The following is a 56571-nucleotide window of genomic DNA, read 5'->3' as shown; positions in this document are numbered from 1 at the left end:
TCTCGCGTACACGACGCATGCTCAGTCTCTCCGTCGGCATCGGACCTCCCCAAAAGGAGCGATCCTCGACGACCGAAACTGACCTTCCAAACACCGCACCGGGTGGGCGGCATCATTCCGGAATGATGGGCGGCATCATCTCGGAACGGTGGGCGGCATCAAATCGGAATGCCGGGCGACATCATCTCGGAATGATGGGCGCGATCACCCCGGAATCCGCACGTCATAACGGGACCACGCTGCTCGTCGCGTTTGGGGCTTCGCAAGCGGCCATTGCGAGGCTGCAATCGCCGGATCGTTGCAGGGGCGATTTCTGCCCCGTATGCAGATCTGCAAGCGCCGGCCAAAATCTGGCCAACACACTTTCCGATGAGCAAGCGAATTCATGGATTGGAACGACTTCAGGCTTATCCTCGCCATCAACCGCGCCGGCTCGTTGAAAGGTGCCGCAAAGGAGCTCGGAAACGATCATTCGACGATCTTCCGCTGGCTCAACGCGCTTGAGGCCAAGCTCGAAGCGCAGTTGTTCGACAGGAACGGCGGAGCCTACACGCCCACGGAGGCGGGGGATCGGATGCTGCTTGCCGCTGAACGGATGGAACTTGAGGCGCTCGCGGTCGATCGAGAGATTTCCGGGCGCGACGCGCGTCTTTCGGGTAACCTGCGGATCACCTGCTCGGAGTCCTTGGCCTATCGCATCCTCAACGATCTGCTCGCCGAGTTCAGGTCCAGGCATGAGGGGATTACGGTCGAACTGCTCGTCGACAATCGGCAGCTCGACCTGCTCCGCCGTGAAGCCGACATCGCGATCCGGGCCACGCGGCCCGTGGAGGGCGATTTGTTCGGGCGGCAGATCGCCGAGACCGCCTGGGCGCTTTATGCCAGTCCTCGCTATCTGGCCGATCACGACCGGCCCGTTACAGTGCCCTTCGAGGGGCATCGCTTCATCGGTTGGGACAGTTCGGCTGTCGCTGCGGCGGCCAAATGGCTGACCGACACGGTGTCGGGGAATCAGATCGTCTATCGTTCGAGCAGCCTGATCAACCAGATGATGGCGGTGAAGGCGGGGATCGGGATGGCGCTTCTGCCCTGCTACCTGGGCGATCAGGAAACGGATATCGAGAGCGTCTCTCTTCCCGAAGCGGCGCTCACGCGCGAGCTCTGGCTGATTACGCATCGGGATCTTCGCAACACCGCTCGCGTGCGGGCATTCTTCGATATAGTCGGGCAGGGGCTGGTTGACCGCCGCCATCTGCTCGAGGGAAGCGCTCGCCGCGCCGCAGGGTGAAATTGACTGGTCGGTCGGAGGAAAAGCAATCTACCGACGGAAGCCGAGGCTTCCGGTGACGACGTGACCGTTGCCATGGAAGCATTCCTGATACCGGTGCTGTCAATGCGAGCGACAATCCCGTCGGGTCGTTCGGTGGGCCGAGGTAGCGTATCTGTGACGATGATCGTCGAAAGGACCATAGGGTCATCGCCTGGGACGCGATCGACGCTTCCAGATGCACCGCCGGTCGGATTGAGCCCACCGCGATGACAGATGCGAGATGCGTCTTTGGCTGAGAAACGCACCGCCAAACAAGGCGCGGTACTCTCATAGCGTGGGCTCCTGAAAGTTCTTTTCAGCCCTATTGCGACTCGGTCGCAATGTCAATAAACATGGGATGTTAGGATCACCCTCTCTATCGCCGTGAGGAACTCACCCGTGCCCAGTCCGACGCTCTCTCTCCATGACATTGCAGATTTCCCGGTGGTGCGCTTCCGCAGCGTGGCTGCCGATTCCGGCTATGGTCCGGCCTGGTGCGCTGAAATGGACGCGCTCATTGAGGGCGGTGCGCGCTTCGTGCTGATCTACCCAAAGGCCGAGCGCGACGAGACCCATGAAGACCGCAAGGTCCGCGGTGCCTGGCTGAAGCAGAACAAGGATCGACTTGCAAAGGTGTGCCTGGGCTTGATCGTCGTTGAGTCCGATGCCGCGCGGCGTGCCGAACTGGAGGCTATGCTCCCCAATCTGGTGCGTGCCTTTGGCACGCCACAGGTCGCGACTGGCTCAATGGACGAAGCGCAGGTCCTCGCGCGCCGCCTGCTCGCGGGCGAAGCGCTCGACGTCGTTTGAGCCCGCGCAGGCACTACAGAGTGCGCGATAGTCAAAAACAGACGATTGATCCCCGGCGGAGCGGGCCAGGGAATGGCATCGGATGGTGGTTTTTGCCCAAACCCGTTGGCGCTCAGCTCTGATTTTCTCCAACCCAGCGGGAGATCGCGATTCGTGCCTCGTTGGGGGCCGGCACCATTTCCGTAGCCCAGGCGACAATGCCATCGGGACGCACGAACATTGCTGAAATGCCAAAGTGCTCTTCGGCTTCTGCGGCGAGGTAGCGGAGCCTGCTGCCGAAAACGTCCTGAATGCTGGCCAGCGGTGCATCGTTGCTGAAATCGAGCAGGATGGCGCGACCGTCACGCAGCAGTTCACCGAGCCTGGCTCCTCCGGTGAACAGGATGTCCGGCGCACTTCGTCCCACCAGGGGATGGTCACTGCCCAGATCATAGCGGAGCGACATGCCGGACTTACGTTCGGCGAAGTAGCTTGCACCGTCACGCGTTGCGATCAGGTCGCGAAGGATGGCAGCAAGTGCTCGGGACGCCGGCTCGGGCCGCATCAGCGCGACCTGGGCGCGCGACCAGTCGAGCACCTGTGCAGCAACAGGGTGTCGCTCGGTCTCGTAGCTGTCGAGAAGTCCTGCAGGGGCCTCGCCGCGAATGACAGCGGCGAGTTTCCATCCAAGATTCAGCGCGTCGCCCAGCCCAAGGTTGAGCCCCTGACCGCCAAGCGGTGAATGAATGTGCGCGGCGTCGCCCGCCAGCAACACGCGTTCCCGGCGGTACGCATCGGCCTGAAAGGCGCGATCGGTCCAGGTTGTCGCCAGCCGCAGCGATTGAACGCCCATGTCGATGCCCGACACGCGGCGCAGCAGCGCCTGGATGTGCTCTCGCGTGATCGGTTCCGTCCGATGGTGTGCCCCACCGTCGAACTCGGCAATCGTCATCACGCCGGGCTTGGCGTAGACATAGACGCCTGTGGCGGTGACGTGCTGGCCGGGTTGAAGGGCGTCCGGGTTGGAGAGCTCGACCTCGACCGAATAGGCAGTGAACTCCGGATCGGTTCCGTTAAAGCCGAAACCACCGGCTTTGCGCACAATGCTGCGACCGCCATCGCATCCGACCAGCCAATTGGCCCGATAGGTTTCGTCGCCAGCACCGACGACAACTTCACCCGCCGATTGGACGACGCGAGCGACCTCGACCCCGCGGCGAAGCTCGACACCCAGTTCTTCTGCGCGCCTCGTCAGTACCGCCTCGAGGTGTTCCAAGGTTGTCGACATGCCGAGCCCACCCGGCCCTGGGCAATAATATGGCCAGCCGGTGCTCTCGATATCCTCCTCGAAGAACTGGATGCCGGCGAAGTGGCCGACTGGTCGGCGTGCCTGCTGCATCCAGTGCGCCACCTTCCGTATGTCATGCGGCTGCCCGGCCGAGATCTGGTCAAGCAACCCGCGCCGATAAAGGGCGTCCAAGCTCGTCGCCGAGAGGCCGCGCATTCCGAACGGCAACCGTTTCAGCGGGGAGGCTGGATCGGTGGCCTTCTCCAGCACGAGCACTGAACAGCTACCGAGGGCGAGCTCGCATGCCAGGAACAGGCCGACCGGGCCGGCGCCGGCGATCAACACGTCATACATCTTGACCATGGCGCTCAAGCCTCCCAATCTGGCAGCCGCGTGGATGCCGAACGAGCATCCCGGTGCGCCACAGCGTTGTTGAAGAAGTCGAGCATGCCGAGCGGCGCTTGCTCATCGATCATGAGCTCCAGCATACGGTGCGCGTCCGACGCGGAGGTTGCGGCCCGAGCGAACATCGCTCGCTCGTAAGCGGCAAGCGCGGCCTCGGGATCGTTGCGATGAGCGACGACCGCCGCCGCAAGCTCGGCGCCGTCGAGCAGGGCCAGGTTCGCACCCTCCCCAGCCGGGGGAGCAAGGTGCGCAGCGTCACCTATCAGCGTTACGCCCGGAACGCGTGGCCAGCTCAAGCCTGTTGGAAGAGAATAGAGCGGCCTGAACACGGCCGGTGTGTCCGCTTCGGTGATCAACGCCGTGAGCGCGGGCGACCAGCCTTCAAACTCGGCGGCCAATCGGGTCCTAACCACGGTCGGATTGCCGAAGTCCATTGACGCGAACCAGTCTACGGGTCGGGCAAGAGCGATGTAGGCATGAAGAACGGCCCCGGATTCGCGGTGCGCGAAGATGCCTTTCCCCGAGGCGGGAACCATCAGTCCCCCGGTGCCTGCCGCCCTGGCTGTTGCAGGATGACATGTGTCCACATCGTGGAGCCACGTCTCGATGAAGGATACGCCCGTATATGCCGGCACGGCGTTGCTCAGCAGCGGTCGTATCTTCGACCACGCGCCATCCGCGCCGACGAGCAGATCGCTGGTGCTGACCGATCCGTCCTCGAACGTCAGTTGGTGCCGCCCCGCGCCAAGGGGAGCGACAGCCGCGAGCCTGCGTCCCCACTCCACCGACCCAACGGGCAAGGAGTCGAGCAGGATGCGGCGAAGCTCGCCGCGTGGCACTTCGGGCCGACCACCCGTGCCGTCATCCGCGTCCTCGAACAGGACCGTTCCCGCAGCATCAAGCAGCCGTGTCGCTTCCCCGCCCTGATGGACGATCGCGCGGAAAGCCTCGGTCAGCCCTGCCGCGGCGAGCGCGACCTGACCGTCGTTGGCATGAATGTCGAGCAGGCCGCCCTGCAATCGCGCGTCCGGCGACAGCTCGGCCTCATAAACTGTGACGGGAACGCCATGGAGATGGAGAATGCGGGCAAGGACCAGCCCACCAAGGCCGGCTCCGATGATTGTGACAGGGACCACAGCAACGCTCCATTCAAGTCTGGAACACTGTTCCATGATTCGCTATTGGATCAGCGTTCCAGAACTGTCAATAAGGGCGGCATGCCTGATCACACCAGACGAACCGATCGCCGTGCAGAGGCCCTCACGAAGGACGTGATCGTGGAAACCGCGATCGCGATCCTCGACACGCAAGGCGTACCTGGTCTGACGTTCCGCGCCCTTGCGAAGCAGCTCGCGACGGGGAGCGGCGCGATTTACTGGCATGTAGCGGACAAGGACGCCCTGCTCGCCGCTGCGACTGACCGGATCATTGCCGAGGCGCTACCTCGGTCTGTTGAGGGTACTTCGCCCCGGGAGGTCATCCGCGCGCTGGCTATGGCAGTGTTCGACACCCTGGAGACACACCCTTGGGTAGGTGCGCAGCTTTCAGGCGATCCTTGGCAATATGCGGTCCTGAGAATCCTGGAGGGTGTCGGCGCTCAGTTGGACGCGCTGGGCGTGTCGGAGGCCAATCGCTTCAATGCCGCCACGGCATTGCTGAGCTTTATTCTCGGGCTTGCTGGTCAATATGCGCTTCGCGCGCGTCGATTGGCGGCCGGTGCTAACCGCGCTGAAATTTTGGGCGCCATTGCCGCCCAATGGTCTCAACTCGATCCGAAGCGTCACCCCTTCGTGCGGCAGGTCGCGGCGCAGTTGGCGGATCACGACGACCGTGAGCAGTTCCTGGCCGGCATCGACCTTATTCTGGCCGGCATCGCAGGCTCGGACTGATCAGATCACGGGCGCGGGGAAACTGAAGCGGCAGCCAGGAAGGGGTCGGTTCTGCTCGGTGACCGACGGGTATCATGCGCCAGTTTTGGACGACTAACTGCCGATGACCGACTTCAAGGCATCGATGATCGGCGCAACGACGGCGTGCGCTGCTTCGGCAGCGTGCTCCGGCTTCTGATCGCGTATTGCGGTCAGGATACGGAGGTGCGCGGCGAGGTCCGGCTCCGGAACGTCGACCTGTGCGAGGGCGGCCGAGGTATTGGCGCGGACCGACGCTGCGAAATAGCGATAGAGATCGGCTAATGCCTCATTATGCGAGGCCTGCGCCACGGCGAGGTGGAACTCAGCGTCATTTTCGACGAACGCTTTCGTGTCCGATTCCTTGGTGAGGTCGCCACGTGCACCGAGGAGCTTCGTCAGCCGCTTGAGATCCTCCTTCGTGCGTCTCTCCGCCGCCAGGCGTGCCGCCGCTGTCTCCAGCACCGCCCGCATCTCGAAATGGTCAAGGAGGCTTGCCCGCGCGACGCGGCGCATCACCTCGGCGGAATCGATACTGGAGCGGACATACGTGCCGTCACCCTGCCGCACCTCGAGAAGCTTGGCGTGGGAAAGGACGCGAAAGGCCTCCCGCACGGTATTGCGCCCGACCTGAAGCATGTGTGCCAGTTCCGCTTCTTTGGGAATGCGCTCGCCGACCTTCCATGCGCCGGTTTCCACCTGCGTACGGATGAGATCGATGGCCGTCTCGACAAGGGAGCGACGCGGAGCTTGGGGAAGTACATTCGAGGCGGACATAGTCCGGTTTCTAGCAGGAAAAACCGGATCATCCCACCTATGGATATCGCAGGTGGCGAGTTTAGATCATCCGTACCCAGCCGCCGGCGGCTACGATCCCGGGCAGGACGATGCTGTTCTTCTCTCTGCCTCGCAGGGCCAACGCTTCCTTCACGCGCACACGCCCCATCGTTCGAAGCGCAGCGGCGCGGCCGATACCGATGAGGCGCTACCCTCATTGCACGCCGAGACGCGGAACTGAGCAAAAATTGCGGGATTTGCCGACAAATGAGACCGTGGTGATCGGCTGCCGACTCCCAGCAGAGTGCGAGACTTTATAGCCTAGCGCTCGTTCGCCGCCTTGTATCCACTCTGCTGGAAGGGGTGGGCATCGGTAAAGGCGGGCAAAGCGAAACAGCGACTGGCCAAAGCATCGACCGCCGGGAATACGGCGCGATCCATCCCGTATACATCGGCGAGGGCGACTTGGCCCGCGATGCAGATATCGGCGATCGTCACGTCCTGACCGAGCGCGAAGGGTGCTGCCGGACGTTGGTCCAGAAGCCGCTCATAAGCGGCGAGCCCTTCCGCGACCCAGTGCCGGCACCATCTCTCGATGGCCGCCCCATCGGCGCTGAATGCTTCTCCCAGATACTTGCGCACACGCGGAACGGTAAGGGGATGAGCGTCGGCTGATGAGACCAGGGCGAGCGACCGGGCATAGGCGCGCTCGCGCGGTGCGGAGGGCAGGAGTGCCGGTTCCGGCTGGAATTCATCAAGATATTCGATGATCGCCAGCGACTGGGAGAGGCGGTGGCCACCGTGGACGAGCGTTGGAACGGCATGTTCGGCATTCACCTGCGCGTAAGCGGCATCGAATTGCCGCCCGGATAGGATGTCGACATCGATTTCCTCAAAGGCGAGCTCTTTGAGCGAAAGAGCAACGCGTACGCGAAATGCGGCGTTCGACCGCCAAAAGCCGTAAAGCTGAAGAGTCACTGCATGATCCTATGAAAATCTGCCCGCTTGTTAGCGGAAGCGATGCTGGACGTCGCATTTGATATGCTTGTCGGGCGGCAAGCGGGCTCTGCAATCGGGCAAGCGGGTAGGGAATCGTCAACGCTGCCTGCGGATCAAATATCGAGATCGCTTCCTGTTATCCGAACACGCGGTAAGGTCTCAAGGTTGAGCCCGTCGATGCACCTTACGTTGACCGCCCATCCGTCGAATGAAGACTTGCCCGCGTCGATTTCCGCTTTCGTGAGCGCGCTGGGCCGGCGGAAGGGCATAATGCCACATTGGGGACAGATATAATCTGCTGCGGTCCCTGTCCCCCACCGGTAAACGATGAGCCGATCCAGCGGCGTCAGGAAGCGTATCGCATTCGGCGCGACCCGGAAGATGAGCGCTCCGCGACGACGACATATGGAACAGTCGCATTCCCGAACATGGTCGATGTCCGCCTCAATCTCGAAACGAGCAATGCCACAATGACATTCGCCTCGGTATGTTGGCATCGGTCTTCACTCCCATTCGAACAGCTCTCCAGCGTGGCACCGCCAGGGAACCCGGTTGCACCAGCTCGCAGTTCTCTGCCCGCCTATCTCCTGGCCGTCCGCTCCGCACCGAGCTCCTATCGACCGTTCAGCCTGTCCGCGGAGCGGACGATGAAATCGGCCGTGTTGGGGGGCTCCAACGGCGATAGTCCATGGTCTGGGCCTCAAGGCAGGCCTCGTTGATGCTCCGACGCCGGCGGCCCTCCGTCGCACGAAGCCTTGCCCGCGTCGATCACTGCTTCAGTTAGAGCGCTGCGCCGAGGGAAGGGCGTTATGCCGCGTCGCGTTCTGCGGTCGAGGCGCGGTCGATCCGTTGCACCGCGACCGCTTTCAACCGTGGCGGCGCAAGGCGTCCGCTATACTTGGCCTGGCCTCCAACCGCTCGAGGTAGCCCGATAATGCCGGCCACCGCGAGAGATCGAGCCCCTTGCCGGGCGCCCACCGCGCGATAGCGAAACAATAAGCATCGGCTACGCTGAACTGCGCGCCGAGCAGAAACGCGTCAGCTTGCAGATGCCGCTCGAGAAAATTGAACCTCTCGGCGATCCGCGATCTTGCAACGTCCGCTGCCTGTTCTCCATATTCAGGATGAAAGAGCCACGGGCTGAAGCCCTTGTGAAGCTCGGTTGCGATAAAAGTCAGCCACTCTTGGGTTCGGTACCACGCTCGCCCGCTTTGATCGGCTGGCGCGTCTACGCGTTGGTCGTTCAGATATTGCAGGATGGCAACGCCTTCGGTGAGGAAATCGCCGTCGTCCAATCCCAGAAACGGTACGTAACCCTTCGGATTGACTAGCTGTAGATCGGTACCGTCCTCCAGAATATGGGGTATTGTCCTGATATCGACGCGGATCAGCTCGAGTGCCACGCCGACTTCATTGGCCGCGATCAATGCGGCAAGTGAACAGGCGCCATGCGCGTAGTAAAGCTTCATGCCGTAAAACCCTCAAGTTTGAACCCCTTCAGCTTAACGCGCTCGGCGGTTGTTCAAACTTTCGTTTGGGCAACCGAAGCTTGCCGGCAGGCAAACATGATGAAGGCCTCCCTTTTCCGACAGCAGCCTTGAGGCCGCTCAGGAACGTGTCGATGCGCGATCGAGTGGCCGCTATTTTCTGCCCGTCTATTCCTGCTTCCACGAGTGCCACGCGTAGATCCGCCAGAACGCCGTGCTCAGCGGACGAGATATCCAGCATCGCTGCCAAATCCAGAAGATGGAGGGATTCGTGTGCGCGCAAGAGATCGCCAAATGCCTGAGACAAGGGTTTGACGATCGCTCGATCGCTCCTCCAGTCCTTCGCTCCTGGCACAAGCTGTGTGGCTCGTTGCCCCGCTCCGAGGCAATCATAGCTTACACAGCCCGCAAATCCCCGTTCCAAGCGTTCGCGGTGAATGGCGCAGGCGCCATCTGCGTCAAGATGAGGGCATGCCTGACCAGCGGCCTTGTCTATGGCGAACAAGGCTGAGCGATCAAAGGCGAGGGCGAGGCAGCATAGCGCGGCGCAGTTCGCGCAGTCAGCGCGAAGCGTAATCTCTTTCATAATGGGTTCCTACGCCACAGGGCAAAATTCGCATGTCACGGCGACTGCGTTCGTTGATCTGCGGCGGAGAAAATGTTTCGGCGCGCTCAGGCGCGGAGAAGAGCGGCTTGGTTAGCCGATCGTCGCGAAAATGTCCACATGGGTCTGGACCGTGCGAACTTTGCCTGTGCGGTCGCCCAGGAGATTGTGAGCCGTCTCGTACTCTCCGCCGGCGAGATGCGGGTCACTCGGTTCGGGGCGCTGCAAGATGCCGACAATCTTCGGCTTTCCATCGATGCTCGGCTTATGATCCAGGGCCGCCGTCGAGATCGCCAACGCATTGCAGGTCTGGCTCCGTCGCCGCCCTCCGCTTGAGATCCTGAGCTTGCCGTACGACGCCGGGAAAAAGAGCATCCGGGGCAACTTTGTAGCTTTGGATCAGATGCACTGCCCACGCATAGTGCTGCGCGCCGGCGGCGCAGGTATCACTGCCCCCGTCGCTTTCGCCCCATACCTTGCGCCACGGCGCCGGCGGTTGCTGCGTCAGGATGGCATGGAATTCACCAGTCTCGCCTTCTCCATCGACGTACGCGATTGAGCGGCTCCCACCCCGGACCACGCGGAACTTGTGGATGGTGAAGCGCGCTTCGGGCCTTGTGTCGCCGTTATGCAGTACTTTGAGAATTGCGGTGCGCTCTGCACTGCCGGGCTTCGGCGTGTAAACCTGTGGCATGGCAGCGTGGGCCGAGGTGAGGGCGAGGAGCGACGATAATGCAAGTGAAGGGAACTTCATCATAGCGGGCAACAACCTGAAACAGAAAGTAGCAACGATGATTGCGGGAATGATCGGTGAGATTCAGCTTGTCGACAAGCTCTGTTCACGACCGCGGCCGTTTCGAGCCAAGCTTGATAATAGTGGCGGCCAGTTGAGAGGTCGCGCACCATTCGCAGCGACGCCGCTGCGAAGGCTCGTGCTAAGAGTGGTCAGTCTCTCGCCCCAAAGCGCTAACACTACTCCGTCGGCGTGAGGCCAACAATGCCTCTGCGAGTTCGTGTCGTGCACTCCACACATAACACGTAGCCGTCCGGCGAGACGCGCCTTGCCGGGTTTCTAACTGAGCGGTCTTAAGCGTGCTCTTGAGGGTGCGCTTAGGAGCGGTTGATGGGGCAGATGACAGTGATTTCGGGGCCGGAGCGTCGCCGACGGTGGAGCGAGGAGGATCGGCTCCGGATCCTCAGTGAGGCGTTTGCCCCGGGCGCATGCGTCGCCCAGGTTTGCCGACGGCATGATATTTCGTCGGCACTGATCTACACGTGGCGGAACAAGTTGCGCGAGGCGCACTCAGGCCCGACTACAGCCGCCTCGGAAGAACCGCATTTTGCCGGGGTGACGATGGTTGAGGACGCCGCGCCGAGCCGGTCCGACGCAGTCGCAGCCATTGTCATCGACCTGACCCGCGGCAAGCGGGTGAGCATTTTCCCTTCGGCATCGCCAGCGCAGGTGGCTGCGGCATTGAAGGCGCTGCGATGATCCCGACGAGCGCGCGGGTGTGGGTGGCGATGGGCCATACCGATATGCGGCGCGGGATGCAGAGCCTGGCAGCTCAGGTCCAGCAGCACTTTACGCAGGATCCGTTCGGCGGCGACCTGTGGGTCTTCCGCGGCCGCTCAGGGTCCCTGGTCAAGATCATCTGGCACGACGGGATCGGCATGTCGCTTTATGCAAAGCGGCTCGAGAAGGGGCGCTTCATCTGGCCCTCGGCGGAGGACGGGATGGTGTCTTTGACGCGCTCGCAACTGGCGTGCCTGCTGGACGGGGTCGACTGGCGCAACCCGCAGTATTCCTGGCGTCCGCAAAGCGCGGGGTAGCCGGTCATCGACGTATTTCCGGCTTGATCTGCGGGACCGGCAATGATTCACTCCGCTCATGGAAGCTGCCGTTTCGCCACTTCCGGACGATGTCGAAGCGCTCAAGGCGCTGTTGACGCTGGCGCTTCAGAAGGCCGACGAAGCTGAACAACACGCAGCCCAGGTCGAGGCCGAGTTGGCCAACGCTCGGGCCCTGGCCAGCGCCACAGAAGCCATGATTGCTCACCTCAAGCTGCAGAACGCGAGGCTGCGGCGCGAGCAGTACGGAGCGAGCGCCGAACGCACCGAGCGGCTGCTGGCGCAGTTCGAGTTGCGGTACGAGGATCTCGAGGCGGACGCAGCCGAGGACGAGCTCGCCGCCGAAGCTGCCGCAGCGAAGACAACGACCATTGCCGCGTTCGAGCGCAAGAAGCCGGGCAGGAAGCCGTTCCCCGAGCACCTGCCACGCGAGCGCGTGGTTGTTTCTGCACCGTGCTCGTGCCCGTTCTGCGGCAGCAATCGCCTGTCCAGGCTCGGCGAGGATGTGACCGAGACGCTCGAGGTGATTCCGCGCTCGTGGAAGGTCATCCAGACAGTTCGCGAGAAGTTCACCTGCCGGGATTGCGAGAAGATCACGCAGCCGCCGGCACCGTTCCATGTCACTCCACGTGGATGGGCCGGACCGAGCTTCCTGGCGATGCTGATGTTCGACAAGTACGGCCAACATCAACCGCTTCATCGCCAGGCCGAACGCTTCGCCTGCGAAGGCATCCCGCTCAGCGTGTCGACGCTGGCCGACCAGATCGGCGCCACCTGCAACGCGCTCATGCCGCTCTACCGGCTGATCGAGGCCCATGTGCTTGCCGCCGAGCGTCTTCATGGCGACGACACGACCGTGCCGGTCATGGCCAAGGGCAAGACCGATACCGGCCGACTATGGGATTACGTGCGCGACGATCGCCCATTCGGCGGTTCCGATCCGCCGGCGGTGATCTTCCATTACTCGCGCAATCGACGCGGCGAACATCCTCGAACGCATCTCGCGGCCTGGTCCGGGATCCTGCAAGCGGACGGCTATGCCGGATTCGCAGAGCTATACGCTGCCGATCGCCAGTCTGGGCCGATCCTGGAGGCGGGATGCTTCGCCCACGCGAGACGGAAGTTCTTCGAGCTCGCAGATGTCGAGGGCGCGGCGCGCAAGAAGAGCCGCGGCGAGAAGGCGCCGGTCATCTACCCGATTGCGCTGAAGGCCGTGCAGAAGCTTGATGCGCTGTTCGCGATCGAACGCGACATCAACGGCATGACCCCGGCAGATCGGCTCGCCACCCGCCAAGAACTGAGCGCGCCGTTGATGGCCGAGCTGCACGCGTGGCTGAACGCGCAACTCGCCAAAATCTCGCGCAACCACGACGTTGCCAAGGCCATCAACTACATGCTGCGCCGATGGCCCGCGTTCACCCGATTCCTCGACGATGGCAGGGTCTGCCTTTCGAACAACGCCGCCGAACGATCGCTTCGCTGCGTACCACTTGGGCGCAAGTCGTGGCTGTTCTGCGGTTCTGACCGAGGTGGCCAGCGAGCCGCAATCGCCTACTCGCTTATCCAGACCTGTCGCCTCAACGAGGTCGATCCACAGGCTTGGCTCGCCGATGTGCTTGCCCGCATCGCCGATCATCCAGTCCACCAAATCGGCGCGCTGCTACCGTGGAACTGGTGCGCCACTCAGACCGCAATCGCCGCCTGATCAAACCGCGCCGCGGCCTTCCCCGTATGCTTACGATACGCTCTATCTTGATAAAATTGAAGGTCGGGTAACAAGCGAGTTTCATGATCGCGTTGCGGCGACGTGGAGAGAGGAGCGAGATCGGTGCGTCCGCGATCTCGAGAGCCTATCGCTCGCGGAAGATGATGTGATCGACGATGGGGTCGCGCTGGTGGATTTCGCTCGTACGGCGCATCATCGATTTGAAACGCTGCCTATTTCCAGCAAGCGCAGAGCTCTCAATCTCGTGCTATCGAACTGCTCATTCGCAAATGGTGAGCTAACAACAACCTTCCGCAAGCCATTCGACTTACTGGAGAAAATTGGTTCTCCAGATGGAGGAGATGTGCCCCCTGGAGGGGCGTCTACACCCGAAAACGCGAAAATGGCTCCCCTAGTGGGAGACATTTCGAACTTCTTCCGGCTTCCAACGGTAGAGTCAAGGCAGTTGGTCGCGCGATATCGCGCCGCATTTTTGGATGTAGCGTCCTGACAGCATAAAACCGGGGCATCGAATCGGCGCGTCGCATCCTTTGCGATGCGCCACTTCGGCTGAAATCGCGGGTGAAATGACATCTGGAGCCTCGGCCCGTCCGGCGCGGCCACATTAAACACGCAACATCTTTCCGCACAATTCCGGCAGCTCGGGGTCCGCGAAGGCCCTGTAGCACGATCCGGGTTGAGCAGCTGCCTGACAGTGGGAACGGCAGTTCAGGACGCCCGAGAGAGCCTGTGGCACATCCGTTCGCGATCCGCAGGCGCATGCCTTGGTCGTTCACCCTCCTCACTCGTTCAAAGAGCAGACCCTAAGCCGGACGCGCTCAAGATCTGAACCATCTGTCTAAACCGGCAGTTCAAAACCACGAGGGCTCTGTAGCACAATCCGGTCTCTACATCTGATCCGATATCTTCATGCAGTGACGCGATTCGTTGCGCAAGGGGTAGGGCACTGAAGTGCCGATTCGGCGCAAATGAGCACAAATGGGCCAATTTCAGCCCATTGGCTCTTGTCCCACCTTCCGAACGCGGCGTCGCACATCCGAGCGACGAGGTGTGGTTCGCACTAAGGGGCTTACCGGCATTGGCGCGCCTCGCTGCTATCTTAGGAGACCTGTGCGCGGGTGGGCGTAGGGCATTGTGCTAGCGTGTTTTTGTCGGATCGCTCGTTGGCCGGCGTCTCGATCGACGCGATCGGTCCTCTCCGCTTTTCAGGCGGTCGCGGCGAGGAGATTGAAGGTTCGCTTGAGGTTGTAGGCGATGGCGGTGAGGTGGATCTGGGCGGCGGCTTTGGCTAGGCCTCGCCATCGCATCCGTCGCAGTCCGTACGAGCGTTTCCAGGTGCCGAAGACTTTCTCGATCCGGCCCCGGACGCGATGGATCGGCTGGTTCCAATCCCGCAGTCGGCCGAGCGTCTCTTCCTCGTCGCGGCCCCACATGGCGTTGAGCACGACACGCGGCGTGCCGCCCTTGGCGCGGACGGCGCCCCCGAAGTGCGATCCGCGATAGGCGCTGTCGGCGAAGACCTCGCCGGGACAGTCGGGCAGCGCGTCCGGGCCGGCACGGCCATCGTTGACGTTGGCCGGCGTGACCGCGATCCGCTCGACCAGGGCGGTGTCCGCATCGCAAGCCACATGCGCTTTGAAGCCGTGCGTCGCGCGCTTGCCGCGGTGCTTCACCCACCGGCCATCGCCGTCGTTCTCGCTCGCAGATGCGATGATCGTTGCATCGACAATGGTGCCGGCCTTCACCGTGATCGCCTTGGCGGTGAGCTGGCTTGTAACCGCATCGAACAGCGCGCGGTCGAGGTCATGGGCGACCAGCAGCCGGCGGAAGCGGACAAACGCCGTGCGCTCGGGCGTCGCCTCGGTGCCGGAGAAACCGCAGAAGCGGCGGAACGAAGCGCGATCGTCAAGCGCATCGGCGAGCTTCACATCCGACAGGTCGTACCAGACCGCCAGCAGCATCCCCCTGAACATCGCCAGCGGCGGCCAAGCCGGCTCTCCCTTCGTCGCCGGATACAGCCGCCCCAGCAACGTCGCAATCGGCTCCCACTCGATCAGCGCGGCGATCTCGTCCAGCGTCGATCGCGGCCGCTCCCGCTGCGAAAACCCGAAACCCTGCTGCCCAATCGCCCGATGCGCCACACCCGCCTCCGCCACCAGAGGCACCATAGAATCACGACTTGCGACCGCCGTCTACGCCCACCCGCGCACAGGTCTCATTAGCCCGGTGTGCGATGAAGGGCTTGTTCGTACGGACAAGGCATGGGGGCTACAGCGCAGGATCCGATCCATAAGCGCTCAACCAACCTCGGTTCGCCAACTGCGCTCGCGAAGCGACGAGGCTTCAAGATCGAGAAGCGCCAGCGAATGAGGAGAACGCCGTAACCACGTCTCGGCTTCACTCAAGGAGATTGGCGAGGTTCTTCAGCGTCGACTCCATGCCGGTCTTGTGATCGGCCGAGCTGATCCCTGGAGGTACATTCTCGGCGACGAAGGTTACTTTCGTCCCGTCGCGCACGGGCGTGAGCCGGGTCGTGATCGTCATCGTACCGCCGAACGCGGGATCGTCGCTCTCGAAGGTGATCGCCTCGACAATCTTCTCTTCCGGAACCAGCTCGACGAACCGCCCTTCAAAGGTGTCAGCGTCAGCGCTCGACTTGCCTTGGCGCGCCTCGGCATCATCGTAGATAAATGCGATGCGATAGCCGCCACCCGGCCGCAAATCGAAGTGGAAGATCTTCGCCGTCATGCCCTTCGGCGGTCGCCAGGACGTAACTGTCTCGGGATCAAGGAAGGCGCGATATATGGCCCGTGGCGACGCCAGGATGGTGCGGGCTGCTGAATGGGTGGCGGAGTCGGTCATCCCGGTCTGGATAAGAGGAGCGCCGCACCGCGGCCAACCCAAAAACGAAGGGCCGCCCCCCCGCGAGACGGCCCTTCCATTGTCTTTCATCCTCGTGGGTTGGCCAGCGCGCCGCTGCAACGGAGTTGGCGTACGATGCCGTTATAGGCAGCGTGCAAGCCCTGACTTCGGCCAATCTCATGATCTGACCCGGCCGCCTCCCAGAACGCGACCAGCCATTCGTCCGGGCAGCGGCCGCGCAGAACCCAGACGGCGAGCGCTACGCCGCGCGTCTGCACCTTGCCCTTGATCGCCGTAGCCTCGCGCAGAACGTTGACCGCGCGTTCGATGGTCCCGGTCGCACGGGCGCTCGCCTCAATGGAAGTCATGGCTGCGGATGCGGAGGATTTCCTCTTGCTCCTGAACCGTGCCGAACGGAGGCGAGGCCAGTGTACGCCCGCGCGGGAAGCTCGGATCGCGCGGATCGGGTCCGCCGCCATTATGGGCGCCGTCGCCGCGGCCGGGCGCCACCGCGAAGTTCGTCCGGCCGATGCGTGAAGGCCCTGCACGTCGATCGGCTTGTCGCCGCGCCCGGGAAACAGCCAGCCCTCCGGGCGGGCCAGTCGCCAATAGGTCCGCAAGATCCCGAGCAACTGCGGCGACAGCATGATCGTGCGATCCTTGGCGCCCTTGCCATGGCGGACCTGGATCAGCATCCGGTCGCTGTCGATATCCTCCACCTTGAGGCTCACCGCCTCCGAGGCGCGCAATCCAGCGGCATAGGCCGTGGTCAGGGCGGTGCGCGCCTTCAGCGACGGCACCGCTTCCAGGAAGCGCACCACCTCGTCGGCACTTAGGATGGCGGGCAACTTGCGCGGCGTGCGCGCATAGACGACGCGCTCCGGGATCTCGGCCCGGTCGAGCGTCACGCCGTAGAAGAAACGCAGCGCACAGACAGTCTGGTTCAGCGCCGGCCAGGAAATGCCCTGCGACACCAGATAGACCTGGAAGGCGCGGACATCCTCCAGCCCCAGCCGATCCGGCGATCGGCCGAAATGGCGGCTGAACTTCGTCACCGCATGCAGATAGGATCGTTGCGTCGCGGGCGAGAGGTTGCGCAAGCTCATGTCGTCGATCATGCGACGGCGCAGCGGGCTTACCGCTGCCGTGGCCTCAGCCATGGGATGGTCTCCTGGTCAGGGGTTGGTATCAGCAACCAAACCTTCCCATCAGGAGGCCATTCCGGCCAACACTCACGCCAATCCCGCGTCAGCGGGTTCGTTCAATCCTCGCCAGCCTCTCCCTTCATAATGGCCGAGCCCCAGCTCCTGCTTGAGTTCGCGATAATCGCGCTCGATCCGCCATCTCATCTTCGTTATCGCAATGATTTCCGACAGCGTCATCGATTCCGGCAGAGTGGATAGCCAATATTTCAGTGGCTCCTTATCTCCTTCGGGCCATTCTACGATGAACCATTCTTCGGGACGCGGCTGGGGCAGATTATAGTCTCTCGATGCGACGCGCAGCCTAACGGCTGCAAATCGCGATGCGAGCTCAGTGTTCGTACCTTCGCGCCAGGTGACAGTCTTCCAGGCCTCGGCCGGCAAGCTCTCAGCCAGCGCCTTTGCGGAGAGCGGTTTGTGATCTTTGTTCCGTTGCACCAGCTTGGGCGGCCGCCCTTTTCCCGTCCACGCCTTCGGTGGTAGCGGGCCTTCGCCAGGGCGCCAGACACTGACCGTCGGCTGCACCCCGACAGAGTAAACCAGCCCGCCAGTGGCTCGACGCTCTTGCGCGCCACCGGCATCATCAGCCCCGTGCAATAGTCCCGGAGTGGCTCGGCTCGGTCAGCATGACCGATCACCTCCGTCAGCGCCTTCACATAAACTTCGAACGCCTTCGCTGGGCTTCCGCCTGTGCTGTCCATGCCGCGCTTCCATCGCTGTGAATCAGCAGCGTAGCACACCTGGGCGACGGGCGAATCCCCACGACGAAGTTTCGTGACTCAGTAAGATTAAAACCTATCATGACGAATTATTGAAGGTCCGGGATATCAAAGATTGCATGGGGATATACTTCAAAGTTAAGGGCGTGGTTTCCGAAAAGATTGTGTCGCTGTCATTTGGCAGAAGCTTTGGGGCAGAAAATTTTTCGTATGAGGACAGGCAGGCGCTTGGCCGGGTCGGGACTTTGCTGCGGCTGGCCCTTTCGAATATAGCGTTGCGGTACGAAGTTGAATGGCTTTGGAAGCGGCATCTCCGTCAGGAAAATTCCGTCGTGAATCTCCCGCGTCGTTCCAATGATGGTGCGAATTGGGAGCATTGTCTTGGCGACGTCGCCATTGCGGGGAACGACGATGAATCGCCCGTGGCCCCCGACCAGGGCCTGACGCAGGACGAATGCATCGCGGCAGCATGCAGGCAATTCGGGATTACCGACCGGGAGCGGGATATTGTTGCTCTGCTTCGAAATGGGCACAGCAATCTATCGATGGCCCATTCCCTCAATATAAGTGTCAGGACGGTCGAGAATCATCTTAGATCGCTTTACGCCAAGACATTCGTGAACAGCCGTACTCAGCTACTGGCGAAGATCAATAATAGCGCCGCTCAGCTTCTTCAAACACTGGCGCCGCAGACTGCTCATTGAGATCTGAACGTCTCTCTCGTTGGCAGGCCGCGCCAGATCGGGAGGAAATGGCGCCGTGGATGGCGTCCGAAACTCCAAACGGCAGCAGCCGTTCAGCGCATGGTGAGAACGATCTTGCCGCCGCCCCCCGCGGCCAGTCGCGCATGGGCTTCGCCTGCGTCGTGGAGGGGCATGCGCGCGCTGATGGGGAGCGAGAAGCGGCCGTCGCGAAAGTCCTCGGCAAAGCGATAGAGCGTGTCCGCGTTGGGCGTGCCGAAGACGCGCGACACCGACACATCCGGGAAGCGCTCCGCTGTTCCGTCAGGGATTCGGGATGCATAGCCGTAATGACCGCCCGGCCGGACCAAGGCCAGCAGGCTTGGCGCCAGATCACGGCCGATCATGTCCGCGACCGCGTCGATCTTGCCCAGCGTAGCGATTTCGTCCGCGTCATCGATCGCGACCGAGCCTGCAACCTGGAGAGCCGCCGCTTCACCCAATTGGCGGCCACGCACTCCCGCGATGACCCGCGCGCCCGCCGTATTGGCGGCGTGTATAGCCGCCCGCCCGACGCTGCCGAGCGCTCCGGTCACGAGAACCGTCTGACCCGCGGTGACCTTGAGCTCCGAGTTGATCAGTTGGTCGCCTGTCAGCACCACGGTCGGCAGGGCAGCGGCGTCCGCGGGATCAAGCCCCTCGGGCAGGCGCGCCACCGTCGCCGCAGCCGTCACGACCAACTCGGCGTAAGTCGCTTTTGCCATGGCGAGCACCCGATCGCCGATCCGAAAGCTCTGCACGTCCTTTCCGACCGCGCGGACGATGCCGCTCACGTCGAAACCGGGAATATGGGGAAACTCAATCGGGAAATGCGCCCGCAGCGCGCCCGAGCGCGCTTTCCAATCGTGCGGGTTTACGCTGGTCGCTTCTGCTTCGATCAGCAGCGCGTCTCGCGCAAGCGCAGGCTCAGATACGTCCTGATCGTAGCGCAGCACCTCGGGACCGCCATATTCATAATAACGGATCGCTTTCATAGCAGAATCCTCTTTCCGCGCCGGATCGGTAGCGCGCGGATATTCGCCCATCAGGACGGTCAGATGTCCTCATCTGCAGTTCCTTAGACGGAATTGCAGATGAGGATTCACCATGACCCTACTCACACCCCGAGATTCGAGATGGCGTGGGACATCCCTTCACGACATTTCCCGAAATGGCAGGATGTCGCATACATTCTCTTATCGATTGAGGAAGCCGTTCACTATGCGGTTGAAATCTTCCGCCTTTTCCCACTGTACCCAGTGGCCGCAGTTCGGGAGGATGTAGAGTTCGGCGTTGGGGAAGCTTTGCAGGAGGCCGGGCGCGACATCGAGCGGGACGACGCGATCCTCGCGACCCCAGATCAGCAGGATCTCGTGCTTCACGCCGCGCAGATTCTCGCGCCACATCTCGCCGAACGGGCGCGCGAAGGGCTGGAACCGGCCGGGACGCGACGCCGCCGCGACCCTCTCGTCCAGCAGTTCGTCGGTAATGAAAGAGGTATCGTTGACGAGGCATTCGATAACGCCCCGCATCTTCTCCCGCGTCGGTCCTTCGCCCGTCATGCACGCGTGCATACGGCGCATGCCCTCGGTCGGCAGGGGCGTGAAGGCCGGCTGGAAACCGCCCGGACCCATCAGCACGATCTTGTTGAAGCGGTCCGGCTGCTGAAGAACCGCGCCGACGGTGGTCATCCCGCCCATCGAGTTGCCGACCGCGTCGACCTTGTCGAGGCCCAGTGCGTCCATGAAGTGAAGGAGGAAGCCGCCGAGCGCCTTGTAAATGTCCGCGAAACCGAGCTTGTCCTCGCTGTCGCCGTAGCCGGGCAGGTCGGGGATGATCAGCCGCCGTCCGGCAACGAGGCCGTCGATATTGCGGCGATAGTTGCTGATGCCGCTGGCGCCGGGGCCGCCGCCCTGCAACAGCACCAGCGGCTTACCCTCGCCGACGTCAACATAGGCAATGCGGGCGCCATCAACGTCGATGAACTTGGTTTCAATGGTCATTATACTCACTCCAGGCCAAGATTTTGCATTATTGAAGAAATTTCATCGATCGCGTCGAAGAAGCCTTTGGGGCAGGAGAGGGGGCGCCTCATCATGCCGACTGCCCGACATGTGCGAAGGATAAGGAGCGACCGCTTCTCGCCTGACGTTCGAAGCCGATCTCGCTTTCCAGCTTCAGACCTTCCGCCGCCGGCACCAGACTCACGCGGTCGATGAGGGATTTGGTTTCCGCCGCGATCCCCGGCGCACCCCCGCCGATGCTACGGGCTATGTCGCACGCCACGTCCAGCAACTCGGCGGCGGGAACGACCCGGTTCACCAAACCCCATTCGGCAGCTTCCGCCGCCGGCAGGCGGCGCGCGGTCAATTCCAGTTCCTTGGCGCGATAGATGCCGATGGCGCGATGCAGGCGCACCGACAGTCCCCAGCCGGGGAGCAGCCCCACCCGCGAATGGGTGTCGACGAACACGGCGTCGTCGGACGCCAGCACGATGTCGCAAGCGACCGTGATCTCGAACCCGCCGGTTACGGCGAAGCCGTTGATAGCGGCGATGACAGGGCCTTTCCACTCGCTGATCGTGCGCGCCGGATTGAACGGCAGGAAGGGTTCGGGACCAGTTTCCTGTAGCACCGCGACGTCCAGGCCAACGCAGAAGGCCGTGCCTGCGCCAGTCAGAATCACGCTCACAACGTCCGCATCCTCGTCCAGATCTCGCATCACGCGATCGAATGCGGCGAGCATTTCGGGGATGAGGGCGTTCAGGCGATCCGGCCGGTTCAAGCGGACGATCGCGAAGTTTTCGCGTCGCTCCACCTGGACCAATAGGGCGTCGTTCGCGACCATCCTTCAAACCTCGGACACGGCTGCCGGATGTCCGCGCCACGCGGTTCGATAGTGCCGGGCGCGCGACATCACAGCGAGATCAGGCCCAGGCCGCCGGTGACCCTGATGCACTCGCCGGTGATGTAGGCGGACATGTCGCTGCCGAGGAATTCGACCGCGCCGACCATGTCATCGACCTTTCCAAAGCGTCGCAGGGGGATGCCGCTCGTCTGATCGTTCGTCCCCATGCCACGCGCGGCCGCCGCTGCGGCCACGCGCGGGGTGTGGATAAGCCCGGGTGCGATGCAATTGGCCCGGATTCCGACCGGCCCCAGTTCGACCGCCAGATGACGTGTATAGGTCAGCAATGCGGCCTTCGCCGCCGAATAGACCGCATATTTCCCGTGACTGTCCCCGGCGAAGGCGCCGAAGGTGATGATGTTGACGATCGCCCCGCCAGGCGTGGTCATCAACGGGACGGCGGCCTGACAGCAATAGACCGCGCTGAGAAAGTTCACCTTGATGAGAAGCTCGATGTCGTCGTCGGGCGAATTGGTGGCGTAACTGCGATCAGCGGGTGTGATCGCGCCCCCGGCATTGTTGACGATGGTGTCGATCGGGCCGAGTTCGCGGGCGACCTTCTCAACGGCGCTTTGCGCTTCGGCGCGGTTCGATAGATCGGCCTGCACGGCAACGACTCGCCGCCCCAGCGCCTTGATCGCGTCGGCGACACTGTCGGCGTCATATTCACTGTTCCGCTTGCCGGCATCGAGATCCTTGTCGAAGATGCCCACGTCAGCGCCCAGCTTCGCTAGGTGCAGCGCATACCCGAGCCCCATTCCGCCCGCCGCCCCCGTGACGATTACGACCTTCCCGTCGAACCTGGGCTGCGTCATCATGACATCTCCTACTTTATCGCTTTGCTTTAGCATTGGTTCACACGGCAGCACGCCTGGCGCAACAGGCGGGCGATGCCCACCTATCGCCGGCAGGCAAGGGTCGTCCGCTTCCGCGTGGCGTTCGCTTTCATTCGCACCCTGCTCGTGTCGATGGCCATACGCAACGCAGTCGCGATATTTGCCGCATACGTGTTGATCGCACGCGCGGGCATCAAAATGACGCTTTCGACGAGGGTATGTGGGCCTGCCGGTCGCTTTGATACTGGTCATCATGAAACGATTGTACTAATCGTGTCGCATCGCGGTTAGGCGTCGACGTCGATGCAGGGTAGCATCCTCCGGGCGGCGCAATCATCGCGAACTATGGAGAAGATGATGGCGACGCTTTTAAAGCCTGTAGGCTATGCGGGCCGGTGGGTGCGGGAAGACGCACAGGCGGCAACATTCAAGGTCAACCGCGAGGCATTCACGAGTCAGGAGGTGCTGGAGCGCGAACGCGAACGGATCTTCGATCGCGCGTGGCTCTATCTCGGCCATGCCTCTGAGTTGAAGCGGCCGAACGACTTCCTGACCCGCTCGGTCGGGGGACAGGAGTTGATCTTCAACCGCAGCCGCAAGGGCGAATATCAGGCGTTCATCAACGTCTGTCCCCATCGCGGCGCGCAGGTCGTGCGCGAGCCGACCGGCAACGCGATCAGTTTCAAGTGCTTCTATCATGGCTGGGCCTTCAACAATAACGGCAAGTTCGCCACGAAGAGCCGGCCGCTGACCTATCCCGACTCATTCGATTGCAACGGTTCGGTCGATCTGGTTCGCGTTCCACGACTGGAATCCTATCGCGACTTCTTCTTCGTCAGCTATGATCCGGCCATCCAGCCGCTGGTCGAATATCTCGCCGGGGCGGCGGAGATCATCGATCTCGTCGCGGATCAGTCGCCCAACGGCATGGAGATCGTCGGGGGCACGCAGGAATATAGTATCCGTGCCAACTGGAAGCTGCTGGTCGAAAACAGCAATGACGGTTTCCACGCGCCCGAAACCCACGAGACCTATTTCGGCTATCTCGTCGACGAGCTGGGCGGCCCCGAGGCGGTCGATTTCAAGTCGCTGGACCAGATCAGCTTGATCCATGATTTGGGTAACGGGCATGCGACCACCGAAGCGCGCGCGCCGTGGGGCCGCCCGATCGCCCGATCGATCCCGACCTGGGGCGAAGAAGGGAAGCGTGCCGAGCAGGAGATGGTGGCCGAGCTTACCGCGCGTGTCGGGCCTGAACGTGCGTTGCGGATCGCCGATCGTGATCGCAACATGGGTATTTTCCCCAATCTGGTGATTAACGACATCCTCGCCATCACCGTGAGGACCTTCTACCCGATCGCGCCGGACCTGATGGCGGTGCGCTCCTGGGCGCTGGCGCCGGTCGGCGAAGCGCCGGAGACCCGGCATCGCCGTCTCAACAACTTCCTGGAGTTCCTCGGGCCGGGCGGATTCGCGACGCCCGACGATGTCGAGGCGCTCGAATCCGCGCAACGTGGTTACGCCTCGTCGAAGTTCGCGCCGTGGAACGATATCTCCCGTGGTATGCTGCGGAGCCCGCCCCGCGCCGACGACGAGGCGCAGATGCGAGCCTTCTGGCGTGAATGGAACCGCCGGATGGAGGGCGAGTGATGACGGTACAGGAATTGACTCAGACCCGCGCCGCCATCCAGCCGCGCAGCCGCGCCGAGTTTGAAGACTTCCTTTACTGGGAAGCGGCATTGCTGGATCAGTGGCGTCTCGACGAGTGGTTCGAACTCTTCACGACCGACGCGGTTTATGAAGTGCCGACGATGGGCCAGGGGCTGGAAGTCCAGCCCGACAGCGCGCTCTTCTATGTCGCCGACGATCATCGGCGGCTCCAGCATCGCATCAATCGGTTGAAGAAGCCCACCGCGCACGCGGAATGGCCCCGCTCGACCGGGGTGCGCATGATCAGCAACGTCCGGATCGATGGCGTCGATGATCGTGGCGTGCGTGTCGTCTGTGCGTTCGCCACCTATCGGTCAAAGAACCACATCACCGATACCTATATAGGCCACAGCCATTACACGCTGGCGGAGATCGACGGGCAAATCCGTATCCGTTCCAAACGAATCATACTCGGCATGAACAGTCTGCAGCCGCACGGCAAGATCAGCATCATCCTGTGAGGCGTGGTGTCGGGCGGGGGGCGTGGCTCCCGTCCGGCATGATGCGGCCCTGCTGAGAAACGAAGCGGTCAGCCGGCGAAATAGTCCGGCTTGCCCTGCGTCCATTGTTCGCCCCACAACTGGCCGCCGCCATCGACGCGCAGGATCTCGCCGGTGGTGAAGGAACTGGCGTCGGAACCGATGAACAGGCACGCCTCCGCGATTTCCCAAGGATCGCCCAGCCGCAGCATCGGATTACTGCGAGCGAAGGTCTTCTTCGCCTCCTCCGGATAACCCGCCATCCCCTCGGTAAAGATCGTGCCCGGCGCGACGCAATTGACCCGGATGTTGAGCGGCATCCATTCCACCGCGACCGTCTTGGAAAGATAGATCACGCCAGCCCGTGCCGCCGCCGTATGAGCCGCGCCGAGAATACCGCGATCGACGACCGCGACGACGTTGACGATCGAACCCGGCGTGTTGGTGTCGCGCCAGTGTCGTGCGGCGGTCTGCATCATCGACCATGTGCCGAGCAGGTTGTTGTCGATGACCGCGCGGAAGCCGTTGGCGCTCATGTCGATCGCAGCCTGTGGAAACTGGCCGCCGGCGTTGTTGATGAGAAGGTCGAGTCGGCCGTGACGTTCCGGCATCTGGGCGAAGAGCGCGGCGACCGCGTCGGCGTTGCGGATATCGGTCGGGACGGCGAGCACCTCATGGCCGTGGTCCGCCAGTTCGCTTCGAAGCGCGTCGAGTTTGTCCGGCGACCGTCCGCAGGTGACGACGCGCGCGCCCGATCGCGCGAGAATCCACACCAGCGCCCGCCCGATTCCAGTCGCACCGCCCGAGACCAGCACCACCTTGTCGCGGAACAACACGTCGTTGAACGCGATGCGGCGTTCGGCCATCTTCGCTGCGTCGGGCCGCGCGGATGCTGCGCTCAGATCCTGTGTAGCGGTCATGGCCTGAACTCCCCCGTCCACCGCGCGGGCGTGCGCGATTGTATCCTCAGCCGCCGATCAGCCGGGTGATTGCGACCAGTGCCGCCGGCGTGCGGATCAGCCGATCCGCGCTCGCCAGTTCTCCTTCGAGCGATACCGTGATCGGATACGTGCCCCGCTCGGTCACGATCGGGTAGCCAGTGAGGACACCGACGATCTCGCGCATCACCGTCGCACCATCCCGAAACACGCTGCCGCTCGCCAGATCCGTCTCGACCTTCGCCAGATGGGTCTCATAGGCCGGCTGGCCACCATAGGTCAGATGCGGCTGAGCTGGCGGGGTGAAGCCGGTATCCATCATGGCGCGCGCCTGGTCGATCGCGGCCGGAAGAAGGTGGCTTCGCTCGGCGACGATGGTCGTCCCCGGGCGCAACAACCCCATCGCCTCCGATTGTTCGGCCGAGGCGGCGATCTCGCCAGCCTGCAATACCGCCAACGCGCGCGCGAGGCCATCGTCCGGGCCGTCGCGCTCTACACACCGGAGCAGGAGTTGCGTGCAGCCACCCCAGGCGGGAATGAGGCCAACCTTGATTTCGGGCAGACCGGCGCGGAGTCCAGCATGCGCCACGACCGCATGCGAATGGAGCATGATTTCGCAGCCGCCGCCAAGCGCGAAGCCGTGGGCTGCGGCCACCACCGGAACCGGCAATGCGGCCACCTTTTGGTAGAGCCCCTGTCCGTGGCGGAAATAGGCGGCCAACGCCGCCCAATTGCCGCGCGTCACCATCGCGTGATTATAGGCAAGGTCGGCACCGGCCGAGAAAGCGCGCGGATCGTCGTTGCCGATCACAAGCGCGCCGAACGCGCTGCCGGCCTGCGCCACCGCATGTTCGAGGATGTCGAGTGCCTGCACGTTGAGCGCGTTCATCTTCGTGTGCACTTCGAGGCAGGCGATGCCCGATCCCATATCCCACAAGGATGCACTGTCATTGGCGATGATGGGCGTAGCGCTGACCCGCAGGGTGCTGATCGTGCCGTCTGACATTAAGAACTCCTCCAACGGGGCGCGTCGGCGCAATGGGCCGCAAACTTCGCCGGTGAAGGTGCACGCGCCAACCGGCATGGTCGAGCGGCGTGCGGCATCTTCCACGTACACGGTATATCGGCCCGACCGGCGATTACGGATGGTGATCGCCACGACATGGTTGCTAAGCCATGACGACGATGTGTTGGGGAGACGTGATGGCGATCCGTATCGACACAGTCGCCGCTTCGAACGAATCCCATTCTGCTGGAGGTGTCATGTCCGCTTATCTGAAGAATTACGAAAAGCTGTTGTTCGACTATCCGGCTGATCGCGTGCTGCGCATCACGATGGGCGATCCCGAGAAACTTACGCCAGTCTGTGCGCAAATGCACAAGGAAATGGTCTCGATCTGGAACGACGTAGATTATGACGAGGACATCTCCGCCGTCATTCTCAGCGGTGGCAAGAAAGCCTTTTCTGCCGGTGGCGACTTCGCCATCGTGGAGCGTTCGATGACCGACTTCCACTTCCGGAACCAGATCTGGAAGGAGACGCGCAGCCTCGTCTATAATCTCATCAACTGCAACAAGCCGATCATCAGCGCGATACGCGGGCCTGCGGTGGGGGCCGGTCTGGTGTGCGGCCTGTTGTCGGACGTGTCGATCGCATCGAGGACTGCGCGGATTATCGACGGTCATACCCGGCTCGGCGTGGCTGCTGGTGATGTTTCCGCGATCATCTGGCCGCTGCTGTGCGGAATGGCCAAGGCGAAATACTATCTGCTGACCTGCGACTCCATTACCGGTGAGGAGGCCGAGCGGATCGGCCTCATATCGCTGACCTGCGACGACGAGGAGCTGGACGCCAAAGCGCTCGAGGTCGCGACCCGGCTGGCGAAGGGCGCGCCCAGCGCCATACGCTTCACCAAGAACGCGCTGAACAACTGGCTGCGCATGGCGGGTCCGACATTCGACGCGTCCTGTGCCTACGAAATGTTGGGTCTTACCGGACCGGAAGCTGTGGAAGGGGTCGCCTCGCACCGCGAGAAGCGCGCTCCCGTGTTCGATCAGACCTGCAAGGTCTGATCGTCTCCTTCATCAGAAAATCGAGGTTTCAATATGGCAGGCAGGTTTAACGAAAAATCGATGGTGGTGACGGGCGCCGCCTCGGGTATCGGCAAGACGATCGCGAAGATGGCGGCGGAACAGGGTGCGCACGTCTTCATAGCCGATATCAACGAAGAGGGCGGCAAGGCGGTCGCCGACGAAATCCGCGCCGCCGGCGGCAAGGCGGATTTCGAGCGGCTGGATCTCACGAACCGACCCAGTATCGATGCGTTTGCGGCAGCGATCCTGGCCAAGGTCGGGGCGCTCGACATCCTCGTCAATTCGGCGGGCTGGGATCTGGTCGAACCGTTCCTGAAGAGCAAGCCGGAGACCTGGGATCTGATCGTCGCGATCAACTATCTCGGGCCGGTGCATCTGTGTCATCACTTCGTTCCCGGAATGATGGAGAAGGGCGGCGGCAAGGTCGTCAATATCTCCAGCGACGCAGGCCGGATCGGCAGCCCCGGCGAGGCGGTCTATTCGGGCGCGAAGGGCGGCATCATCTCGTTCACCAAGACGCTGGCGCGCGAAGTGGCGCGTGGAAAGGTCAACGTCAATTGCATCGCTCCCGGGCCGACCAATACGCCGCTGTACCATGTGCAGTCGGACAAGCTGAAGGAAGGGCTGAAGAGCGTCATTCCGTTCCGCCGCGTGGCTGAGCCGGAAGAGATCGCAAATGCAGTCCTCTTCTTCGCGAGCGGTGAGTCCGATTACATCACGGGCCAAACGCTGAGCGTCAGCGGTGGCATGTCGATGGTCAACTGACCGGTTCGATCCAAGTCCTGCGTTTACGTGGCCGGCGGCGATGAAAATCGCCGCCGGCCACGTCGCGGCGATGCCCGCGGCGCTGTTCGCGTTGACCGTGAAGGCGCGCCTTTTTCGAGATCTTCTGCCCGGGCGTTGCTCCGTCGGCTTAGCGAACCGTCATTCTGGCGCTTTGACGAGCGAGTACGCTTGTACTAATAATGGTGCGGACCTACCCTCGAGACAGCCATAAGGCCGCGCGCGGGTTGGGCGGTACGCATTTGGGAAGAGGATCAATCGTGGATTTCGCAACGAGAAGCGGTGACGAGGTTGCTGAACGCTTTGCCGGCGACGATTTGACCGACGAATCGGACGCGGCCATGTACGGCGTGCCAGGCAATCCGCCGGGCGCGACCGTCAAATGGGAATCGCTGCCGTCGAACGTGGTGAAATCCACCGGGCGGACGATGCAAATCCTCGAATTTTTTGACGATTTCCAAGCCCCGGCGAATATCGCCCAGGTGGCGCGGGCGCTCGACTATCCGCAGTCGAGCACGTCGGAGATCATGCGCAGTCTGAACGTGCTGGGATATCTATCCTACAATAATCAGGATCGAACCTTCCTTCCGACGAGCCGGGTACGATTGCTGGGGTCGTGGGTGTTCGATCAATTGCACGGTGAGGACCGGGTATCGTCACTGGTGCGCAAGGCGAACAAGGTCTCCGGCCAGACCGCCTATCTCGCCATTCGCAACAAACTGTTCTCGCAATATATCCAGGTGGCGCAGGCGACGACTTCGCTGCGGCTTCATCTCACGCCGGGGCAGCAGCGACCGTTGTTGCGATCCGCCAGCGGACGCGTGCTGCTGAAAGACGTGCCGGATTCGGAGATCAGCAAGCTGGTTCGCCGGATAAACGCCGAAAAGCAGGTGGATGAAAGTTTGATCGGTCTCGACGAGTTGCTGGCGGACGTGAAGTTCATCCGCGAAAACAAATACCTGTATGTCGAACGAAGCGAGATCAGCCCAGGCGCGGCGGTGATCGCGATGAGCTTGCCCGAGGCCCTTTTCCCTGTCCCGACGGTGCTCGGCATCGGCGGCGCCGTCGAGATGATCGCGCCGCAGCGCGACCGGCTGGTCGCGGCGCTCAGCGATCTGGTCCGCGATCATCTGCTCGCCAAGGTCAACGAGCCGTCGCAGGGCGTCGAGGGGGCGATCTCCGTCCCCTGACGCGACGCATATGTGGTAATCGTTCGCGGCCGGGTTTTTGGGCTGTCGTCGGACGGTGCAGCCGTTACGCTGATTGACGTCCGACAGTATCGGAGCGGATCGCGGTGCGGCAGACCACGCTGCCGGCGTATCCGGAGAGTGTCCTCGCATGATCCGGCGTTCTTCTCTGATGTCATGACGCGGCGCGGATATCCGACGTCGTGCGAATCGGCATCTTTCGGATCGGTCGCGGATCGGTCCGGCACGTCGGCACGCGTGCCGACTTCACTTCACGGAGCGGATCAATGATAAATCCCATGTCGCTGGAAGGTAAGGCGGTCATCGTGACCGGTGCGGCTCAGGGTATCGGGCGTGCCATCGCGAACGGAGTGCTGGAACTGGGCGGCAGGGTCGTGGCGATCGACCGCAACGCGGAGGCGCTCGACCAGTTCGCGGTCGAGGTCGGTGGCGATCGGCTGATCGTCGCGGCGGGCGATGTCACCGATGGCGACTTCATCATGCGTACCGTCGATACGGCGGCGGAATGGGCGGGCCACATCGATGGTTTGGTGAACAATGCCGGCATCTCCCGCGCGGCGATGATCCATAAGATGGATATGGACACCTGGGCATCGGTGATCGACGTCAACCTGACCGCGCCGTTCCGTTTGTTGCAGGCGGTCGGCCGCAAGATGCTGGCGCAGGCGGCGGCGGGAGCGACGGCGCCCGGGGCGATCGTCAACGTTTCCTCGGACGCCGGGCGGCGCGGCACGGTCGGGCAGATCAATTACGGCGCATCCAAGTCGGGCATGAACGGCCTCACCATGTCGGCAGCGCGCGAATGGGCGGCGAAGGGCATTCGCGTCAACGCGGTCGCGTTCGGAGTCGTGGAGACACCGATGACCGAGACGGTGCGCGGCGAGAAATTCCGCGAGACCTACCTGGCGCAAATTCCGCTTGGGCGCTGGGGTACTCCGGAGGAGGTGGCGCAGCCCGTCTGCTTTCTACTCTCCGAAGCCGCCTCCTATATCACCGGGCAGATCATCTCGGTGAACGGCGGCTATCATATCAGCTCGTGAACGAGGTGGGTACGTGGAAGTGACGACGACCGAGGCGACAGGCCCTGACCGGCAATATCTCTCCTTCCTGGCGCAGGGAAAGTTCATGCTCCAACGCAGCCGGAGGGGCGGGCGGCCTTTCTTCTATCCGCGTGTCGCCGAGCCCGGCACCGGCGATATCCATCTTGAGTGGGTCGAAGCGACCGGTTTGGGCACCGTCCATGCGACCACGCGGGTCCGCGTGCGTCCACCGGAGGCCGACTACAATGTCGCGGTTATCGAACTGGACGACGGGCCGCGCATGCTCAGCCGGGTCGAGGGGATCGACGCGGCCGACGTCGCCATCGGCCTGCGCGTCGCGGCGCGGATCGTTCCGTTCGAGGATCATCATACCGTCGTTTTCACGCCGTTTGGCGGCGACCGCACCGAAGAAGGCACCCGATCATGACCAGTGAACGTCGCGCCGCCGCCGCTCTGATCGGCGCGGCGACCTTCGGCATCGGCGAGGCGCCGGGCTTCACGTCGATGGATCTCGCCGGGCGGGTCGCGCTAACCGCGCTGGCGCAGGCGGGAATCAGCCTCTCGGAGGTGGACGGCCTGTTCATCGGGCTGCCGAACGATTTTCTCAGCGGCCTTTCGTTCGCCGAATATCTGGGCATTCGGCCGAAGCTGACCAACAACAACCGCACGGGCGGGTCGGCCTTTCTGACGCATCTCAACGTCGCGGCGCACGCATTGGCGGCGGGAGAGATCGATGTCGCGCTGATCGCTTACGGCAGCAACCAGCGGACGGGCGCCGGCGGGCTGGTCAGCGCCGCCGCACCCAATCTGTACGAGAAGCCCTATCGTCCACGACTGCCGGTGAGCGCCTATGCGTTGGCGGCGAGCCGGCACATGCACGACTATGGAACCACCCGCGATCATCTCTACGCCGTCGCCAAAACGGCGCGCGATTGGGCGATGCTCAACCCCGAGGCGTTCCAGCGCAAGCCGTTGAGCCGGGAGGATTACGAAAAGGCCCGGATGGTGTCCGATCCGTTGTCGGTACTCGATTGCTGCCTCGTTACGGACGGTGCTGCGGCGGTGGTCATGGTGCGTGGCGACCGGGTGGATCAGCGTCCTGCCGCCTACTTGCTGGGCGTGGGTGAGGCGACGGATCATTATCAGATCGCCCAGATGCCCGATCTCACGACAACGGCGGCGAAGCTCAGCGGCGCCCGTGCCTATGCGCAGGCCGGCATCGGCCCCGCCGACGTGGATATCGTGCAACTCTACGACGCCTTCACGATCAATACGATCCTGTTCCTCGAAGATCTGGGCTTCTGCAAGAAGGGGGAGGGCGGGGACTTCGTCGCTTCCGGTACCACCGGTCCCGGCGGCAAGCTGCCCGTCAACACCAACGGAGGCGGGCTCGCGTGCGTTCACCCCGGCATGTACGGGCTGTTCACCGTCGTCGAAGCCTATCGCCAGCTTACCGGCAGCGCGGGCGACCGCCAGATCGACGGAGCTGAGATCGCCATCACGCATGGCAACGGCGGGTTCCTGTCAAGTCAAGTGACCGCCATCCTGGGTGGCGCCGCGACGCAATGACGGCAACGAAGTAACGGATGTATAGTAAGTGCCGGGCTTTTCGCAAATTTGATTTCAAGCCCGGCGCGGCTCTCCTAATCGATAGTCATAAAGCTCCTTTCGCAGTCGAAAGGGATGGGGAGTCTGCTAATGTCTGTTCTGGCCGGTCTTAAGGTTCTCGACATGACGAGGGTCGTTGCCGGGCCAACCGCAACACAATGTTTGGGCGATTTTGGTGCCGACGTCATCAAGGTGGAACGTCCGGGAGAAGGTGACGACGTGCGCCATGTCGGTCCGCCCTGGCTGATCGACTCCGAGGGCAACGAAACACGCGAGTCCACGTATTTCCAGGCGGCAAACCGCAACAAACGGTCGATCTCGGTCAATTTCCAGAGCGAAGAGGGTGCGCAGCTGCTGCGCACGCTGGCGGCCAAGGTCGATATCTTCGTCGAGAATTTCCGGCCCAATACGCTGGCCAAATACGGCCTCGATTATGAATCGCTGCGGAAGAACAATCCGGGTTTGATCTATTGTTCGGTCAGCGGGTTCGGGCAGAGCGGTCCTTATGCTTCGCGCAGCGGTTACGACTTCCTGATGCAGGCCATGTCGGGTCTGATGAGCGTCACCGGTGGCCCAGAGGGCGCGCCGATGCGCGTCGGCGTGCCGATCGCCGATATCCTCGCGGGCAAGGATGCGGTGATCGGCATCCTGCTGGCGCTGCATCAACGTGAAAAGACCGGAGAGGGGCAATCGATCGACATCTCGCTGTTCGATTCACAGGTGGCGGCGATGGCGAACACCTTTACCGCCTGGTTCAACGGCGGGTTCGAGATGCCGCGGACCGGAAACGACCATCCCAGCGCGTCGCCCTACGGCGTGTACCGCACCTCTGACGGCTATCTCCTGATCGCGACCTTCAACAACCGCGAGTTCGGGCGCCTGGCAGCGGCGGTGGGGCGGTCGGACTGGCTCGACAACCCGTCGTTCAACACGATGGGCGCGCGGGTGGCGCATCGGCACGAACTGGCTGCCGAATTGACCGGCATTTTGGTGAAGCAGCCGCGTGAGCACTGGATTGCGCTGCTCAACGCAGCGGGGGTGTCGTGCGGTCCGATCAATCGCATGTCCGATCTGGAGAACGACCCGCATTTCCGCGAGCGCGGGATGACGGTGACGCTGCCCCACGCGCTGTCCGGCGAGATCGTCGTCGCGAACAGCCCGATCCGATGTTCGGTGTCCATGCCTGAATATCGGCTCGGGCCACCGGTCATCGGGCAGCATACCGTGGAGGTCCTGCAGGAAATGTTGGGACTCGATCAGCCCACGATGACGGATCTCGCGACGCGGGGCGTGATATGAGTACGACGGCGCTTCCGGCTTCCGCGATCGAGCTGCGCGCGCAGGTGCGGGAGTTCCTCGCCGGCTATGCGCAGACGTGGACAGCATTCGATCGGGCGCATTCGTGGACCGCGTTCGATCGCGATTTCAGTCGTGCGGTCGGGCGTCGCGGCTGGATCGGCATGACGTGGCCAGCGCCCTACGGCGCGGGGCGCACCGCATTCGACCGGTTCGTCCTGCAGGAAGAAATGTTGGCGGCCGGCGCCCCGGTGGGGGCGCATTGGGTGGCCGACCGCCAGAGCGGGCCATTGCTGCTGAAGGTCGGCACGGAGGAGCAGAAGCAGCGCTATCTGCCCGGCATCGCCAGCGGCGACATCTCGTTCTGCATCGGCATGAGCGAGCCCAATGCCGGGTCCGATCTCGCCGCGATCGAAGCGCGGGCGGAGCGGGACGGCGATGGCTGGCGTTTGAACGGGACCAAGTTGTGGACCACGAACGCGCAACATTGTCAGGTCATGATCGGGCTGTTCCGCACGACCGGATCGGCGCGGGAGGCGCGGCAGGGTGGGTTGACCCAATTCCTGATCGAGCTGGATAGCCCCGGGGTGGAGGTCAGGCCGATCCCCGACCTGAACGGAGACGCACATTTCAACGAGGTGGCGTTCACGGACGTGTACGTGCCTGGCGAACGACTGCTCGGCACCGAGGGGCAGGGGTGGGCGCAGGTCACGTCCGAACTCGCGCTGGAGCGGAGCGGCTCGGAACGGTTCCTGAGCGCCTTCCCGTTGGTCGGGGCTGCGACCAGGGCGTTGAATGCGTCGCCGGCCGACGCCTTCGAGCGTGGCGATCTTGCGACATTGGGCACGCTCGTCGCGGAGACCGCGGTGCTGAGATCGCTGTCGCTGATGGCGGCGGGAAAGCTCGAACGCGGCGAAGATCCATCTTATCACGCGGTAATCACAAAGGATCTGGGCGCGGAGTTGGAGCAGCGCACCGCGCCTGCGGTGCGGAGCCTGTTCATCGATCCGCCGGCCGATCTGCGGCGCGCGATCGACTATACCGTCCGCGCCGCGCCGACCTTCTCGTTGCGCGGCGGTGCGCGTGAGATTCTGCGCGGCATCACCGCGCGCGCGCTGGGAGTGCGATGACCATGTCCGTGTCTGACCTCCTGCTCGAACAGGTCACGCGGCTCCACGCGAGTGACCAGACCAGCCGGCGTGAGGATTTCGATTCCGCGTTGTGGACCAAGATCGAGGAACTCGGCCTTCCGCTCGCGATGTGCCCGGAACCCGATGGCGGTTTCGCGCTACGCTGGTCCGATCTGTTCGATGTCATCACGCATTCGGCGGCGTGCGGGGAGCCGACGCCGCTGGGTGAGACGCTGATCGCCAACGCGCTCTTGTGCGGCGGCGGCGCGGAACCGGCGGCGAGCGCGGTGTTCTTCAGCGCCTGGGCGGCGGATGTGCCGGAGACGGCCCGCCTGCTCGTGACGCGTGGTGAAGCCCCGGCACTGGTGACGTTCTCCGACCCCGCAGGTGCGGTGGCTGGAAATACACCGACCACTGTATCGACGGTGCGATATGCGGGGGCGTTGCTGCGATCGATCCAGATCGCCGGCGCGCTGCAAGGCGCGCTCGACCTCTCGGTGCGCTATGCGCAGGAACGCGTCCAGTTCGGCAGGCCGCTTGCAAAGTTCCAGGCGATTCAGCACATGCTGGCCCAATTGGCGAACGAGGCGGTTGCGACCGCTGCGGCCGCGCGTATCGCCTGTGCGAAGATGGACGCGGGCGATGGCGATCTGGCGATCGCGATCGCCAAGCTGCGGGCGGGCCGTGCCGTGGAGAAGGGCGCGATGCTGGCGCATCAGATTCATGGCGCGATTGGCGTGACGATGGAATATCCGCTCGGCCGCCTTACCCGCAACATGTGGCGTTGGGCGGAGGAATTCGGCGATCAGCGTGAATGGGCGATCGCGATCGGCCGGACGGCGGTCGCGACGGGCGATGCGTGGGATGCAGTGATCGCAGCGAGCGATCCGGTCGAGGTGGCGGGCGATGAATGACTTTCTGTTGTATGAGAAGACCGGCGGGGTCGTCATCCTGACCATGAACCGGCCCGAACAGCGCAACGCCTTGTCGAGCGTCGAGATCTGCGAGGAGTTCGAGGACCGCTGCCGTTCGATCGAACGCGACCCCTCCGTCAACGCGTTGATTATCACCGGGGCGGGGCCGGTGTTTTGCGCTGGCGGAGACATCAAGAAGATGCGCGACCGTTCCGGTTTCGCGCCGGCCAAGACGGTTATCGATACCCGTGACAGCTATCGAAACTCGATCCACCGCATCCCCAAGGCGCTGTACAATCTGGAGGTGCCGACGATCGCCGCCGTGAACGGGGCCGCGATCGGCGCTGGGCTCGATCTCGCATGCATGTGCGACATGCGGATTTCCGCCACGCATGCGGTGTTTGCCGAAAGCTTCATCAAGCTCGGCATCGTTCCCGGCGATGGCGGCGCGTGGTTTCTGCCGCGCATCGTCGGCTATTCGATGGCTTGCGAGATGGCGTTGACCGGGGTGCAGATCGATGCGGAGGAAGCGCGCCGGATCGGCCTCGTCTCCCGTGTGGTTGATGGCGCCGCGCTGATGGAGCAGGCGCTCGAACTGGCGAGGCGGATCGACGCCATGCCTGGCCGCACACTCCGCCTGACCAAGCGCCTGTTGCGCGACAGCGGCCAGCTTTCGCTGGACCATCATCTCGAAATGGCAGGTGCTTTTCAGACGATCTCACATGAGACCGAAGATCACCGCGAGGCGCTCGCCGCAGTGTTCGAGAAGCGCGCGCCTTCATTCAGCAATCGGTAGCCGTCATGATCCGGGATTACGATTCGCTGATGAACATGACGCCTGTGGTCATGGAGCAGAGTTATACGGCGCGGGACAGTTGCCTCTATGCGCTTAGCGTCGGGTGCGGGATCGATCTGGCGGACGACTGGGCGCGCCAACATCTGGGGCCGCTGCCCCCGGCCCGCACGCTGCCCGCGATGGCCACCGTGCTGGCGGCGCCGCGATTGCACGCGATGGATCTGGGCATCACGCTTTCGGGCGTCCTGCATGGCCGTCAGGGTATGATCGCGCACGCCGTTCTGCCCGTCGAGGGACAGGTGACGAGCGTCACCCGCGTCGACAGTGTGTTCGACCGAGGCGAGGGGAGAGGATGCGAGATCAACATGATCCGCGACATTCACGATACGCGCTCGAAACTGGCATATGCGTCGGTGTTCATGACCTTCATCTGTCGATCGGATCGGGTCGCCGGCGCGCCGGCTCTCGCACGGAGCGTAACCGCAGCGGAGGATGATCGTCCACCCGATCATGTCGTACAGATCCCGACCTCCACCCAATCGGCGCAGCTCTTCGCGCTGACGGGCGACCAGAACCCGCTCCATATGGTGCCGTCGGTTGCCGCGAAGGCCGGTTTCCCGTCGCCGATCCTGCACGGCGTCGCGACCTATGGCCTGTGCGCAGCTTTCGCCGAAAAGGTGCTGTGTGGCGGGGGCGACGCGGCGCCCGGCGGCCGGCTGGGCGCGATCTCGGGCAAGTTCAATGCGCCGGTCTTCCCGGGCGAGACCATCGAACTGGCGTTGTGGCGCGAGCCGACCGGCGCCCGGATCGAGGCGCGGGCGGTCGCCCGACAGAAAATCGTCTTCGCCGACGGTCGCGTCGCTATCGAAGGAGGCCGTTGAGCATGAACTTGAGCTTATCCCCGGCCGACGTCGCGTTCCGCGAATCGATCCGGACCGAGATCGCGGCGCTCGTTCCCGCTGATATCAAGGCGCGGGTCGACAACCTCCAGCATCTGCGGAAGGAGGACTTCCTGCGCTGGCAGGCCATCCTCGACGAGCGAGGTTGGGCGGCGCCGGCGTGGCCGGCCGAATATGGCGGCCCCGGCTGGTCGCCGATGCAGCGGGTGATCTTCGAGGAGGCATGTTTCCTCGCCGGTGCGCCCCGGCAGATTCCGCACGTCAACATGATCGGCCCGGTGCTCCAGACCTTTGGCACGCCGGAGCAGAAGCGGCGATACCTGCCGGATATTCCCACGCTGCGCGACTGGTGGTGTCAGGGCTACTCCGAGCCGTCATCGGGATCGGACCTCGCATCGTTACGCACCCGCGCTGTGCGTCAGGGTGACCATTATGTCGTCAACGGGCAGAAGATCTGGACGACCTGGGCGCACTGGGCGAACTACATGTTCTGTCTGGTCAGGACGTCGGATCAGGGACGACCGCAGGAGGGCATTACCTTCCTGCTCATGGAGATGGACACGCCGGGCATCACCGTCCGGCCGATCCACTCGCTCGATGGCGCGCATGACGTCAACGAGGTGTTCCTCGAAGATGTCGTGGTGCCGGTCGAGAATGTCGTTCTGGCTGAAAATCAGGGCTGGACCGTCGCCAAGTTCCTGCTCAACGCCGAACGGACCGAGATCGCCGGTCTGGGGCAGGCGAAACGGCTGCTTCAGTTTGCGACGCGACTGGCGGAGCGGTTGGCGGCCGAGGGGGTGGCGGCGTCGCGGCGCAACGTCTTCGAGAACACGCTCACGCGAATTCGCATCGACTTGAAGGCGCATGAATGGACGTTGATGCGCGTTATCGCGGCGACGGAGAACGATCCACGAGCGCCCTCTGCCTCCGTCCTGAAGCTGTGCGGCACGGATCTGCTCGAACGGCTGTCGACCTTGCTGATGGACATGGGTGGACCGGCGGGGCTCGCCTATGATCCGAGTTCGCGGGGCGGGGAGACGGACGAAACGCCGCCATATGGTCACGTCCTCAACGGCACCGCGGCGACATATCTGGAATTCCGCAAGTCCGGGCTGGTCGGCGGAACGACCGAAATCCAGAAGAATCTGATCTATCGCGAAACCGTGGGCCAGTGGGGGACACGATGAACTTCGATCTCACCGACGATCAACGCGCGCTTGTCGACACGGTCGAGAAGTTCGCTGCGAACAATGGGCCGAAACCGGCTGCGGGCGCGTCGGCGGAAGTCTGGGTTGCCGCGACGACCGCCCGCTGGCAGCAGATGGCGGACCTGGGGCTCGCCGGAATCGTCATCGCGGAGGAGGACGGTGGCTTCGGCATGGGCATGGCGGATGCCATTCTGGTGTGCGAGGCGCTGGGTCGGTCGCTGGCGCAGGAACCGTTCGTCACCGGCGCGATCGTCGCGCCCAAGCTGCTGGAGACAGCCACGGACCGGGCGATGCGATCGGCGCAGTTGCGTGCGATCGGCGAAGGCAGCACCCGGATCACGATCGCCAGTGACGAAGCGATCCTCGATTTCGACCCCGCTCGTATATCGACTCGTGTCGAGGAGCGGCAGGGCGGCCGATGTCTGACGGGCGTCAAGAACCTCGTCATCGATGGCGCGACCGCCACGCATTTCGTGGTGACGGCGCTGGACCCGGAGCACAAGGCGAACGCCTATCTCGTTGCCGCTGGCCAACCGGGGGTTACGGTCACGTCGATCCGGGGGCTCGGCGGCGGCCAGTTTGCGCGGGTGACCTTCGATGGGGTCGAGGTGGATGCGCCGCTGTTCGATGACGGCGCTGGCCTCGAGCCGATCACGCGCGCCATCGATCACGGTACTGTCGCGCTGTGCGCCGAGGCGCTTGGCCTGATGACCCGCATGCTGTCGTTGACCGCGAATTACCTCCAGACGCGGCAGCAGTTCGGGAAAGCGATCGGCACCTTTCAGGCGCTTCAGCATCGCTTTGCCGACATGGTTGTCGCGGCCGAGCAGTCGCGCTCGGCCACCTATATGGCGGCCGCCGCGCTCGCGGGCGACGATGCCATCTCACGCCAGCAGGAAGTGTCCGCGGCAAAGTCGATGGTGTGCCGTCACGGCCGGGCCGTGCTGGAGGCCGCAATCCAGTTGCATGGCGGAATCGGCATCACGGACGAATATGAATTGAGCCGCTATGTCCGCAGGATGCTCGAGATCGAGAAGACCTGGGGCGATGCGTTCGACCATGAGGCACGCTTCGGCGAACTTACCGAGGCGTAACAGTCCGGGCCGGCGCAGCCGGACCGCTTGGGCGTTGAATGTCAGTCGGTTGGCATTGGTGCTCGAAACGCGCGCCCCCACGTTACTGGGCTGCCGAAAACGCCGTGTACCATCTCAACGTATCCGGATCGTGCGGTAGCGAGGCGGCGAAGTCCCTGTGCGACAGGTTTCTCTCGAGCAATCGGCGCAACGGTACTTCGAGGCGTTTGCCGGTGACGGTGTAGGGGATGGCGGGCGTGTCTATGATCTGGTCCGGAACATGACGTGGGCTGAGCGCATCCTCGATGATGTCGTTGATACGATGGTGGAGTGTGCCGTCGTCCGGAGGCGCGCCGCTGGGCCGCTGCACGAACAGCATCAACTGCCCGCGCCAAACGCCCGCTTCGGGGCAGACCACGATCGCATCCGATACCCCCGCGAGCGAGCCAAGAACGCGATAGATTTCGTTGCTGCCGATCCTGATGCCGCGACGCTTGATCGTGGCATCGGAGCGGCCATGAACCCGACACGCGCCATCATCGTAGATCGTGATGACATCGCCCTGTCGCCACCAGCCGGCGTGGCCGGCCAGATACGCCTCGGAGAAGCGCGCGCCGGTGGGGTCGTTCCACAGACGCCGGGGTGCATTGGGAAAGGGGGCGCAGATGACCAGTTCGCCGGGTTGGTTGCGCAACCGCCGTGCCTGGCCATCGACGGCCTCAACGTTCATGCCGAGCGCGCGCGCGGTGATCTCGCCGGCACGGGTCGGCAACAAGCGCACGCTTCCGGCATAGCCTCCGCAGATTTCGGTTGATCCCGCTTGCGAGAAGATCCGCACGCGTGGCGGCAGCGCCGGGACCAGCCAGTCGTACAAGGCGTCCTCCACCACCGCGCCCACGAGAACCAGCGCCTCGAGCGTGTCGATGGCGTGGCGTGCCGTCGGGACATAGGATGTATCGATCAGCTTGGTAATGAAGCCGGGACTGGTGGTGAATACGGTTACCCGGGCATCGTCGATCTGGCGCCAGAGTGTTCCAACATCTGGATAGAACGGGCTGCCTTCGTAGAGCACCACGGTCGCGCCGAGGCTGAGACTGCTGATCAGCATGTTCCAGATGATCCAGCCCGTCGTCGAGTAAAAGAGCAGCACCGAAGTGTGCGTTGCCTCGAGATGAAAGTGCACATCTTTCATCGCGCCCATCAGCGCACCGATATGGCTGTGAACGATTGCCTTGGGCGGTCCGGATGTGCCCGATGTGTACACGATCCAAAGCGGGTGGTCTGATGCCACCTGCTCGAAGTGGAATGCCTCCGGCCCTGACGGACTCGCGAGCAGCGATTCCCAGGTCGAGACGATTGCGGCCGATACCGCTGGGCACCATTCGGTATCGTTCAACAGAATGACGTGCTCCGCCGAGGGCAAGCCGCTCAGGATCTCGTCGAGGGTGGCGCGGCGATCCCGGTCCTTTCCCGCATATCCGTAATGCGACACGGCGAAGATAAGCCGCGGTTCGATCTGCCCAAGGCGATCGAGGCTGATGCTGGCACCGAATTCCGGACTGCAACTGGACCAGATGGCGCCGATCGCGGTCGTTGCGATCAGCGCGATGGCCGCCTGCGCGCTGTTGGGCACGTATCCGGCAACGCGGTCGCCGGGCCGGATGCCGAGCGCGCGAAGCCCTGTTGCGACGCGCCGGACCGCGTCCGCAAGTTCGGACCACGACCAGTCGTTCCGCGCGCCATCCTCATTGTAGCAGATCATCGCGGTCGCATCGGGCCGGGTGCGCTCGTAGCGCAGCAGATGCTGGGCGAAGTTCAGTCGCGCGCCGGGAAACCATTCCATGGTCTGAAGCGAGTCGCCTTGACAGACGCGGTCGTAGGGCACGGATGCCTCGACCTGAAAATACTCCCATAGCGCAGCCCAGAACAGCTCGTACTCACGAACGGACCAATCCCACAGGTCGGCATAGCCGGTGAAGGATAGGCCGCGGAACTCGTCCAGCCAGCGCATGAAGGCGGTCAGCGTCGAGGCTTCCGTATCCGCCTCGCTCGGCTCCCAGATTACGGGCCCGCGCGCCGAGCCGCCAGACCTCCCCTGTTGTCGCTCCGCATAGGCCGTTCCATCGTGCGGCGCACTGTCCCAGCCTGATACGGCATTCAACTTCCATCTCCCAACCTCGCTCGGCTCTCGTGATGTGCAGCCTTCATCTCGGCCGTGCGGGTATCGATACGATGCTCCAATTCGGGATGGCTGAACAGCCAGAAACGATCCGTTCCCAGCGCGTCTGCCGCCATCACCGCCACGTCGGCAGGATCTCGCCCCTGACGAAGCATGTCGATCACCACCTCCGAGCTTTCGCCGACGTCCAGGCCGCTGGGCGTGCGGCTCGCATTGGCTTCGACGAGCCGGGTGCTGACGGGGCCGGGGAGCAATACGGAAACGCCGATCGACTGCGTCGCCAATTCCTGCCGCAGGGCTTCGCACATCGCCACGACCGCAGCCTTCGTCGCGACATAGGTGCCCATGTTCGGCGGCACGTTGAAAACCGACATGGAGGCAGTGGCGACGAGATGGCCCGGCTGACCCGAAGCCCGAATCCGGCGCGCCCCATGCGTCAGCCCCAGAAACGCGCCGTCCAGATTGATGCTCCGTGTCCAAGCCCAGGCGCTCAACGACGTGTCGGCGAGTGGCAGCGTGCTTCCCGCTATCCCGGCGTTGCTGACCATCACCGCCAGCGGGCCGTGACGGGACTCGGCCGTGTCCAATGCGTCGATCCAGCGCCCCTCGTCACGGACGTCGAGCGCGACTGCAGAGGCGTTCGGGACGGCCGCAGCCACCTGTTCCGCCTCGGCGATATCGAGGTCGGCGATGACCACCTGCATGCCGCGCCGGCCGAACTCGATCGCGACGGCCTTTCCGATCCCGCTGGCCGCACCCGAAATGAAGGCGGTTTTCCCGGCAAAGGCGTAAGCAGTCATGGCAGCGTTCCTGTACAACTTGGAGTTTTGCCGGCTTGCGGCGCGACGATCTGATCCTCAGGCGCTCTTCCCGGCGAGAAATCCGCCATCGACCTGCAACACGGAACCTGTGATGAAACTGGCGCGCTGCGATGCGAGAAAGACGATGGCGTCGGCCACTTCGCGCGGCTCCGCCACCCGCCCGAGCGGGTGGGCGGCGGCCGAGCGCGCAGCGGCGTTCTGATCGCTCAGCAGAGCCGCTGTCAGTTTCGTCGAGACGATGCCGGGTGCGACCGCGTTGACGCGGATGTGATGCGCCGCCAGTTCCAGCGCGAGGGTTCGTGTCAAACCGACCACGCCATGCTTCGATGCGGCGTAGGAACTGCGATTCAACACCCCGCTCAGTCCCGCGACCGATGCCACGTTGACGATCGAGCCGGCGACCTGCGCGGCGACCATTCGGCGGACGACGATCTGGGTCAGGTGAAAGACCGATGTCAGGTTGACGTCGATGACATCCTTCCAGCCGTCGAGCGGCAGGTCGAGCATCGGGCGACGTTCGCCGATCCCGGCATTGTTCACCAGGATTCGGATCACGCCGAGCCGCGCTTCCGCCGCGGCAACTGCCGCGATCACGTCCTTTTCGTAGCAGACGTCGGCGCTCAGCGCGATGGCCGTGCCGGATGAGGTATTGATCTCCCGCGCCGCCGCCGCGGCGGCGTTCCCGTCCCGATCGAGAATGGCGACCCGGGCGCCCAGTCCGGCAAGCAAGATCGCAGTCGCACGACCGATGCCGGCGCCCCCTCCCGTCACCAGTGCCGGCACGCCAGTCAGTTCAAGATCGTATGTCGCCACCGCAAGCTCCTGTTCTATGCGCGCTCTGCGCGAATGGGCGCGTCACCCTTGTGATCGCCACTGGCTGCGGGATGCTTCGTCCGGGAACAGGCGCGATCCATGTGTCGCCTGCGCGTCGGGCTTGGACCGGGTGCTGAAGATCACAGTCCAGTTCTTCCCAAAATTTGCTGCGGCGCAACACGTCGTATTCTCATCAAGGCCCGCATTCATCGGAAGTTGGTGGATGAGAGTCGGCCGGTCCAGCGATGAGGCGGCTACGAAGTGCGATTAACGCTCATCCGTTATTGCCAAGTGCGCGCTTCAATCGCCGCCGGGAGTGGGGTTAAGAAGGCGCAAGTTAAAAACAAGATCGTTGAATGGCGCTCGCGACGAGATTTGCCATCGTCATCTCGGTTGCCGTGAGATGTCATGGTTCGGGATCGGCCGACATTCAACGTTACAAATCGGGGAGATGACCTTGAGAAGCAAATATTGTGTTGCCAGTCTGGCTGCTCTTGCGTGGGGGTGCATGATATCACCTGTCGCAATCGCGCAGGACGCGCCCGTAGCGCCGACCAATACGGTGCCGCAAACCACTTCGGTGCAGCAAGCCGCTGCCGCGCATCCGGCGGAGGACCCGACGATCATTCCAGACATCATCGTCAATGCGCGGCGACGTAACGAAACATCGTTGCAGACGCCGGTCGTGATCAGCGCGTTCTCGCAGGAACAACTTGCGACTCTGAACGTCACGAACATCACCGACGTCGCGAAGCTCACGCCGATGCTCGTCATCTCGCCCGCGACCGGCCCGTATGGCGGCAACCTGACCCTTCGTGGCGTAGCAAGTCCTTCATCCAACGCCTCTTCCGAGCCTGCGGTCACGATCAATATCGACGGCATTCCGCTCAGCTACGGCGGCGTCGTGCGCATGGCCAACATCGATATCGGACAAGTCGAAGTGTTGAAGGGGCCGCAAGCACTCTTCTTCGGAAAGAATTCGACCGGCGGCATCGTGTCGCTGCGCTCGGCTGAGCCGACAAAGACCTTCCAATCGCAGATCAGCACCGGCTATGAATTCAACGCACATCAGATCGATATCGATGGCTACGTCTCCGGTCCTGTCACCAACACGCTCGACATGCGGCTGGCAGGTCGATTTTCGCGGCAGCGTGGCTATTTCCACAACGTCGCGCCGAATGCGGCCTTCGACTATGCGCCGGGAACCGACGAAAATGGCGTCCGCCTCAGCGCGAACTGGGAGCCGAGCGACCGCTTGACGGTGAAACTGCGCGGTACATATGACGATGTAAGCGAGAACGGCAGCTACTCGGCCAGCCAGAAGATCTTCTGCGCCCGTGGCGTGTCCTCAGGGCCGGGTGCAGTGCCGGGGACGGATGACTGTACCCCCAACGGGACGATCGTCTTTGCACCGATCCCCTATCAGCAGATCCAAGCGATCACGGGCATTTCGGACTATGATTCTGCTGCCAGCTACCTGAAGGTGAAGCAGCATCTCATCAGTTCCGACATTTCGTACAAGTTGACGGATTCGATCACGCTGAGTTCGATCACCGGCTGGTACGGCATCCGCCAACGCGTTCTCGACGCGCAGACGACCGGCGCGCGCTTCTTCATCGGCGGCCTGTCGAGCGTGAAGAAAAATTCGTTCAGTCAGGAAGTCCGGCTGTCGTTCCAAAGCCCGGACTCTCCGGTCGATCTCATGCTGGGTGGATTCTACCAGAGCGACAATATGCTCGTGCGCGAGACGGGTGTGATCAACACCACCCAGATCACGCCGCTATCGCCGTACTGGTCGTTCCCACTGCGTTCGCAGGCGCTCTCGGCGTTCGGTCAGACGGACTGGAATATCACCAAGAAACTCAGCCTCTCGGCAGGCGTGCGCTATTCGCGCGACCGCAAATATCAGTATATCGTGCCGCCGGCGCCGTACCCGAACAAATTCACCACGCCCGAGGTGCAATTCTCGAACTGGTCGCCGGAACTCACGTTGTCTTACAAGCCGGATAGCGAAACGAACTTTTTCGGGTCTTACAAGCAGGCGTATAAGTCCGGCGCGTATCAGATCGGCTATACGACCTATAACGCGTCGCTCACCAACCCTGCGGTCACCGATATTCCCGCTTTCTACAGGCCGGAGACCGTCAAGGGGTTCGAGATCGGCATGAAGACATTGTTGTTCGATCGGCAGCTTCGCCTGAACCTGGCGGCCTACACCTACCGGTACAAAGATCTGCAGGTCAGCCGTTTCGATCCGTCCACGATCGCGCTGCTGATCCTCAATGCGTCGTCGGCGCGGGTGAAGGGTCTGGAGGGTGATTTCACTTTCTCGCCACGGGCATTGCGAGGATTCTCGATCAACGGGTCCGCGGCGCTGAACTCGGCGAAGTACGATTCACCCTTCCTCGCCGCCTGCTATGTCGGGCAAACGATCGGGGGCGGTTGTAACGCTCTGCAATCCAGCACGGCGACGGTGCCCAGCTTGCAGCAAATGGAGGGGCGTCCGCTGCCGCGCGCGCCGCAGTTCAGCGGCAGCCTCGGCCTGGCGTATGAATCGACCGTCGCCAGCGATTACAAGGCGCGCTTCAACGTGAACGGCGTTTACACATCGGGATATTTCCTGTCGCAGGAACTGAATCCCGGCGGGTTCACGCCGCGTCGCCTCCTCGTCGATGCGTCGGTGTCGGTCGGTCCAAAGTCGGGAAGCTTTGAGTTCGCGTTGATCGGTCGGAACCTTTCCAACCATTATTACACGTTCTCCGGCTTCCAGTCGCCGGGCACGGGCTCGGGGACGGGGACGAACGTCGGCGTGCTATCGGACTTTGAAGGTCCGGTGTCGCGCGGTCGCGAAATCTGGCTGAAGCTGACGATTCGCCCGGACGCGTTCTGACGACACCCCCAATCTGCTGAGAGCAAACCTGGAGCGCCCTCTGCATCGGCGGATGCAGAGGGCGCTTCGTTTTGCCGGACGCATGGCGGCGGCGCGGTTTCGCACGTTCCCTGCGTTTGAGAGGCCGATGCCACGATCTTCATGCCGGCCGCGCGAGCGGCAGGGGTGAAGATCGCGGCATCGGTGGACAATCAGCCGTCCGATGGTTCCCAGGCCCAGTAGCGCGCCACGGCGCCGCCATCGACCCGCAAGTCCACGCCAGTGATCATCGCCGCGTCGTCCGAGGCGAGGAACACGGCCGCCGCGCCGTAGTCGCTCGGATTGGGCAGTTTCTGCATTGGTATGCGGCGCGCGAATTGCGCCGTTATCGCGGAATAATCGGGCACCGGGCCAAGATCGAGGTTCCAGCGCCGCGCCCGCTCGGCCATCTCGTCGAGGCCGGTGGCAGTGGGTGTCAGGCTGACCACCCGGATGTCATGCCGGGCATATTCCATTGCCGCCGAGCGGGTGAAGTTGAGAATCCCGGCTTTGGCGGTGGTATAGGCGATGTTGCCGGGTTGCCCCTGGTGCCCTGCGGTCGAAACGATGTTGATCACGACGCCGCTACCCTGTGGCACCATCTTCGCGGTGGCATATTTGGTGAACAGAAACGTTCCGTCGAGGATCACGCCGTTGACGAGGCGCCATTCGGCCAGCGGCATCGTCGCAATGTTCTTCTGATTGAAGATGGCGGCATTGTTGACGAGAATATCGATCCGCCCGAACGCCGCTATCGCCTGATCGACCGCAGCCGATACGTCGTCTTCGTCGGTGACGTCGCAGGCGATGCCGATAGCGCGGCCGCCGGCGGCTACGATTGCGGCGGCACAGCTTTGCGCATTCTGCTCGCGCGCGTCCACAGCGACGATCGCCGCGCCCGCGCCGGCGAGCGCCTCGACGATGCCACCGCCGATATTGGGACTGGTCCCGGTGACGATCGCCACTTTTCCTTCGAGTTTCATACCCTCTCCTGACGCTGATATCGAATTGCGGAGTTAGATCGTTTGTACTAAATCGACAATGGCTGCGACAGGTTCTGGATATGCGGCGTCGCGCGGTGCGCGGCCGGGTCGCGATATCGATCGTATAGGGAGAGCGGATATGGATCTGCAGCTTGCCGGCAAGCGGGTGCTCGTCACCGGAGGGTCCAAGGGGATCGGTTTGGCGGTTGCGGTCGTCATGGCGAGAGAGGGCTGCGACGTCGTCATCGCCGCGCGCGACCAGGATGCATTGGATCAGGCAGCCGGGTCGATCCGCAAAAGCGGGGCGACGGTTACGACACTTGCCGGTGACATGACCGATGAGCGGGACGTTCGGCGGATCGTGGAGCAATGCGGCCCCCTTGATATCCTTGTCAACAATGCGGGCGCGATCCCGCCGGGGGCGTTGACCGATCTGACGATGGCGCGGTGGCGCGCGGCTTGGGATTTGAAGGTGTTTGGCTATATCGCCCTCACGCAGTCGCTCTATCCCAGCCTGTGCGAGCGCTCGGGGGTGGTTGTGAACGTGATTGGCGTTGCCGGGGAGCGTTTTCCTCCCGAGTATATCGCCGGCTCTTCCGGCAATGCGGCTTTGATGGGCTTCACCCGTGCGCTCGCGCGGGGCGCGCATCGCGATGGCGTCCGGGTCGTCGGGATCAATCCGGGTCCCGTCCTGACGGAGCGGCTTGCGCTCATGCTCAAGGCGCGCGCGGGCGCCGAGTTGGGCGATGCGGATCGCTGGCGCGAACTGGCGGCCACGATGCCGTTCGGGCGCTTTGCCGAACCCGATGAGATTGCCGATGCTGTGGCGTTTCTGGCGTCGCCGCGGTCGGCCTATACGTCTGGGGTGATCCTGGCGATCGACGGGGGCGCCCAGTGATGCCGTTGCAAACGTCTTCGTCACATATGCGGTGAACGTGCGCGCGCTATTGACGCAGTTCGCCCGGTCTCGGAAAAGCGGAATGATGTAAAACGTCGTGATAAACCATCACGGAAACAAAGTGGTTGCCGGAATGAAAGTCTTGGTGCCGGTCAAGCGCGTGCTTGATTATAATGTGAAGCCCCGCGTGAAAGCGGACGGCTCGGGCGTCGATCTTGCGAACGTCAAGATGAGCATGAACCCGTTCGACGAAATCGCGGTAGAGGAAGCGATCCGCCTGAAGGAAAAGGGCGCGGTTACCGAGATCGTCGTCGTCTCGATCGGCGAGTCGAAGGCGCAGGAGACGCTTCGCACCGCGCTCGCGATGGGCGCCGACCGTGCGATTCTCGTCACTGCCGAGGGCAAGGTGGAGCCGCTGGGAGTCGCCAAGTTGCTGGCGAGGATCGTCGAGGAGGAGCAGCCGAGCCTCGTGATCCTGGGCAAGCAGGCGATCGACGACGACAACAACCAGACCGGCCAGATGCTGGCGGGCCTGCTGGGCTGGGGGCAGGCGACTTTCGCGTCGAAGCTGGAACTGTCGGTCGACGGCGCGAAGGTCACACGGGAGGTCGATGGTGGTCTGGAGACGGGCAACTACAAGCTGCCGGCGATCATCACCACCGATTTGCGCCTCAACGAGCCGCGCTACGCCTCGCTCCCCAACATCATGAAAGCGAAATCGAAGCCGCTCGTGAACAAGACGCCGGCCGATTACGGCGTGACTGTGTCGCCGCGCTTGACCACGTTGAAGGTGGTCGAGCCGCCGCAGCGCACCGCCGGCGTGAAGGTCGCGGACGTCGATGAACTTGTCGCGAAGCTCAAGGCGCTTGGCGTCGCGAAGTAGCCCGGGCGCAGAGAAGACATATTGCCATGAAGACTCTCGTTTGGGTTGAGCACGACGGTTCGGCCGTCAAGGACGCCACGCTGGCTGCGGTCACTGCAGCGTCGAAGCTGGGCGAAGTGCATCTGCTGGTCGCCGGCCAGGATGTCGGCGCGGTCGCGGAAGCCGCCGCCAGGATCGCTGGCGTAGCGAAGGTCCATGTCGGCGATGACGCGGCCTATGCACATCAATTGGCCGAGAACGTCGCGCCGTTGGTGGTGGAACTGATGGGCGATCACGACGCCTTCGTCGCACCGGCCACCACCACCGCGAAGGCGGTAGCGCCGCGCGTCGCGGCACTGCTCGACGTGATGCAGATCAGCGATATCCTGTCGGTAGAAGGGCCGGACACATTCACGCGCCCGATCTACGCCGGCAATGCGATCGCCACGGTGCAGACCAGCGATGCGAAAAGAGTGCTGACGGTGCGCGGGACCGCGTTCGAAAAAGCGGGGGCCCAAGGCGGATCGGCCGTGATCGAACTCGTTCCCTCTACCGGCGACATGGGCCTCGCGGCGTTCGAGAGTCAGGAAATCGCCCAATCGACGCGACCGGAACTGACCAGCGCGAAGATCATCGTGTCGGGGGGGCGCGCGCTCGGCTCGTCGGAGAAATTCACCGAGGTGATCAATCCACTGGCCGACAAGCTTGGCGCGGGCGTCGGCGCAAGCCGCGCGGCGGTCGATGCGGGCTACGTTCCCAACGACTATCAGGTCGGCCAGACCGGCAAGATCGTCGCCCCCGAAGTGTACATCGCGGTCGGCATCTCGGGTGCGATCCAGCATCTCGCCGGCATGAAGGACTCGAAGACGATCATCGCGATCAACAAGGATGAGGATGCGCCGATTTTCCAGATCGCGGATATCGGCCTGGTCGGCGACCTGTTCAAGGTCGTGCCTGAATTGACGTCGAAGTTGTGAGCGACCGGCATCCTGGCCGCGATCATCGTTCGGAACGGATTTCCCGCTCCCCATCTCGAAGCGAAAGTGGAAGATGAATCCTGTCTATATAGTCTCGGGTGTTCGCACCGCGATCGGCGACTTCGGTGGCAGTCTGAAGGATCATGCCCCGGCCGACCTGGGCGCGTTGGTGATCGCCGAAGCGGTGCGTCGGGCCGGCCTGGGCCCCGACGATGTTGGACATGTCGTGGTAGGGCAGGTGATCCAGACCGTGCCGCAGGACGCCTATCTGTCCCGCGTCGCTGCGCTGAAAGCAGGCATCCCGGCGCGCACACCCGCATTGACGCTCAACCGGTTGTGCGGCTCGGGCGTGGAGGCGATTGTGTCGGCGGCGCGCGCGGTCGCGCTCGGCGAGGTCGATATCGCCATAGCAGCGGGCGCGGAAGTGATGAGCCGCGCGCCGCACCATGTCGCCGCGTTGCGCTTTGGCCGCAAGATGGGTGATGCGGCGATGGTCGATGCGCTGGTCACGACGTTGAGCGACCCGATCGACGGCTATCACATGGGGATCACCGCCGAGAACGTGGCGCGCGATCATCATATCACGCGTGAACGGCAGGATGCGCTCGCAGCGGAAAGCCATCGCCGGGCCGCGCAGGCCGAGGCGGAGGGGCGGTTCAAGAGCCAGATCCTTCCGGTGACGGTGAAGGACGGACGAAAGACGCGCGAGTTTGCCCGCGATGAACATGTTCGCGCCGAGAATGACGTGGCGGCGATGGCGGCGCTCCGTCCGGCGTTCCAGCAGGACGGAACCGTCACCGCAGGAAACGCATCCGGAATAAACGACGGCGCTGGCGCGGTCGTCCTCTGCTCCGCTGAGGCGCTGACGCAGCGCGGCCTGACCCCGCTCGGCCGGATCGTGAGTTGGGGCCACGCGGGTGTCGCACCCTCCCATATGGGGCTGGGGCCTGTCGAAGCGGTCCCGATCGCGCTCCAGCGCGCGGGGCTGACGCTCGACCAGATCGACGTGATCGAATCGAACGAGGCGTTCGCCGCGCAGGCGTGCGCGGTTTCGCAATTGCTCGGCTTTGATCCGGCGAAGGTCAATCCCAACGGGTCGGGCATCTCACTCGGCCATCCGGTCGGTGCGACGGGCGTGATCCTGACGGTCAAGGCCCTGTACGAACTGGCGCGGATTGAGGGCCGATATGCGCTAGTCACGATGTGTATTGGCGGCGGGCAGGGCATTGCGATGGTCGTGGAACGTTCCTGACCGCGCCACCCGCACAAGCGAATATCACATGGGCGTCAAATGTCGCAACCGCGAGGCTGGGCAGTTGACAAGCGCTCTGTCCGGGTAAACTCTGCTTGGCAGGATACCGCCAATCTAGGCGATGCGAGACCGTCCCGCCAGCGATGCTGGTAAGGGATAGCCGCGACGGAGAGGATCGGATGTATAACGGCGACCATCGCATGATCGAGTGTTCGTTTCTCGATCTCAGCATCACCGCGGCGATCGCTTCGTTGCTTTGCGTCATCGTCGTCTTCTGCCTCAGGTAATCGCGTCTAACGCCTGTGCGATCGTGAGTGTGGATGCGCGAACGTGTTTCCGCCGCTCGTCGATGGCCTGACCGGTCGGCTCACGGTCGCGGAACGTGCGGTGCGAAGATGATGCGGGACGTCGTCGGGTCGGAAGTCAGGTGCCTCTGAGCGCGCCTTCGTCATGAGCGATGTCGCCATAGAATGCGACTTGCTGGTCGTTGGCGCCGGCATGGCCGGACTCTCGGCGGCCGGCTGGGCCGCCGAGCGCGGCGCGAAGGTCATCGTCGTCGAGCGTGCGCCTGCCATGGGCGGATCGGCCTTTCTGTCCGCTGGCGTTCTTTGGACGGCGACCGCTCCGGCAACGATGGCCTTGTACGGCGGCGGCGACCCGGCGCTCGGTCGCGTGATCTTCGATACCTATCCAGATGCGATGCGGTGGCTTCGAGCGCGCGGGATCGCCATCGGGCCGCGCATGAACGTTCTGAACGGCTACGGGTATCAGATCGATATCGTTGCGCATCTGCGCGGTTGTGCGGCGTTGGTCGAGGCCGCCGGCGGCTATGTCATCCCAGACACCGCGACGACCGCGCTGGTTCGCGACGAGAGCGGTGCCGTGGTGGGTGCCCGGACCAGCCATCCCGACGGCGATGTCCTGGTTCGGGCCAGCGCCACCATCCTCGCGACCGGCGGCTATCAGGCGTCACCCGAGCTTCGTGCGAAGTTCATCCATCCAAATGCGGCGGACATGCGCCTGCGCGCGAACCCGGCCAGCGACGGTGCCGGGCTTAGGCTGGGCGAGGCGGCCGGAGGCGAGGTGCGAGGGGCGAACCCCGGCTTCTACGGCCATCTCGTCAGCGAATCTCCCGATTGGGGCGAGGAGCGGTTGAACGTGATGCTGGCGCAATATCACAGCGACCATGCTCTGCTGCTCAACGAGGCGGGAAAACGGTTCTGCGACGAGACGTTCGGCGATCATGCCAGCACCAATCACACGTTGCGGCAGCCGCATGCGCGCGCGTTGTGCTTCTGGGACGCGCGTGTCCATGCCGCATACGCCACCCAGGCCGTGGTGGCGTCCACTACCGCCGAGGACAGGATGGAAACCGCGCTGCGTTTTGGCGGCAAGGGCGTGGTTGCGCCCGATCTGGAGACGGTGGCGCGTTTCGCCGACGAACGAGGCTTCGATGGAGAACAGTCGATCCGCACCATCCGCGCTTTCAACGAAGCGACGCGCACCGGCTGGGAAACCCTCGATCCGCCGCGCATGGAGGAATGCGAACCGCTCGATCGCGCGCCATTCTACGCGCTCGTCGTCCATCCGGCGATCACATTCACATATGGCGGCCTGACGATCGATACCGGTGCACATGTCTTGCGGGCTGATGGCGTGCGCGTGCCGGGCCTTTTCGCGGCGGGAAGCGATGCGGCGGGCGCGTTTGGGACCGGCTATGCGGGCGGATTGGCGCTCGCCATGACCTTCGGCATCACCGCCGCGCGTTCGGCGGGCTGGACCTGATCGTGGCGGTAAGGCTTGGCGCGCGACCGTAGCGGTGAAGCCGAAGTCCTGTTCGGCCCGGCTGCCGTCCATCAGCGGAAGGACGGGCGGCCAGGATGGCGAAGCGACCATTTCGATCTGCGCACCGGATTGCAGGCGGCGCAATGCCGCCGCGATATCGTCATCTCTCGCTGCCTCGCGCGCCAGTCGCAGCCCGGTTCCGTCAGGCTTCGGACTGGTCACATCGACCGAAAGCGGCGCGCTCGATCACGCGGGCGGTATCGCGCAACTGCGGCAGGGCTTCTTCGGCGCGGCGCTCGCTGGTGAAGGTGGCGGAGAGTGCGGCGACGACTTCCGCGCTCGGGCGTCGCACCGGGACGGCGGCGCAGTTCAATCCCGTCAGGATCTCACCCCGGTCGAACGCGTGACCATTGGCATTGACCTGCTGAAGCACTGTACGTAGCGCGGCTGGATCGGTGATCGTGTTCGGCGTCAGCGCGGGAAACGGGCCGGTGGCGAGATAGCCGTTGCGGACGCTGTCGGGCAGATAGGCGAGCAGGACCTTCCCCATGCCGGAGCAATAGGCTTCCAGTTGCATGCCAACCTGCGTGAACAGCGCGGACGCTCCCGAGCCCGCTTTCAGGCGATATGTCACCATGTCGTGCTCGAACGTGCCGAGCTGCACGACGGTTTGCAGACTGGCGGCGAGCGCATTGAGGAACGGGGCCGCGACGACGGCGAGAACCTGTTTCTCGTCCACTGTGTGCAACAGCGCGAGCAACCGCGGCCCGGGCAGATACCGGCGCGCGCAGACCGTCAGATACCCCTCCGCCGCCAGCGTTGCGACCTGACGATGCGCCGTGGCGACCGGAACCTCCAAAGCGCGGGCGAGGGCTGCGATACTGGACCGTCCATCGTCGGCAATGACGGCGTCGAGCATGGCGAGCGTGCGCTCGGTGGCGTGAATGCGGGGAGCGCCTTTTCTCATCAGGTGAGATTTTAGACGATGGCGGGTCTGGTGCCAAGACGGGCTTTTTTTTTACCCAAGGCGGCGGGAGAGAATGCATGAAACACGCAGATTATGACCAACTCGCGACGCGCCTGCGCCACGCCTATACGTCCGGAGCGGTGCCGCCGTTGCGCGACGGACTGGACCCGGTGGATGCGGACGGCGCCTATGCGGTGCAGACGATCAACACACGTTTCTGGGAAGCGCAGGGGCGCCGGATCGTCGGGCGCAAGGCGGGGCTGACCGCTAAGGCGGTGCAAACGCAATTAGGCGTGGATCAGCCCGATTTCGGCGTGCTGTTCGCCGATATGGAGATTGCTGACGGAGGCAATCTCGATCCGGCCCGTGCGCTTCAGCCCAAGGCGGAGGCGGAGATCGCTTTCGTGCTCGGCGCCGACCTGCCCGACCCGGCGACCACGCCCGAGCAGGTGGCCGCAGCCGTCGGCAGCGTCCATGCCGCGATCGAGATCGTCGATAGCCGGATCGCCGACTGGAAGATCACCTTCGCGGACACCGTCGCGGATAACGGTTCGTCGGCGTTCTTCGTGCTTGCCAGGGAGGGCAAGCCGCTCGACGGCCTCGATCTGGAGGGCGCGGCGATGGCGATGGAGATCGACGGCGCGACGGTATCGACCGGGATCGGCGCGGCCGCGCTGGGTAACCCCTTGAACGCCGCTGCGTGGCTGGCGCGGACGCTCGCGACGCGGGGCGAACCGCTGAAGGCGGGTGATATCCTGCTCGCTGGAGCGCTGGGGCCGATGGTTGCGCTCCAACCAGGCAATACCGTTCACGCGACCGTCGCCGGGATCGGCGCGGTCCAATTCACATATGCGAAGGGATGACGATCGTGGCCAAGACCAAAGTTGCCATCATCGGGTCGGGCAATATCGGCACCGATCTGATGATCAAGATCATGCGACTGTCCGACACGCTGGAAATGGGCGCGTTCGTCGGGATCGATCCGGAGAGCGACGGGCTGAAGCGCGCCGAGCGGATGGGTGTTCCGATCACAGCGGAGGGGGTGGACGGACTCGTCAGGATGCCCGGCTTCGCGGAAATCGAGATCGTGTTCGACGCCACGTCGGCGGGCGCGCACAAGCATAACGACGCCTTGCTGCGCCAGTACGGCAAGCGCGTGATCGATCTGACCCCGGCGGCGATCGGACCCTATACGATCCCGCCGGTCAACGGCGACGCCAATCTCGACGCGGCCAACGTCAACATGGTGACCTGCGGCGGGCAGGCGACGATCCCGATCGTCGCGGCGGTCAATCGCGTGTCCAAGGTGCATTACGGCGAGATCGTCGCGTCGATTTCCTCGAAGAGCGCTGGTCCGGGCACCCGCGCCAATATCGACGAGTTCACGGAGACGACGAGCCAGGCGATTGTCCAGGTCGGCGGTGCGACCCGCGGCAAGGCGATCATCATCCTCAACCCGGCCGAGCCGCCGCTCATCATGCGCGATACCGTCTACTGCCTGTGCGACGACGGCGACCGCGACGGCATTCGCCAGTCGATCGACGCGATGGTGGCCGAGGTGCAGACCTATGTTCCGGGCTATCGGCTGAAGCAGGCGGTGCAGTTCGAGGCGATCGGCGGCAATCAGCCGCTGCATATCCCCGAGATGGCATCAACCGGCGCGACCGACTTCACCGGTCTGAAGGTCAGCGTGTTCCTGGAGGTGGAGGGTGCGGCGCATTACCTGCCCGCCTACGCCGGCAATCTCGATATCATGACCTCGGCCGCGCTCCGCACCGCCGAGAAGATCGCTGTTCGTATGCACGAAAGGGCTGCCGCATGACTCTCGATCCCGTTCAGACGAAGCTCTACATACAGGACGTGACGCTGCGCGACGGCATGCACGCGATCCGTCACCAATATGGTCTCGAGCATGTGAAGAACATCGCCCGCGCGCTCGACCGTGCCAAGGTCGATGCGATCGAGGTGGCGCACGGTGACGGCTTGCAGGGGTCGTCGTTCAACTATGGTTTCGGCGCCTATACCGATTGGGACTGGATCGGCGCGGTGGCGGAGGTGCTGGAGCATAGCGTTCTGACCACCCTGCTGCTGCCGGGGATCGGCACGGTCCATGATTTGAAACACGCCTATGGAATGGGCGTGCGTTCCGTCCGCATCGCGACGCACTGCACCGAGGCGGATGTCTCGAAACAGCATATCGAGGCGGCACGCGGTCTGGGCATGGACGTTTCGGGCTTCCTGATGATGGGTCATATGACTGATCCGGAATCGCTCGCCCAGCAGGCGAAGCTGATGGAAAGCTATGGCGCGCACTGCGTTTACGTGACCGACAGCGGTGGCGCGATGAACATGCGTGACTATGCCGCGCGGCTTCAGGCTTATGACCGCGTGCTGAAGCCGGAGACGCAACGCGGCGTGCACGCGCATCACAATCTCTCGCTCGGCGTCGCCAATTCGATAGTCGCGGTGGAGAACGGGGCGGTGCGTGTCGATGCGTCGCTGGCCGGAATGGGCGCGGGCGCGGGCAACGCGCCGCTGGAGGTGTTCATCGCCGCCGCCGATCGCT

The 56571-nt window shown here is 63.4% G+C and carries 55 protein-coding genes and 1 pseudogene (2 of these 56 cut by a window edge); 32 read left to right on the top strand and 24 right to left on the bottom strand.

All coding sequences use genetic code 11. The features are described from left to right. Positions 1–19: the beginning of an IS21 family transposase gene (gene istA, locus J0A91_RS20415; RefSeq protein WP_083224994.1), read on the bottom strand. 1514 nt of this gene lie to the left of the window's left edge; only the first 19 of its 1533 coding nucleotides appear in the window; its start codon is at positions 17–19; its stop codon lies off the left edge, out of view. Positions 20–385: 366 nt separating this feature from the next. Here istA and J0A91_RS20410 point away from each other — a divergent pair, with 366 nt between their 5' ends. Both J0A91_RS20410 and J0A91_RS20405 read left to right on the top strand, forming a co-directional pair. After that, positions 386–1288: a LysR family transcriptional regulator gene (locus J0A91_RS20410; protein ID WP_069206438.1), complete on the top strand. Its 903-nt coding sequence runs from the start codon at positions 386–388 to the stop codon at positions 1286–1288. Between the two features lie 420 nt (positions 1289–1708). Then, entirely contained in the window at positions 1709–2119 is a 411-nt protein-coding gene (locus J0A91_RS20405) for a hypothetical protein (protein WP_069206437.1), read from the top strand. A 112-nt stretch (positions 2120–2231) separates the two neighbouring features. Here J0A91_RS20405 and J0A91_RS20400 read toward each other — a convergent pair whose 3' ends face one another. Both J0A91_RS20400 and J0A91_RS20395 read right to left on the bottom strand, forming a co-directional pair. After that, a complete protein-coding gene (locus tag J0A91_RS20400) occupies positions 2232–3749 on the bottom strand; it encodes an FAD-dependent monooxygenase (protein ID WP_206364939.1) in 1518 nt (505 codons plus the stop codon). A 5-nt stretch (positions 3750–3754) separates the two neighbouring features. After that, positions 3755–4927, bottom strand: coding sequence for an FAD-dependent oxidoreductase (locus J0A91_RS20395; protein ID WP_083224993.1), 1173 nt, complete (start codon positions 4925–4927; stop codon positions 3755–3757). 81 nt (positions 4928–5008) lie between these two features. Between J0A91_RS20395 and J0A91_RS20390 the strand changes: the two genes are divergently transcribed. Next, positions 5009–5680 carry a TetR/AcrR family transcriptional regulator gene (locus tag J0A91_RS20390; RefSeq protein ID WP_069206434.1) on the top strand — a complete coding sequence of 224 codons (672 nt, stop codon included), beginning with the start codon at positions 5009–5011 and terminating at the stop codon, positions 5678–5680. Between the two features lie 93 nt (positions 5681–5773). Here J0A91_RS20390 and J0A91_RS20385 read toward each other — a convergent pair whose 3' ends face one another. The 6 genes from J0A91_RS20385 to J0A91_RS20365 form a co-directional block, all read right to left on the bottom strand. Further along, on the bottom strand, positions 5774–6475 hold the full coding sequence (locus tag J0A91_RS20385) for a FadR/GntR family transcriptional regulator (RefSeq protein WP_069206433.1): 702 nt from the start codon (positions 6473–6475) through the stop codon (positions 5774–5776). A 321-nt stretch (positions 6476–6796) separates the two neighbouring features. Further along, on the bottom strand, positions 6797–7453 hold the full coding sequence (maiA, locus tag J0A91_RS20380) for a maleylacetoacetate isomerase (protein WP_069206432.1): 657 nt from the start codon (positions 7451–7453) through the stop codon (positions 6797–6799). Positions 7454–7587: 134 nt separating this feature from the next. Beyond that, positions 7588–7971 carry a GFA family protein gene (locus J0A91_RS25320; RefSeq protein ID WP_083224822.1) on the bottom strand — a complete coding sequence of 128 codons (384 nt, stop codon included), beginning with the start codon at positions 7969–7971 and terminating at the stop codon, positions 7588–7590. 369 nt (positions 7972–8340) lie between these two features. Beyond that, on the bottom strand, positions 8341–8943 hold the full coding sequence (locus J0A91_RS20375) for a glutathione binding-like protein (protein WP_069206431.1): 603 nt from the start codon (positions 8941–8943) through the stop codon (positions 8341–8343). Between the two features lie 28 nt (positions 8944–8971). Further along, complete coding sequence (locus J0A91_RS20370) at positions 8972–9547, bottom strand: hypothetical protein (protein WP_150127006.1); 576 nt, start codon at positions 9545–9547, stop codon at positions 8972–8974. Between the two features lie 283 nt (positions 9548–9830). Continuing rightward, entirely contained in the window at positions 9831–10322 is a 492-nt protein-coding gene (locus J0A91_RS20365; protein ID WP_069206428.1) for a hypothetical protein, read from the bottom strand. A 366-nt stretch (positions 10323–10688) separates the two neighbouring features. Between J0A91_RS20365 and tnpA the strand changes: the two genes are divergently transcribed. From tnpA to J0A91_RS20345, 4 genes are all read left to right on the top strand, one after another. Next, the gene (tnpA, locus tag J0A91_RS20360; RefSeq protein WP_069206427.1) at positions 10689–11057 is read left to right on the top strand and encodes an IS66-like element accessory protein TnpA; all 369 of its coding nucleotides are present in this window, start codon (positions 10689–10691) and stop codon (positions 11055–11057) included. Beyond that, a complete protein-coding gene (gene tnpB / locus J0A91_RS20355) occupies positions 11054–11395 on the top strand; it encodes an IS66 family insertion sequence element accessory protein TnpB (RefSeq protein ID WP_069206426.1) in 342 nt (113 codons plus the stop codon). Before tnpA ends, tnpB begins: the two co-directional genes overlap by 4 nt. 58 nt (positions 11396–11453) lie before the next feature. Further along, positions 11454–13118: an IS66 family transposase gene (gene tnpC, locus J0A91_RS20350; RefSeq protein WP_069206425.1), complete on the top strand. Its 1665-nt coding sequence runs from the start codon at positions 11454–11456 to the stop codon at positions 13116–13118. A gap of 166 nt (positions 13119–13284) precedes the next feature. After that, positions 13285–13629 carry a hypothetical protein gene (locus J0A91_RS20345; RefSeq protein ID WP_150127005.1) on the top strand — a complete coding sequence of 115 codons (345 nt, stop codon included), beginning with the start codon at positions 13285–13287 and terminating at the stop codon, positions 13627–13629. A 715-nt stretch (positions 13630–14344) separates the two neighbouring features. Here the strand turns inward: J0A91_RS20345 and J0A91_RS20340 are convergent. The 4 genes and pseudogenes from J0A91_RS20340 to J0A91_RS20325 all read right to left on the bottom strand — a co-directional run. Continuing rightward, the gene (locus J0A91_RS20340) at positions 14345–15307 is read right to left on the bottom strand and encodes an IS5 family transposase (RefSeq protein ID WP_206364916.1); all 963 of its coding nucleotides are present in this window, start codon (positions 15305–15307) and stop codon (positions 14345–14347) included. Positions 15308–15536: 229 nt separating this feature from the next. Continuing rightward, positions 15537–16001: an SRPBCC family protein gene (locus tag J0A91_RS20335; RefSeq protein WP_069206424.1), complete on the bottom strand. Its 465-nt coding sequence runs from the start codon at positions 15999–16001 to the stop codon at positions 15537–15539. Positions 16002–16087: 86 nt separating this feature from the next. Continuing rightward, on the bottom strand, positions 16088–17161 hold the full coding sequence (locus J0A91_RS20330) for a tyrosine-type recombinase/integrase (RefSeq protein WP_206364938.1): 1074 nt from the start codon (positions 17159–17161) through the stop codon (positions 16088–16090). Between the two features lie 90 nt (positions 17162–17251). Beyond that, positions 17252–17809, bottom strand: a pseudogene (locus J0A91_RS20325) (transposase); the annotation flags it as partial. A 205-nt stretch (positions 17810–18014) separates the two neighbouring features. Here J0A91_RS20325 and J0A91_RS20320 point away from each other — a divergent pair. Then, positions 18015–18626 (top strand): helix-turn-helix transcriptional regulator, encoded by a 612-nt coding sequence (locus J0A91_RS20320; protein ID WP_150127004.1) that lies wholly within the window; start codon positions 18015–18017, stop codon positions 18624–18626. A gap of 92 nt (positions 18627–18718) precedes the next feature. On the opposite strand, the gene J0A91_RS20315 is transcribed toward J0A91_RS20320, so the two are convergent. The 4 genes from J0A91_RS20315 to J0A91_RS20300 form a co-directional block, all read right to left on the bottom strand. After that, positions 18719–19687 (bottom strand): NADP-dependent oxidoreductase, encoded by a 969-nt coding sequence (locus J0A91_RS20315; protein ID WP_206364937.1) that lies wholly within the window; start codon positions 19685–19687, stop codon positions 18719–18721. A gap of 150 nt (positions 19688–19837) precedes the next feature. Further along, on the bottom strand, positions 19838–20644 hold the full coding sequence (locus tag J0A91_RS20310) for an alpha/beta fold hydrolase (RefSeq protein ID WP_069206422.1): 807 nt from the start codon (positions 20642–20644) through the stop codon (positions 19838–19840). Between the two features lie 91 nt (positions 20645–20735). Continuing rightward, positions 20736–21488: an enoyl-CoA hydratase-related protein gene (locus J0A91_RS20305; RefSeq protein WP_069206421.1), complete on the bottom strand. Its 753-nt coding sequence runs from the start codon at positions 21486–21488 to the stop codon at positions 20736–20738. 68 nt (positions 21489–21556) lie between these two features. Beyond that, positions 21557–22639, bottom strand: a complete 1083-nt coding sequence (locus tag J0A91_RS20300; protein WP_083224820.1) for an SDR family NAD(P)-dependent oxidoreductase — start codon at positions 22637–22639, stop codon at positions 21557–21559. Positions 22640–22741: 102 nt separating this feature from the next. Here J0A91_RS20300 and J0A91_RS20295 point away from each other — a divergent pair, with 102 nt between their 5' ends. Both J0A91_RS20295 and J0A91_RS20290 read left to right on the top strand, forming a co-directional pair. After that, on the top strand, positions 22742–24034 hold the full coding sequence (locus J0A91_RS20295) for an aromatic ring-hydroxylating oxygenase subunit alpha (RefSeq protein ID WP_069207516.1): 1293 nt from the start codon (positions 22742–22744) through the stop codon (positions 24032–24034). Continuing rightward, positions 24034–24555, top strand: a complete 522-nt coding sequence (locus J0A91_RS20290) for an aromatic-ring-hydroxylating dioxygenase subunit beta (RefSeq protein ID WP_069206419.1) — start codon at positions 24034–24036, stop codon at positions 24553–24555. Before J0A91_RS20295 ends, J0A91_RS20290 begins: the two co-directional genes overlap by 1 nt. A gap of 68 nt (positions 24556–24623) precedes the next feature. Here the strand turns inward: J0A91_RS20290 and J0A91_RS20285 are convergent, their stop codons facing one another. Both J0A91_RS20285 and J0A91_RS20280 read right to left on the bottom strand, forming a co-directional pair. Then, positions 24624–25493 (bottom strand): SDR family oxidoreductase, encoded by an 870-nt coding sequence (locus tag J0A91_RS20285; protein WP_206364936.1) that lies wholly within the window; start codon positions 25491–25493, stop codon positions 24624–24626. A 46-nt stretch (positions 25494–25539) separates the two neighbouring features. Further along, a complete protein-coding gene (locus J0A91_RS20280) occupies positions 25540–26517 on the bottom strand; it encodes an enoyl-CoA hydratase/isomerase family protein (protein WP_069206418.1) in 978 nt (325 codons plus the stop codon). A 197-nt stretch (positions 26518–26714) separates the two neighbouring features. Between J0A91_RS20280 and J0A91_RS20275 the strand changes: the two genes are divergently transcribed. The 13 genes from J0A91_RS20275 (at position 26715) to J0A91_RS20215 (ending at position 39581) form a co-directional block, all read left to right on the top strand. Continuing rightward, the gene (locus J0A91_RS20275) at positions 26715–27584 is read left to right on the top strand and encodes an enoyl-CoA hydratase/isomerase family protein (protein WP_240502103.1); all 870 of its coding nucleotides are present in this window, start codon (positions 26715–26717) and stop codon (positions 27582–27584) included. Between the two features lie 33 nt (positions 27585–27617). Next, on the top strand, positions 27618–28370 hold the full coding sequence (locus J0A91_RS20270) for an SDR family NAD(P)-dependent oxidoreductase (protein WP_069206416.1): 753 nt from the start codon (positions 27618–27620) through the stop codon (positions 28368–28370). Between the two features lie 278 nt (positions 28371–28648). Next, entirely contained in the window at positions 28649–29578 is a 930-nt protein-coding gene (locus tag J0A91_RS20265; RefSeq protein ID WP_069206415.1) for an IclR family transcriptional regulator, read from the top strand. 284 nt (positions 29579–29862) lie between these two features. Then, positions 29863–30636, top strand: a complete 774-nt coding sequence (locus J0A91_RS20260; protein ID WP_069206414.1) for an SDR family NAD(P)-dependent oxidoreductase — start codon at positions 29863–29865, stop codon at positions 30634–30636. Between the two features lie 13 nt (positions 30637–30649). Next, complete coding sequence (locus J0A91_RS20255) at positions 30650–31063, top strand: Zn-ribbon domain-containing OB-fold protein (protein WP_240502102.1); 414 nt, start codon at positions 30650–30652, stop codon at positions 31061–31063. Beyond that, positions 31060–32205 (top strand): acetyl-CoA acetyltransferase, encoded by a 1146-nt coding sequence (locus J0A91_RS20250; protein ID WP_069206413.1) that lies wholly within the window; start codon positions 31060–31062, stop codon positions 32203–32205. The genes J0A91_RS20255 and J0A91_RS20250 overlap by 4 nt, the downstream gene beginning before the upstream one ends. A 162-nt stretch (positions 32206–32367) precedes the next feature. Then, positions 32368–33543: a CaiB/BaiF CoA transferase family protein gene (locus J0A91_RS20245; RefSeq protein ID WP_206364935.1), complete on the top strand. Its 1176-nt coding sequence runs from the start codon at positions 32368–32370 to the stop codon at positions 33541–33543. After that, positions 33540–34670, top strand: coding sequence for an acyl-CoA dehydrogenase family protein (locus J0A91_RS20240; RefSeq protein WP_069206411.1), 1131 nt, complete (start codon positions 33540–33542; stop codon positions 34668–34670). The genes J0A91_RS20245 and J0A91_RS20240 overlap by 4 nt, the downstream gene beginning before the upstream one ends. 2 nt (positions 34671–34672) lie before the next feature. Then, complete coding sequence (locus tag J0A91_RS20235) at positions 34673–35584, top strand: acyl-CoA dehydrogenase family protein (protein WP_169833191.1); 912 nt, start codon at positions 34673–34675, stop codon at positions 35582–35584. Further along, the gene (locus J0A91_RS20230; RefSeq protein ID WP_069206409.1) at positions 35577–36380 is read left to right on the top strand and encodes a crotonase/enoyl-CoA hydratase family protein; all 804 of its coding nucleotides are present in this window, start codon (positions 35577–35579) and stop codon (positions 36378–36380) included. Before J0A91_RS20235 ends, J0A91_RS20230 begins: the two co-directional genes overlap by 8 nt. A 29-nt stretch (positions 36381–36409) precedes the next feature. Further along, positions 36410–37261, top strand: a complete 852-nt coding sequence (locus J0A91_RS20225; RefSeq protein WP_169833190.1) for a MaoC/PaaZ C-terminal domain-containing protein — start codon at positions 36410–36412, stop codon at positions 37259–37261. A gap of 2 nt (positions 37262–37263) precedes the next feature. Further along, positions 37264–38466, top strand: a complete 1203-nt coding sequence (locus J0A91_RS20220; RefSeq protein ID WP_069206407.1) for an acyl-CoA dehydrogenase family protein — start codon at positions 37264–37266, stop codon at positions 38464–38466. Further along, the gene (locus J0A91_RS20215; protein ID WP_069206406.1) at positions 38463–39581 is read left to right on the top strand and encodes an acyl-CoA dehydrogenase family protein; all 1119 of its coding nucleotides are present in this window, start codon (positions 38463–38465) and stop codon (positions 39579–39581) included. Before J0A91_RS20220 ends, J0A91_RS20215 begins: the two co-directional genes overlap by 4 nt. 82 nt (positions 39582–39663) lie before the next feature. Here J0A91_RS20215 and J0A91_RS20210 read toward each other — a convergent pair whose 3' ends face one another. The 3 genes from J0A91_RS20210 to J0A91_RS20200 are packed head-to-tail and all read right to left on the bottom strand — an operon-like array spanning position 39664 to position 43373. After that, a complete protein-coding gene (locus J0A91_RS20210; RefSeq protein ID WP_169833189.1) occupies positions 39664–41721 on the bottom strand; it encodes an acetoacetate--CoA ligase in 2058 nt (685 codons plus the stop codon). Further along, complete coding sequence (locus tag J0A91_RS20205; RefSeq protein ID WP_069206405.1) at positions 41718–42539, bottom strand: SDR family oxidoreductase; 822 nt, start codon at positions 42537–42539, stop codon at positions 41718–41720. Before J0A91_RS20205 ends, J0A91_RS20210 begins: the two co-directional genes overlap by 4 nt. Before the next feature lie 57 nt (positions 42540–42596). Further along, positions 42597–43373 (bottom strand): SDR family NAD(P)-dependent oxidoreductase, encoded by a 777-nt coding sequence (locus tag J0A91_RS20200; protein WP_069206404.1) that lies wholly within the window; start codon positions 43371–43373, stop codon positions 42597–42599. Positions 43374–43689: 316 nt separating this feature from the next. On the opposite strand from J0A91_RS20200, the gene J0A91_RS20195 reads away from it, so the two are divergent. Then, positions 43690–46263 (top strand): TonB-dependent receptor, encoded by a 2574-nt coding sequence (locus J0A91_RS20195; protein ID WP_150127003.1) that lies wholly within the window; start codon positions 43690–43692, stop codon positions 46261–46263. Between the two features lie 191 nt (positions 46264–46454). Here the strand turns inward: J0A91_RS20195 and J0A91_RS20190 are convergent, their stop codons facing one another. Next, positions 46455–47264, bottom strand: a complete 810-nt coding sequence (locus J0A91_RS20190; protein ID WP_069206402.1) for an SDR family NAD(P)-dependent oxidoreductase — start codon at positions 47262–47264, stop codon at positions 46455–46457. A 139-nt stretch (positions 47265–47403) separates the two neighbouring features. On the opposite strand from J0A91_RS20190, the gene J0A91_RS20185 reads away from it, so the two are divergent. From J0A91_RS20185 to J0A91_RS20165, 5 genes are all read left to right on the top strand, one after another. Continuing rightward, on the top strand, positions 47404–48162 hold the full coding sequence (locus J0A91_RS20185) for a short-chain dehydrogenase/reductase (RefSeq protein ID WP_069206401.1): 759 nt from the start codon (positions 47404–47406) through the stop codon (positions 48160–48162). A gap of 133 nt (positions 48163–48295) precedes the next feature. Further along, complete coding sequence (locus tag J0A91_RS20180; RefSeq protein WP_069206400.1) at positions 48296–49045, top strand: electron transfer flavoprotein subunit beta/FixA family protein; 750 nt, start codon at positions 48296–48298, stop codon at positions 49043–49045. Positions 49046–49071: 26 nt separating this feature from the next. Then, the gene (locus J0A91_RS20175) at positions 49072–50001 is read left to right on the top strand and encodes an electron transfer flavoprotein subunit alpha/FixB family protein (protein ID WP_069206399.1); all 930 of its coding nucleotides are present in this window, start codon (positions 49072–49074) and stop codon (positions 49999–50001) included. Positions 50002–50074: 73 nt separating this feature from the next. Further along, the gene (bktB, locus tag J0A91_RS20170; RefSeq protein WP_069206398.1) at positions 50075–51253 is read left to right on the top strand and encodes a beta-ketothiolase BktB; all 1179 of its coding nucleotides are present in this window, start codon (positions 50075–50077) and stop codon (positions 51251–51253) included. A 450-nt stretch (positions 51254–51703) separates the two neighbouring features. Beyond that, on the top strand, positions 51704–53038 hold the full coding sequence (locus J0A91_RS20165) for an FAD-dependent oxidoreductase (protein WP_069206397.1): 1335 nt from the start codon (positions 51704–51706) through the stop codon (positions 53036–53038). A 202-nt stretch (positions 53039–53240) separates the two neighbouring features. On the opposite strand, the gene J0A91_RS20160 is transcribed toward J0A91_RS20165, so the two are convergent. Then, on the bottom strand, positions 53241–54005 hold the full coding sequence (locus J0A91_RS20160; RefSeq protein ID WP_069206396.1) for an IclR family transcriptional regulator: 765 nt from the start codon (positions 54003–54005) through the stop codon (positions 53241–53243). Positions 54006–54082: 77 nt separating this feature from the next. On the opposite strand from J0A91_RS20160, the gene J0A91_RS20155 reads away from it, so the two are divergent. The 3 genes in view from J0A91_RS20155 to dmpG are tightly spaced (each overlapping or abutting the next) and all read left to right on the top strand, a layout consistent with a single transcriptional unit that may run on beyond the window. Continuing rightward, positions 54083–54868, top strand: a complete 786-nt coding sequence (locus J0A91_RS20155; RefSeq protein ID WP_069206395.1) for a 2-keto-4-pentenoate hydratase — start codon at positions 54083–54085, stop codon at positions 54866–54868. Continuing rightward, entirely contained in the window at positions 54865–55827 is a 963-nt protein-coding gene (locus tag J0A91_RS20150) for an acetaldehyde dehydrogenase (acetylating) (protein WP_476749568.1), read from the top strand. Before J0A91_RS20155 ends, J0A91_RS20150 begins: the two co-directional genes overlap by 4 nt. Continuing rightward, on the top strand, positions 55824–56571 hold the 5' portion of the coding sequence (gene dmpG, locus J0A91_RS20145; RefSeq protein WP_069206394.1) for a 4-hydroxy-2-oxovalerate aldolase. Its footprint extends 275 nt past the window's final position; only the first 748 of its 1023 coding nucleotides appear in the window; its start codon is at positions 55824–55826; its stop codon lies off the right edge, out of view. The genes J0A91_RS20150 and dmpG overlap by 4 nt, the downstream gene beginning before the upstream one ends.

This window comes from Sphingomonas panacis, assembly GCF_001717955.1.
In the GTDB taxonomy this organism is placed as follows: domain Bacteria; phylum Pseudomonadota; class Alphaproteobacteria; order Sphingomonadales; family Sphingomonadaceae; genus Sphingomonas; species Sphingomonas panacis.
This window is presented reverse-complemented; position numbering and strand designations above follow the sequence as displayed.

Coding starts and splice junctions, on each gene's coding strand:
- J0A91_RS20410 (WP_069206438.1), top strand. CDS start 386: ATGGATTGGAACGACTTCAGGCTTATCCTCGCCATCAACCGCGCCGGC.
- J0A91_RS20400 (WP_206364939.1), bottom strand. CDS start 3,749: ATGGTCAAGATGTATGACGTGTTGATCGCCGGCGCCGGCCCGGTCGGC.
- J0A91_RS20390 (WP_069206434.1), top strand. CDS start 5,009: ATGCCTGATCACACCAGACGAACCGATCGCCGTGCAGAGGCCCTCACG.
- J0A91_RS20385 (WP_069206433.1), bottom strand. CDS start 6,475: ATGTCCGCCTCGAATGTACTTCCCCAAGCTCCGCGTCGCTCCCTTGTC.
- J0A91_RS25320 (WP_083224822.1), bottom strand. CDS start 7,971: ATGCCAACATACCGAGGCGAATGTCATTGTGGCATTGCTCGTTTCGAG.
- J0A91_RS20375 (WP_069206431.1), bottom strand. CDS start 8,943: ATGAAGCTTTACTACGCGCATGGCGCCTGTTCACTTGCCGCATTGATC.
- J0A91_RS20370 (WP_150127006.1), bottom strand. CDS start 9,547: ATGAAAGAGATTACGCTTCGCGCTGACTGCGCGAACTGCGCCGCGCTA.
- J0A91_RS20365 (WP_069206428.1), bottom strand. CDS start 10,322: ATGATGAAGTTCCCTTCACTTGCATTATCGTCGCTCCTCGCCCTCACC.
- tnpA (WP_069206427.1), top strand. CDS start 10,689: ATGGGGCAGATGACAGTGATTTCGGGGCCGGAGCGTCGCCGACGGTGG.
- tnpB (WP_069206426.1), top strand. CDS start 11,054: ATGATCCCGACGAGCGCGCGGGTGTGGGTGGCGATGGGCCATACCGAT.
- tnpC (WP_069206425.1), top strand. CDS start 11,454: ATGGAAGCTGCCGTTTCGCCACTTCCGGACGATGTCGAAGCGCTCAAG.
- J0A91_RS20340 (WP_206364916.1), bottom strand. CDS start 15,307: ATGGTGCCTCTGGTGGCGGAGGCGGGTGTGGCGCATCGGGCGATTGGG.
- J0A91_RS20335 (WP_069206424.1), bottom strand. CDS start 16,001: ATGACCGACTCCGCCACCCATTCAGCAGCCCGCACCATCCTGGCGTCG.
- J0A91_RS20330 (WP_206364938.1), bottom strand. CDS start 17,161: ATGGCTGAGGCCACGGCAGCGGTAAGCCCGCTGCGCCGTCGCATGATC.
- J0A91_RS20315 (WP_206364937.1), bottom strand. CDS start 19,687: ATGGGCGAATATCCGCGCGCTACCGATCCGGCGCGGAAAGAGGATTCT.
- J0A91_RS20310 (WP_069206422.1), bottom strand. CDS start 20,644: ATGACCATTGAAACCAAGTTCATCGACGTTGATGGCGCCCGCATTGCC.
- J0A91_RS20305 (WP_069206421.1), bottom strand. CDS start 21,488: ATGGTCGCGAACGACGCCCTATTGGTCCAGGTGGAGCGACGCGAAAAC.
- J0A91_RS20300 (WP_083224820.1), bottom strand. CDS start 22,639: ATGATGACCAGTATCAAAGCGACCGGCAGGCCCACATACCCTCGTCGA.
- J0A91_RS20295 (WP_069207516.1), top strand. CDS start 22,742: ATGGCGACGCTTTTAAAGCCTGTAGGCTATGCGGGCCGGTGGGTGCGG.
- J0A91_RS20290 (WP_069206419.1), top strand. CDS start 24,034: ATGACGGTACAGGAATTGACTCAGACCCGCGCCGCCATCCAGCCGCGC.
- J0A91_RS20285 (WP_206364936.1), bottom strand. CDS start 25,493: ATGACCGCTACACAGGATCTGAGCGCAGCATCCGCGCGGCCCGACGCA.
- J0A91_RS20280 (WP_069206418.1), bottom strand. CDS start 26,517: ATGTCAGACGGCACGATCAGCACCCTGCGGGTCAGCGCTACGCCCATC.
- J0A91_RS20275 (WP_240502103.1), top strand. CDS start 26,715: ATGGCGATCCGTATCGACACAGTCGCCGCTTCGAACGAATCCCATTCT.
- J0A91_RS20270 (WP_069206416.1), top strand. CDS start 27,618: ATGGCAGGCAGGTTTAACGAAAAATCGATGGTGGTGACGGGCGCCGCC.
- J0A91_RS20260 (WP_069206414.1), top strand. CDS start 29,863: ATGATAAATCCCATGTCGCTGGAAGGTAAGGCGGTCATCGTGACCGGT.
- J0A91_RS20250 (WP_069206413.1), top strand. CDS start 31,060: ATGACCAGTGAACGTCGCGCCGCCGCCGCTCTGATCGGCGCGGCGACC.
- J0A91_RS20245 (WP_206364935.1), top strand. CDS start 32,368: ATGACGAGGGTCGTTGCCGGGCCAACCGCAACACAATGTTTGGGCGAT.
- J0A91_RS20240 (WP_069206411.1), top strand. CDS start 33,540: ATGAGTACGACGGCGCTTCCGGCTTCCGCGATCGAGCTGCGCGCGCAG.
- J0A91_RS20235 (WP_169833191.1), top strand. CDS start 34,673: ATGTCCGTGTCTGACCTCCTGCTCGAACAGGTCACGCGGCTCCACGCG.
- J0A91_RS20230 (WP_069206409.1), top strand. CDS start 35,577: ATGAATGACTTTCTGTTGTATGAGAAGACCGGCGGGGTCGTCATCCTG.
- J0A91_RS20225 (WP_169833190.1), top strand. CDS start 36,410: ATGAACATGACGCCTGTGGTCATGGAGCAGAGTTATACGGCGCGGGAC.
- J0A91_RS20220 (WP_069206407.1), top strand. CDS start 37,264: ATGAACTTGAGCTTATCCCCGGCCGACGTCGCGTTCCGCGAATCGATC.
- J0A91_RS20215 (WP_069206406.1), top strand. CDS start 38,463: ATGAACTTCGATCTCACCGACGATCAACGCGCGCTTGTCGACACGGTC.
- J0A91_RS20205 (WP_069206405.1), bottom strand. CDS start 42,539: ATGACTGCTTACGCCTTTGCCGGGAAAACCGCCTTCATTTCGGGTGCG.
- J0A91_RS20190 (WP_069206402.1), bottom strand. CDS start 47,264: ATGAAACTCGAAGGAAAAGTGGCGATCGTCACCGGGACCAGTCCCAAT.
- J0A91_RS20185 (WP_069206401.1), top strand. CDS start 47,404: ATGGATCTGCAGCTTGCCGGCAAGCGGGTGCTCGTCACCGGAGGGTCC.
- J0A91_RS20180 (WP_069206400.1), top strand. CDS start 48,296: ATGAAAGTCTTGGTGCCGGTCAAGCGCGTGCTTGATTATAATGTGAAG.
- J0A91_RS20175 (WP_069206399.1), top strand. CDS start 49,072: ATGAAGACTCTCGTTTGGGTTGAGCACGACGGTTCGGCCGTCAAGGAC.
- bktB (WP_069206398.1), top strand. CDS start 50,075: ATGAATCCTGTCTATATAGTCTCGGGTGTTCGCACCGCGATCGGCGAC.
- J0A91_RS20165 (WP_069206397.1), top strand. CDS start 51,704: ATGAGCGATGTCGCCATAGAATGCGACTTGCTGGTCGTTGGCGCCGGC.
- J0A91_RS20160 (WP_069206396.1), bottom strand. CDS start 54,005: ATGAGAAAAGGCGCTCCCCGCATTCACGCCACCGAGCGCACGCTCGCC.
- J0A91_RS20155 (WP_069206395.1), top strand. CDS start 54,083: ATGAAACACGCAGATTATGACCAACTCGCGACGCGCCTGCGCCACGCC.
- J0A91_RS20150 (WP_476749568.1), top strand. CDS start 54,865: ATGACGATCGTGGCCAAGACCAAAGTTGCCATCATCGGGTCGGGCAAT.